The organism is Rothia santali, from assembly GCF_024199905.1.
Taxonomy (GTDB): domain Bacteria; phylum Actinomycetota; class Actinomycetes; order Actinomycetales; family Micrococcaceae; genus Rothia; species Rothia santali.
On record NZ_JANAFB010000016.1, the window covers coordinates 1 to 57,671 of the forward strand.

The window sequence follows — 57,671 nt, forward strand, 5'->3', positions numbered from 1 at the left end:
GTCTCAGCCCGCACCCCACCTCAGAAGGAGCCCCATGACCGCCGCACCCGTCGCAGAACGCCCCGTCGCCGAGCGAGCCGCCGCGGAACGTCCCGCAGCTCAGGAGGCACCCGGGCCCGAGGCGCAGTGCCGGGTGCGCGGCGTCGTCGTGCGCCGGGTGGAGCCGGTCTCGGAGTCCTTCGTGCGGCTGGTCTTCGGCCCGGAGTCCGCCGGCGACCCGCTGCCCTTCCCGGCCCTGGGCGCCGACCAGTGGTTCCGGCTGTTCCTCCCGGCCGGCGGGCGGCGCGACGCCGAGCTCCTCCCGCCCTGGGGCGGTGCGGCCGGCTGGTACCAGCGCTGGCAGGGGCTGCCGCCGGAGAGCCGAGCCGTGATCCGCAACTACACGGTCCGCGCGATCCGTGGTGGCGACGGCCCGGACTGGGAGTTCGACGTCGACTTCGTCCTGCACCGCGACGCCGCGGGCGCGCTCGAGGGCACCGCGGCCGGCTGGGCGGCCGCGGCGGCGCCGGGCGACCGGGCCGCCGTGCTGGGCCAGGGCACCATCTTCACCCGCCTGTGTGACCCCTGTCGGGTCCTGGCGGTCTGCGACGAGACCGGCCTTCCGGGCATCGAGGCCATCCTGGCCGACCTGCCGGAGGGCGTGAGCGCCGACGTGATCGCGGAGGTCCCCACGGACGACGACGCGCGCGCCCTGCCCGGCGCCGCCTCGGTCACCTGGATCGCCCGGGACCGGGGGATGGGCTGGGAGCCCGCCCTGGCCGAGGCGATGCGGGACGGCGGGACCGACTCCCTGTACGCCGTGGGCTGCAACGAGCTGGCCCTCGGGGCTCGCCGGATGGCCCGCGAGGCCGGGTACGACGACGAGCGGATCACCTTCTGCAGCTACTGGCGGGCCCAGCGGGAGCGCCGCGCGCCGCGCCGGGCGGAGGCGGGCGCGGCCTAGCCGCCAGGTCGCCTCGCCGCCCGCCCGCTCGGTTGCCTGGTGGCTCGGACGCCCGGCCGCCTCACCGTCGGGCCGGCGCCCGGTTGCCTAGCCACCCGGCCACCCGGCCACGCAGCCACCCGGCCGCCCGGCGAACGGCCCGCCGCTCGCGAGGCCGCGCCGATCGGATAGACTGGTGAGCTATGGCCGCCATCGACTTTCCCGCACAGATCAAGGACCTCCGAGGGACCTTCGCGTCCATCGAGCAGGTGAGCGACGTCGAGGGGCTGCAGGCCACCGTGGCCGCGCTCTCCGAGGAGGCGGCCGCCCCCAACCTGTGGGACGACCCCGAGGCGGCGCAGAAGGTCACCTCCCGCCTCTCCCACAAGCAGTCCGAGCTGGACCGGCTGGGCAGGCTCCGGAGCCGGCTCGAGGACCTCGAGACCATGGTGGAGCTGGCCCAGGAGGAGGACGACCCGGATCTGCTCGGCGAGGCCGGCGAGGAGCTCGAGTCGGTGCGCAAGGCGCTCGCGGAGCTCGAGATCGTGACGCTGCTCAGCGGCGAGTACGACGCCCGCGAGGCCGTGGTCACCATCCGCTCCGGCGCGGGCGGGGTCGACGCCGCGGACTTCGCCGAGATGCTGATGCGCATGTACCTGCGCTGGGCCGAGAAGAACGGCTACCCGACCAAGGTCCTGGACACCTCGTACGCCGAGGAGGCCGGGCTGAAGTCCGCGACCTTCGAGGTCAAGGCCCCGTACTCCTTCGGCCGCCTCTCGGTCGAGGCGGGCACGCACCGGCTTGTGCGGATCTCCCCCTTCGACAACCAGGGGCGCCGCCAGACCTCCTTCGCCGCGGTCGAGGTCATCCCGCTCATCGAGCAGACGGACAGCGTCGAGATCCCGGAGAACGAGATCAAGGTGGACGTGTTCCGCTCCTCGGGTCCCGGCGGCCAGTCCGTGAACACCACCGACTCGGCGGTGCGGATGACCCACATCCCCACCGGCATCGTCGTGTCGATGCAGAACGAGAAGTCGCAGATCCAGAACAGGGCCGCCGCGCTGCGCGTCCTCCAGTCCCGGCTGCTGCTGCAGCGCCAGGAGGAGGAGAACGCGAAGAAGAAGGAGCTGGCGGGCGACGTCAAGGCGTCCTGGGGCGACCAAATGCGCTCCTACGTCCTGCACCCCTACCAGATGGTCAAGGACCTGCGGACCCACCACGAGGAGGGCAACACCAGCTCGGTGCTGGACGGCGGGATCGACGCGCTGATCGACTCCGGCATCCGCTGGCGGGCCGGTCAGCGCAACGACGCCGCCTAGGCGCCCCTCCACGAGCACGCGCCCGGGCGGACGGCCCGGGAGAACGACGAGAGCACTATGGCACAGAAGAAGAACGACGACGGGCGGAAGGTCATCGCGACCAACCGGAGGGCCCGTCACGACTACAACCTGATCACCGTGTACGAGGCGGGCATCGCGCTGATGGGCACCGAGGTCAAGTCGCTGCGGGACGGCGGCGCCTCGATCGTCGAGGGCTTCTGCCACCTCGACCGCCGCGGCGAGCTGTGGCTGGAGAACATCCACATCGCCGAGTACGGCCACGGCTCGTGGACCAACCACGCGGCCCGACGCCGGCGCAAGCTGCTGCTGCACAAGCAGGAGCTGCGCAAGCTCGAGCAGAAGAGCAAGGAGACCGGGTACACGATCGTCCCGATCCAGCTGTACTTCCGCGACGGCAAGGCCAAGGTCGAGATCGCGCTGGCCCAGGGCAAGCGGGAGTACGACAAGCGCCAGGCCCTCAAGGAGGCGCAGGACAAGCGCGAGGCGCAGCGGGCCATGCGGTACCGCAACCTCGGCTGAGCGCCTCGCTTCACAAAGGGGCGCGCGCCGCGTAGAATAGAGGAGTCGTTCGGAGGCCTTTCGAGAACTTCAGACGAATTGCTGATTGACAATCGCATATGGGGATGATCGGTTTCGACGATGCCGGTTGCGACAGGTGAAGCGGGCCGAGAATGCAGAGCCATCTCGTAAACGCTCTCTGCAAAAAATATAAGTGCCAAATCTGAAAAGCGCACTGACTTCGCTCTCGCTGCGTAAGTAGCCAGAGCAGTCTGTCAGCCCGGGTTCGCCTTCGGCCCGGTGTCTGACATCAGTTAGAAGGCCACTACTCGGCTCCACGTCCGCAGGGGAGCCGGGGATTTTGATGCGGATAGGTTCGGCGGCGACGCGTTCGCGCGAGCGCCGGAGCCGAAAACACCGTTAAGCGAACTGCGCCCGGAGAAGACCTGGCAAAGCCGCATCGGACCGGGGTTCGATTCCCCGCATCTCCACATCATTGGGAAAAATGCCCGGGCCATTGCGGCCCGGGCATTTTTTCGTGTGTTTGAATAGTCGAGACGGATCACTCGCCCTAGTTCCGACTAGTGCGGTCAGTCGCTAACGACCAACGATCGACGAGGAGACGGACCCCATGTCACACCAGCCCGGAGACGAGAACGCTCCCCGCAACACCCCCGACGGCGGCGGTACTCCCCAGTACGGCCAGCACGAGACCGGCGGCTCCTCCTACGGCGCCCACCGCCAGGAGCCCGGCGCCGCGAACCAGGGCCCGCCCCAGTACAACCCGCAGAACTCCGGCCACGACGCCGCGCCCTCCTACCAGGGGCAGGCCGCCGGGTACAACGACCAGTACGGCGGTCAGAAGCCCGGCCGGCCCGCGGGCTGGGGTCTGGGCCTGGCCTCCCTGATCTGCGGCATCGTCGGTCTGGTCTTCTCATGGCTGGTCGTCCCCGGCATCGCCGCGATCGTGGCGATCATCCTGGGCATCGTGGCGATCCGCAAGCTCAAGAAGACCCCGGGGGCCGGCAAGGCGATGCCGATCGTGGGCATCATCACCGGCGCGCTCGGCACCATCGCCGCGATCGTCGTCGCGATCCTCTCGGCTGTGCTCTTCTCCTACGGCATGGACGCCTACGAGCAGTGCAGCCACCTGCAGAGCGACAACGCCGCCTTCGAGCAGTGCCTCGACGACTACGCCAACAGCAACTCCTGACCGGAGACCGACCCGCGGCGCCGTCGTCGTAGGGGGAGGGGCGGCTCAGGCGCCGAGGTCCGCGCCGGCCCCGGCCGTGCGTCCCGCGCCCAGGCCGGCCAGCACGGCGTCGTGCAGCAGGCCGTTGGTGGCCACGGCGTCCCCGCCGTGCGGTCCGTCCTCGCCGGACAGCGAGGTGAAGCGGCCCCCGGCCTCGGTGACGATGGGCACCAGGGCGGCCATGTCGTGCAGGGCCAGCTCCGGCTCGCACGCGATGTCCACGCTGCCCTCCGCGACCATGCAGTAGGACCAGAAGTCGCCGTAGGCGCGCACGCGCCACACCTCGTCGGTCAGGCCGATGAAGCGATCCCGCATCCCGCGCTCGGCCCAGCCGGAGAGCGAGGAGAAGGACAGCGAGGCGTCCCCCAGGGTCTCGACGCCGGAGACGCCCAGCCGCCGCGCGTGCACCAGGGAGCGGCCCGCGAAGGCGCCCGATCCGCTGGCGGCCCACCAGCGCCGCTGCAGCGCCGGCGCGGAGACCAGGCCGACCACGGGCCTGCCCTCGTCGAGCAGGGCGATCAGCGTGGCCCAGACGGGCACCCCGCGGACGAAGTTCTTGGTCCCGTCGATCGGGTCGACGACCCACTGGCGGCTCGAGGCGCCCACCGAGCCGAACTCCTCGCCCAGGACCGCGTCGCGCGTGCGGGCGCGGGACAGGTGCGAGCGGATCAGCTGCTCCGCGTTGCGGTCCGCGTCGGTCACGGGCGTGAGGTCGGGCTTGGTCTCGACCGTGAAGTCCTGCGCCTGGAACCTGCCCAGGGTGTAGCTGTCGACGGCGTCGGCGATGACGTGGGCGAGCCGCAGGTCTTCGTTGTACTGGGTCCGGGGATTCATGGCTCCAGGCTATCCCACTCGCGGCTCGCCGGGCTGGCGCCCAGCTCCTTGGTCTCCGGCAGGCCGGCCTCCGGGGCGACGCCGAGCAGGCGCCGCAGCGACTCCAGCCGGGCCGGCCCGGACGGGCCCGCCTCGCCCTCGGCCACCAGCGCGGAGATCCCACAGCCCGCGGCGTCGGCGGCGTGGGTGCAGCCCTTGGGGCACAGCTCGGCCCCGGGCGCGAGCTCGGGGAAGGCCGCCACCACCGACTCCGGGGGGACGTGGGCGAGGCCGAAGGAGCGGATGCCCGGCGTGTCGATGACCCACGTGGACTCCCCGCCCCACGCGGGGTGCAGCGCGAGCGCGGAGGAGGAGGTGTGCCGGCCGCGGCCGGTCACGGCGTTGACCCCGCCGGTCGAGCGCTCGGAGCCGGTCAGCGCGTTGACCAGGGTGGACTTGCCGACCCCGGAGTGCCCCAGCATGACCGAGACGCGCGCCCCGAGCTCCTCGCGCAGGGTCTCCAGCAGGCCGGGCTCGAGCTCGAGGGTCTCGTGCTGGCCGACCCGGGTGACCTCCGCGGCGTCGGCGGCGGGGGAGCTGGTGAGCACCCGCAGCCCCGAGCGGGCGTAGTAGTCCAGCAGGGCCTCCGGGCCCGCGAGGTCGGTCTTGGTGATGCACAGCAGCGGCTCGATCCCGGCGTCGTGCGCGGCGACCACCGAGCGGTCGATGAAGCCGGTGCGCGGCGTCGGGTTGGCGGCCGCCACGACGATCACCAGCTGGTCCGCGTTGGCGACCACGACGCGCTCGATCGGGTCCGTGTCGTCGGAGCTGCGGCGCAGCACGGTCGAGCGCTCCTCGAGCCGCACGAGCCGGCACAGCGAGCCCTCGGCGCCGGAGACGTCGCCGACGACGCCCACGAGGTCCCCGACCACCACGGGCGTGCGGCGCAGGTCCTTGGCGCGCACGGCCACGATGGGCTCGCCCGGTCCCGCGCTGCCGAGGTCCACGGTGTACCGCCCGCGGTCCACGGTCACGACGCGGCCGACCACCGCGTCCTCGTGCGCGGGACGCTCCTTGGTGCGCGGGCGCGAGCCGCGCTTGTTGGCCCGGATCCTCACGTCCGACTCGTCCCAGGTCCTGCGGGCAGGGCTCATGCGCCGCCCCCGGTGAGCATGCGGGTCCACATCTCGGGGAAGTCGGGCAGCGTCTTGGCGGTGGTCGCGATGTTCTCGACCTCCACGCCGGGCACGCGCAGCCCGATCACCGCGGCGGCCGTGGCCATCCGGTGGTCGTCGTAGGTGCGGAACACCCCGCCGGTGCCGACCGCGCGGGTGATCTCGAGGCCGTCCGGCAGCTCGCGGGCGGCGCCGCCGAGGCGCTCGATCTCGGTCACCAGGGCCTTGAGACGGTCCGTCTCGTGCCCGCGCAGGTGCGCGATGCCGGTCAACCGGGAGGGACCCGAGGCCAGCGCCGCGATGGCGGCCACGGTGGGGGCGAGCTCGCCCGCCTCGGAGAGGTCGATGTCGATGCCGGGCAGCGCGCTCGCGGCCTCCGGGTCTCCGGTCACCACGAGGTCCGCGCCGTCCCGCCGCACCTCGGCGCCGAAGCGGGGTAGGATCTCGCGCCAGTGGTCCCCGCCCTGGGTGGTGCTCTCGGGCCAGTCGGGGATCGCGACGCTGCCGCCGGTGACCACGGCGGCGGCCACGAACGGGCCGGCGTTGGACAGGTCGGGCTCGACCACGACGTCGTGCGCGCGCGGCACGCCCGGCAGGACCGTCCAGGAGCCGTCCCCGTGGTCCTCGGTGCGGATCCCGTACTCGGCGAGGACCTCCAGCGTCATGCGCACGTGCGGCAGGGACGGGACCGACTCACCGCGGTGCCGCACCCGGACGCCGCCGGGGAGGAGGCAGCCGGAGAGCAGGACGGCGGAGAGGAACTGGCTGGAGCCGCTGGCGTCGATCTCGACGACGGCGGGAGCCGGTGAACCCTCGCCCCCGGGCGTCTGCGGGCGACCGCTCCCGGACGCGGCGGGGCGCACGGCGAAGGGCAGGGCGCCGCGCCCCTCGTCGTCGACCTCGGCCCCGAGCTGGCGCACGGCCTCGATCACCGGCCCCATGGGACGACGCCGGGCGTGCGGGTCCCCGTCGAAGCGGGCCGGGACGCCCAGCGCCGCGACCAGCGGGGGGACAAAGCGCATGACGGTGCCGGCCAGGCCGGTGTCGATGTCCACCGGGGCGGCGCCCGCCGGGGCGGCATCCGCCGGGTCCGCGGACACCGGGGCGGCGTCCACGGGGTCGGCATCCGCCCGTACCGCGTCCATCGGGTCCGCGTCCACCCGGGGTCCGCGCTGGAGGGGGAGGACCCTCAGCCGGTCGCCGTCGTGGACGAAGGAGGCGCCGAGCGGCTCCAGCGCGTCCATCATCAGGCGCGAATCGCGGGACTCCAGGGCACCGGTGAGCTCGCTCGGGCCGTCGGCGATCGCGGCGAGCAGGAGGTAGCGGTTGGTCAGCGACTTCGAGCCGGGGACGCGCACGCGGGCGTCGATCGGCACGGAGGGCTCGTGCACCGGCGCGGGCCAGTGCTCCTCGGGGGCGTCGGCGGGGGAGGGGAAGGCGGAGGTCATGGGCGGGTCCAGGGGTCGGGGAACGGTGCGTCCCTTCCAGTCTAGGCGCGCGTGGGGGACGATGCCGCCGGCCGCGTCCGCCGTTCCCCGCCCGCCGCGATCCGCGCGCCCGGGGCCGGAATCGTCGCCGAGCTCGGAGGTCGGAATCGTCGCCGAGCCCGGCCCCGGACGCGACGACGCCCCCGGTCCCCGCTCGCCCCCGGGTGGGGGCGGCGGCGGGTCCTGGGGGCGTCGTCGTGGTGGAGCGGCTCGGCGGGCGGCTCAGTGGTGCAGGACGTTCTCCGACTTCTTCTTGAGGTCGTCGCCCAGCTGGCTGGACTTCTTCCGGACGTCCGAGCCGAACTTGCTGGCCCGCCAGGCCAGCGAGGGGTTCCCGGCCGTGTCCACCGAGGAGAGGGCGACGGCGCCCACGAGCGAGGCGTTCTTCAGGCCCTGGCCCAGGCGCGCCTCCTTCTCCTCCTTGGTGGAGGTCGGCGCGGCCCGGTAGTCGATGTAGGTGTTGATGGCGCCGGTGGCCAGCAGCAGCGTCGAGGACAGGCGCGGGAAGCGGCCCAGCGCGAAGAGCGAGCCGGCGGCGATCTGGGTGCCGGCGATGCTCTGGGCGATCAGGCGCTCCTTGCCCTTGAGCGCCCGGAGCTCCGGGCGGGCCTTGGCGGCGGCGTCGAGGGCGGGGGTGAGATACCGGCCGCCCTCGGGGGAGCGGAAGCGGACGACGCCGTTGTAGATGAAGGACGTCGCCAGCAGGGGGCGGGCGAACTTGCGGACGATGGTCATGTCTCCTCCTCCTCGTGGGACGGATTCCGGGCCGGAGCCTCCGGCCCGGCCGTACCCAGGAACTCCTCTCATCCTAGGTGATGCCCCCCGCGCCCCGGCAGGACGCGCCGCGGTTTCGTCGTGTGCGAACGGCCGGGCGCGGAATACGCGGGCGGCGCGGGCCGTTGCACCGAACAGCAGTCGACACGAAAGCGAGGGGTGAGGCGCGTGAGCACAGCGATCGCACCGGAGGCGGGTCCGGCGACCCGCGCGGCACCCCGAGCGCCAGCGGCGTCCGGTCTCCTAGAATGGACTGCGAAGAGCACCCAGTCGAGGCGGAAGGAACCCGTGAACACCGTCGATCTGTCTCACGAGTCCGATGAAGAGCGGAAGCTGCGATTCGAGCGTGACGCGATGCAGTACATCGATCAGCTCTACGCGGCCGCCCTCCGGATGGCGCGCAACCCGCTGGACGCGCAGGACCTCGTGCAGGAGGCGTACACCAAGGCCTTCTCGGCCTTCCATCAGTACCGGCCGGGGACCAACCTCAAGGCGTGGCTGTACCGCATCCTCACGAACACCTACATCAACCTGTACCGGAAGCGCCAGCGCGAGCCGCAGCAGGCCAACACCGACACCGTGGAGGACTGGCAGCTGGCCCAGGCCTCGGCGCACACCTCGACCGGGCTGAAGTCCGCCGAGGCCGAGGCGCTGGACCATCTGCCGGACACGGACGTCAAGGAGGCGCTGCAGAGCATCCCGGAAGACTTCCGGATGGCCGTGTACTACTCGGACGTCGAGGGCTTCGCCTACAAGGAGATCGCGGAGATCCTCGACATCCCCATCGGGACCGTCATGTCCCGGCTGCACCGAGGACGCCGGCTGCTGCGCGAGCAGCTCGCCGACTACGCGGCCGAGCTCGGCTTCCGCGCCAAGGACCGTCAGAAGGACGACGCCAAGGGGGGCGGCACCCGTTGAGCGTCATCCGCCGGACGAGAAGAAAGGAAGGGAACATGTCCGATTGCCAGAACTCGGGAGGTTGCCGGGACGAGCAGATGGGCCGCATCTACGAGTACCTCGACGGCGCCCTCTCGACCGAAGATCTGCACGACATCAGGGCCCACCTGGAGGAGTGCGCGACCTGCTCGCGGGAGTACGACCTGGAGTGCCTGATCCGCTCCGCGGTCAAGAGATCCTGCTGCGAGTCGGCCCCGGAGACGCTGAAGCACTCGATCCTCGAGCGCATCGACGACCTGCGCGCCAGCCCGGAGACCGCCTCGCACGGCCACGACGGCGAGGCCGCTGTCGGGGACGGGCGCGGCACCCACCGGGTGAGCAGCTCCCGCTAGGCCACCAGCGACGCCGCCCGACGCTGGAGACCCCGCCCGGCGTCCGCGCGGCGACCCGGGCCGGAGGCGAGAGGCCTCCGGTCGGGGGAGACGAAACGGGGCCGGGACGAGCGTTCAGCTCGTCCCGGCCCCGTTCTCGTGCGCGGCCGGTGCCGCACCCGGCGTCGACCCTAGGAGTTGGGCCGCTTGCCGTGGTTGGCGCTGTTCTTCCGGCGATCCTTGCGCTTACGTCCACGCTTGCTCATGGGAGCCTCCTTCACCCGCGTCGAGCCCCCGGGGGCCGGCGCGATTGCTTGCTGGTCCGCCCGAGCTCGCCCCGGGAAGGGGGCGGCGCAGGCACGAACGACCATTCTTCCACAGCGCCGGCGACCGGCGCACCTTTGCCGTCCCGCGCGGCGCCCGCGCGGCGCGGCTCAGCGCTGCTCGGGCAGCTGCAGCCAGGAGTACCAGCCGCGGTGGAGCACCAGCCAGGCGATGAGGCCGTAGCCGGCCTGGCCCGGGCGGCCGTCGTTGGAGGCCAGGTCCTGGCGCCACTGCTCGTGGTGCTGGAGCGGGTTGAACGTGTCCACGTAGACGTGACGACGGCGCGTGGTCACGTCCGCGTAGGCCGCGGAGAGGTCCGCGATGCGGCGGTTGCGCTCGGCGTCGAGGGTCGGGGGAGGCCCCACGACCAGGACCTTGATGTTGTTCTGCGAGGCGAGGTCCACCATGTTGGCCAGGTTGAGCCGGCTGCGGGCGTTGGTGATGCCGGTGTCGACGTCGAGCGTCGAGGGGGCGATCACGAGGCGGTTGTCCGCGCCGGAGCCGAACCGGCGGCCAGCCTCGTCGAACCAGCGCTCGTTGAGGGTCTCGCTCGTCTCGCCGGGCGAGGCGAGGTTGTAGGAGGCCAGCGGCGCCACGTTGCGCGGCGTGCGCGCCATGACCCGGCCGAACCAGCCCAGTCCCCGGGGGTCGCCGATGCCTGCCAGCAGGTCGTCGCCGACCGCCACGATGCGAATGTTCCGTTGCTCCACGAGACTCTTTCCGTTGTCCTCGAACCGCCCGGGCCTCCGCGAGGCGGCTCGGGCGGGACTTCCTAGTGCTCCACGATAGACGTTCGAGACCATGCTCTCACGCCGGAGGGCCCCCGCCCCGACACGACGGATGTCGAATCACCGGTGCGGGGGCCCTCGCGATCCCGCGCTCGCGCGGGGGCCGATCCTACTCGAAGACCTGCACGATCAGGTGCTCGAGCTCGGCCTGGTGGCGCTTCCCCGAGCCGGTGGCGGGGGAGGCGGAGGCGGGCCGGGAGACCAGCCGCACCTCGGCGTCGAGCAGGGGCAGCAGGTTCACGGCCATGAACGGCCACTGGCCCTGGTTGGCGGGCTCGTCCTGGGCCCAGACCACCTCGGCGCCGGAGTAGCGGGACAGCTGCTCCTTGATCTCGGCGACGGGCAGCGGGTAGAGCTGCTCGACGCGCACGATCGCGGTGCTCTTCAGCTGCTGCTTGTCGCGGCGCGCGGCGAGGTCGTAGTAGAGGCGCCCGGAGACGAGCACGACCCTCTCCACCTCGGAGTCCTTCAGCCCGGCGACGTCCGGGATGACCTTCTGGAACTCGCCCTGCGTGAAGTCCTCCACCGAGGAGGTGGCGGCCTTCAGGCGCAGCAGCTGCTTCGGCGTCATGATGATCAGCGGCTTGTGCGGCCGGCTGTAGGCCTGACGGCGCAGCAGGTGGAAGTGGTTGGCCGGCGTCGAGGGGACGGCGACGGTCATGTTGTTCTCACCGCACAGCTGCAGGAACCGCTCCATGCGGGCCGAGGAGTGGTCCGGGCCCATCCCCTCGTAGCCGTGGGGCAGCATGAGCACCAGCGAGGAGCGCTGGGCCCACTTCTGCTCGGCCGAGCTGATGAACTCGTCGATGATCGTCTGCGCCCCGTTGAAGAAGTCGCCGAACTGCGCCTCCCACACCACGAGGGTGTCGGGCCGCTCCACCGAATAGCCGTACTCGAAGCCCATGACCCCGTACTCCGAGAGCAGGGAGTTGTAGATCATGAACTTCGCCTGGTCCTCCGAGAGGTGCTGCAGCGGGATCCACTCGGCGTTGGAGTGGCCGTCGTGCAGCACCGAGTGGCGCTGGACGAAGGTGCCGCGCTGGACGTCCTGGCCGGACATCCGCACCTGGACGCCGTCCATGAGCAGGGAGCCGAAGGACAGCAGCTCGCCGAAGCCCCAGTCCACGTTGCCCTCGCGGGACATCTGCTCGCGCTTCTTCAGCAGCGAGGCGAGCTTCTTGTGGACCTCGAAGCCCTCGGGGACCTCGGTGTAGGCCGCGCCGATGCGCTCGATGACCTCGGCGCTGACGGACGTGGTCTCCGGGTTGTAGACGGAGTCCTCGATCTGCTGGGCCGCGGGGCGCTCGATGTTCGAGACCGCGGCGGCGTCGCCGGTCACCAGGGGGATGGAGGAGGTCTGGGCCTCGTGGGTCTCGGTGAAGACCCGCTCCAGGCGCTCCTGGTAGTCCTTCAGCGCCCGGTCGGCCTCCTCGCGGGTCATGTCCCCGCGGCCCACCAGCGCCTCGGTGTAGAGCTTGCGCGTCGAGCGCTTCGCCTCGATCAGGCGGTACATCTGCGGCTGGGTCATCGAGGGGTCGTCGGCCTCGTTGTGACCGCGGCGGCGGTAGCAGACCAGGTCCACCACGACGTCCTTGTTGAACCGGCGGCGGTACTCGAAGGCCAGGCGGCCCACGCGGACCACGGCCTCCGGGTCGTCGGCGTTGACGTGGAAGATCGGCGCCTGCACCATGCGGGCGACGTCGGTCGAGTAGGTCGAGGAGCGACCCTCGCCGGGGGTGGTGGTGAAGCCCACCTGGTTGTTCACCACGATGTGGACCGTGCCGCCGACCTTGTACCCGCGCAGCTGCGACATCTGCATCGTCTCCAGGGCGATGCCCTGGCCCGCGAAGGCGGCGTCGCCGTGGATGAGGATCGGCAGGACGCCGTAGGCGTGCTCGCCGTGGCTGCCCTGGTCCAGCAGGTCCTGCTTGGCGCGGACGATGCCCTCCAGGACCGGGTCCACGGCCTCGAGGTGGGAGGGGTTCGCGGCCAGGTAGACCTGAGTCTCGTTGCCGTTGTCGGAGGTGAACACGCCCTCGGTGCCGAGGTGGTACTTCACGTCGCCGGAGCCGCCGACCAGGCGGGGGTCCTGCTCGCCCTCGAACTCGCGGAAGATCTGCGCGTAGGACTTGCCCGCGATGTTGGTCAGCACGTTGAGGCGGCCGCGGTGGGCCATGCCGATGCCGACGCCGGCCAGCTCGTTGTCCGCCGCGCCGGAGATGATCGAGTCCAGCAGCGGGATCAGCGACTCGCCGCCCTCGAGGGAGAAGCGCTTCTGGCCGATGTACTTGGTCTGCAGGAACGTCTCGAAGGCCTCGGCGGCGTTGAGCTTGCCCAGCACGCGCATCTGCTCGTCGCGGGTCGGCTTGGTGTAGCCGTGCTCGAGCTGGTTCTGGAACCACTCGCGCTCGTCCGGGGACTCGATGTGCATGTACTCGATGCTCAGGGTGCGGCAGTACGCGTCCTGGAGCAGGTCCACGATCTTGCGCAGGGAGAGCTTCGAGGCGTCGCCGAAGCCGCCCGTGGGCCACTCGCGGTCGAGGTCCCACAGGGTCAGGCCGTAGGTGTGGATGTCGAGGTCCGGGTGCTTGCGCATCACGTACTCGAGCGGGTTGGTCTCGGCCAGCAGGTGGCCGCGCACGCGGTAGGCGTGGATCAGCTGCTGGATCCGGGCGACCTTGTTGACCTCGGTCTCCGGGTTGACCTGGTTGTCCACGGCCCAGCGGACGGGCTCGTAGGGGATGCGCAGGGCCTCGAAGATCTCGTCGTAGAAGCCGCCCTCGCCCAGCAGGAACTGGTCCACCAGCTTCAGGAACTCGCCGGAGCCGGCGCCCTGGATCACGCGGTGGTCGTAGGTGGAGGTCAGCGTCAGGATCTTGGAGACGCCCTCGCGCGCCAGCACCTTGGGGGAGGTGCCGCGGCGCTCGGCCGGGTAGTCCAGCGCGCCGACGCCGATGATGCAGGCCTGGCCCTTGGACAGCCGCGGCACGGAGTGGACCGTGCCGATGCCGCCGGGGTTGGTCAGGGAGACGGTCGTGTCCTTGAAGTCCTCGACCGTGAGCGAGTTGTCGCGGGCCCGCTTGACCATGTCCTCGTAGGCGCCCCAGAACTCGGCGAAGTTCATCGTCTCGGCGCCCTTGATGTTGGGCACCACCAGGTTGCGGGACCCGTCCGGCTTGGGCATGTCGATCGCCAGGCCGAAGTTGACGTGCGCCGGGTGGACCGCGGCGGGGCGGCCCTTCGCGTCCTCGCCGAAGACGACGTTCTGCGAGGGGAACTCCTTGAGGGCCCGCACCACGGCGTAGCCGATCAGGTGGGTGAAGGAGATCTTCCCGCCGCGGGAGCGCCGCAGGTACTCGTTGATCATGGTGCGGTTGTCGATCAGCACCTTGGCCGGCACCGCGCGCACGGTGGTCGCCGTCGGGACGGTGAGCGACTCCTCCATGTTGGTCGCGATCGCCTTGGCCGGGCCGCGCAGGGAGACGACCTTGGCCGCGTCCTCGGTGTCCTCGCCGCGGCTGGACTCGGGGAGCTGCGCCGGGATGGGCTTCGAGGCCTTGGTCTGCTGGCCCTTCTCGTCGCTCTTCTCGGTCTCCTGCTTGGCCTTGCCGTCCCCGGTGGTGGTGGGCTTGGCCGTGCCCGAGGGCTTCTGCGCCGCGGCCTGCTTCGGGGCCGGGGCCGCCTTCTGCGCGGGAGCGGGCTTCTGGGCCGGGGCGGCCTTCTGCGCCGGCGCGGGCTGCTGCTTGCTCGGGGCCGGGGCGGTGCCCTGGGAGGCGGGGGCCGACGTCGAGGCGCCGCCCTCCTCGCGTGCCATCGACTCGAAGATGGGCCACCACTTCTCGTCCACCGAGTTCTTGTCCTGCTGGTACTGCTCGAACAGCTCGTCCACGAGCCACTCGTTGCCGGCAAATTCCTCAGGGATCTGGTGATGTGGCTGTTCTGGCACTTCTTAACGCCTCTTCCGTTGGCTCATTCGTTGCTGCAGCTGAGTTGCTCAGCCCGCGCACCCTCCCGCGGGATCCCCACACAGCGCGGCGCACCGCGGGGCGGTCGCTGCGCGTGTCATCCGTGAGTCTCCCAGCCCCGCGACGGTGCGGGGCGGTGCGTGACTCCACACGAGTCTATTAGAGTCGCGTGGACTGAATCTACTCCGACGCGGTGGATCCGCGAAACCGCGGGCCCGGGGGCTCGTTGCGTGACCCCCGGGAGGGCCGGTCCGTCCCGGACGTGGACCCGCGCGGGGGTGCTCGCGCTACCATGGCGACGTGCGCTTCATCACGACCCCTCAGACCGACCTGACCTACAACGACGTCTTCCTGGTCCCTTCGAACTCGCGGGTGACCTCCCGCTTCGACGCGGACCTGGCCGCCGACGACGCCACGGGGGCGACCGTCCCCGTCGTCGCCGCGAACATGACCGCCGTCACCGGGCGGCGGATGCTGGAGACCATGGCCCGGCGCGGCGGTCTGGCCGTCCTGCCGCAGGACGTCCCGTCCGACCTCGCGGCCGAGATCCTCGCGGGCGTCAAGTCCTGCCACCCGATCGCCGAGTCGGCGATCGCGCTCGACCCCTCCCACACGGTCCACGAGGCCCTGCAGCTGATGACCAAGCGCAGTTTCGGCGCCGCGGTGGTCGTGGGGGAGCAGGGCCGGCCCGTGGGCCTGGTGCGCCCCGAGGAGTCCCAGGCCGTGGACCGGCACGCCGAGGTCGGGTCCATCATGGCGCCGATCCCGCTGACCGTGGAGGAGGCGGAGATCGGCGGCGACGCGGAGTGGGGCGGGGAGGCCCGGAGCGCGGCGCTGCGGGAGGTCTTCGCGCGGTGCGAGCGGGCCGGCGTCGACCTCGCCGTGGTGGTCCGCGAGGGGCGCTACGTGGGCGTGCTGTCCAAGGCCGGGATCGTCCGCTCCACCATCTACCGGCCCGCGCTGGACGACCGGGGGCGGCTGCGCGTGGCCGCCGCGGTGGGCATCAACGGCGACGTCGCCGGGCGGGCGGACGCCCTGCTGCGGGCCGGCGCGGACGTGCTCGTGGTGGACACGGCCCACGGCCACCAGCTGAAGATGGTCGAGGCGCTGGCCGCGGTGCGCTCGGTCTCCCCGGCGGTCCCGGTCGTGGCGGGCAACGTCGTCACGGCCGACGGCACGCGGGACCTCATCGACGCCGGGGCGGACATCGTCAAGGTCGGCGTCGGCCCGGGGGCCATGTGCACCACGCGGATGATGACCGCGGTCGGGCGCCCGCAGTTCTCGGCGGTGCTCGAGTGCGCCGAGGCCGCCCGCGCCCTGGGGGCCCGGGTCTGGGCCGACGGCGGCGTGAAGTACCCCCGCGACGTCGCGCTCGCGCTGGCCGCCGGCGCGAGCCAGGTCATGGTGGGCTCGTGGCTCGCCGGGACCCACGAGTCGCCCGGCGAGCTGCTGACCGACGCCTCGGGGCGCGCCTACAAGGAGAGCTTCGGCATGGCCTCGACCCGAGCGGTGCACCACCGCACCCGGGCGGACGAGGCCTTCGAGCGGGCCCGGAAGACCATGTTCGAGGAGGGCATCTCCTCCTCCGCCATGTACCTGGATCCGCGGCGCCCCGGCGTCGAGGACATCCTCGACCACGTGACCGCGGGGGTCCGCTCCTCGATGACCTACGCCGGCGCCGCCTCGCTCGAGGCGTTCAGGGCGCGCGCGATCGTGGGCGTCCAGTCCGCCGCCGGGTACGACGAGGGGCGGGCGCGCGCCCAGTCCTGGGAATGAGATCCCGCCCCGGGCCGACTCGCTAGAATGGAACACGCTATGGACGTACCCCTGACCTGCTCCGACCCCGAGCCTCCACAACCCGCCGCGCCGGCGCGGGGCCGCGATCCCCGTCCCGGCGCACCGTTCGCGGCGTCCCGCACCGCCCTGCGCCGCGGCGTCGTCCCCGAGGCGGGTGCCTGAGCCGTGGAGTGGTTCCTCATCCTGGCCGGGCTCATCCTGATCCTCGGCAACGGGTTCTTCGTCGCGGTGGAGTTCTCCCTGGTGGCGCTGGACCAGTCGACCGTCTCCCGGAAGATCCGGGAGGGCGACGCGAAGGCCGAGCCGCTGCTGCGCTGCCTGCGCTCGCTCTCGACCCAGCTCTCCAGCTGCCAGCTCGGCATCACCATCACGACGCTGCTGACCGGCTACACGCTCGACGTCGGCCTGCAGGGCCTGCTCGGCGACAGCATCGCCGCGATCGGCCTGCCCGCGTCCGTCACCTCCCCGCTGACCTTCGCGGTGTCGATGGGCATCGCGACCCTGCTGTCGATGTCCATGGGCGAGCTGATCCCCAAGAACCTCGCGATCTCGGTGGGCTACCGGGTGGGCCGCGCGCTGGCCCGGCCGCAGCTGATCTTCACCGCCGTCATGAAGCCCTTCGTCGTCATCATGAACGGCACGGCCAACAAGGTCCTGCACCTGCTGGGGCTCGAGGCCAAGGAGGAGCTCTCCGGCGCCCGCTCGCCCGAGGAGCTGTCCTCGATGGTGCGCCGCTCGGCGGACCTGGGCACGCTCGACGCCGGCACGGCCAACTTCGTCTCCCGGACCCTGACCTTCGCCGAGCGCACCGCCTCGGACGTCATGACCGCGCGGCGGCAGGTGAGCATGCTGCCCACCACCGACAGCGTCCGCGAGGTCATCGCGGAGGCGCGCCGCACCGGGCACTCGCGCTTCCCGCTGTTCGAGGACGACCAGGACGACGTGCGCGGCGTCGTGCACCTGAAGAAGGCCGTGGGCGTCCCGCCCGAGCGGCGCGACCTGGTCGAGGCGGGGGCGCTCATGGAGGAGGTGCTCCGGGTCCCGGAGACCATCCACCTGGACGCGCTGCTGCGGCAGCTGCGGGCCGGGGCGCTGCAGGTCGCCGTCGTGCTGGACGAGTACGGCGGGACCGCGGGCATCGCGACGCTGGAGGACCTGGTGGAGGAGATCGTGGGCGAGGTCGCCGACGAGCACGACCGCGCCGTCCCCGGCGTCCTGGAGACCGCCGACGGCCGCTGGCACTTCCCGGGCCTGCTGCGCCCCGACGAGGTCACCGAGCGGGTCACGCCGCTGGACATCGACGACGACCCCGCCTTCGAGACCATGGGAGGGTTCATGATGGACCGGCTGGGCCGGATCCCCGAGGTCGGGGACCGGGTCGCGATCGAGACCGGCTTCCTGGAGGTCGAGCGGATGGACCACCGGCGCGTGGATCGCATCCTGTTCACGCCCGCCGAGCACGGCCCGGAGGAGACGCTGATGATCGACCCCGGGCCGAGCCGCGCCGTCGGGAGCCGGCCCGCCCCGCAGCGGCGGGACGGGGGTGATCGCGCGTGAACGACTGGGCAGCCCTGGGCTGGTTCGTCATCCTGCTGATCGGCAACGCCTTCTTCGTGGGCAGCGAGTTCGCCATCATGTCGGCGCGCCGCTCGCAGATCGAGCCGCTCGCGGAAGCCGGCAACAAGCGCGCGCAGACCGTCCTGTACGCGATGGAGCACGTCTCCCTCATGCTCGCGTGCTGCCAGCTGGGCATCACGGTCTGCTCGCTGGTCATCCTCAACGTCGCCGAGCCCGCGGTGCACCACCTCGTGGCCGAGCCGCTCATGGCGCTCGGCCTCAGCTCCTCGAGCGCGGACGTCACCGGCTTCCTGCTGGCCCTGCTGGTGGTCACCTACATGCACGTGATCTTCGGCGAGATGGTGCCCAAGAACATCTCCGTCTCGGTCGCGGACAAGGCGGCGCTGTGGCTCGCGCCGCCGCTGGTGCTGGTCTCGCGGATCGTGCGGCCGCTCATCGCGATGATGAACTGGATCGCCAACCACGCGCTGCGCCTCATGCGCGTGGATCCGAAGGACGAGGTCTCCTCGACCTTCACGGTCGACGAGCTCCAGACCATCCTCGAGGAGTCCACCGCGGAGGGCCTGGTGACCGACGCGGACGGCATGCTCTCGGGCGCGCTGGAGTTCTCCGAGAAGTCGGTCCGCGAGGTCATGGTGCCCACCGAGAGCCTCGTGACCCTGCCCTCCGACTGCTCGCCCTACGAGCTGGAGAAGGCCGTGGGGCGCACGGGCTTCTCCCGCTTCGTCCTGCAGTCCGAGGACGGCACCTACCTGGGGTACCTGCACGTGAAGGACGTGCTCTCGATCCCGGAGGAGCGCTACCGGCAGCCGACGCCGCTGACCCGCGTGCGCTCGCTGATCAACCTGCGGCCCGACGCCGCGGTGGAGGACGCCCTGGCCACGATGCAGCGCACGCACGGGCACGTGGCCCGCGTCGTCGAGCGCTCCGGGGAGACCATCGGGGTGCTGTTCCTCGAGGACGTGCTGGAGGAGCTGATCGGCGAGGTCAAGGACTCGACGCAGGCGATGGGCTGGCGGCGCGGCGGCACGCCGTACGTGCAGGAGGACTAGGGGCGGGGTCACCGTCCGTGCGGGAGGACCGGGAGCCGGGGGCGCCGTGTGCGCACCGGGACCTGTGGCCGGGGCGCCGGCCCCTGGTCCGCCCGGTCACGCATAAACCGGGGCTTAATTGTGAACCGTTCGCATCTGAGTACACTTGCCTGCAGATGAGAACCATTCGCCGAGCCGCCCCGGCGGCACCCCCTGGAGGACACCCCATGCGATCCGCACGTATCCCGAGTCTGCTCGCCCTGACCGCCGCCGGAGCCCTCGCCCTGAGCGCCTGCTCCGGAGGGGACACGGAGGCCTCGGGCGATGCCAGCGGCGGGGGAGAGGGCCTCAAGGTCGTCACCACCACCAACGTCTACGCGGACGTCGTCGAGCACGTCGCAGGCGACGGCGTCGAGGTCACCCCGATCATCTCCTCGACCAGCCAGGACCCGCACTCCTACGAGGCCACCGCCCAGGACCGCCTCACGGTCCAGGACGCGGACCTCGTGGTGCTCAACGGCGGCGGCTACGACCAGTTCATGGAGGACCTGGCGGCCGACTCCGGCGCCACGGTGGTCAACGCCGTCGAGGTCTCCGGCCTGCAGCCCGAGGACCACGAGCACGACCACTCGGAGGAGGCGCACGCCGAGGGCGAGGACGGCGAGGAGCACCACCACGACCACGGCGAGTTCAACGAGCACGTCTGGTACAACCTGGACGTCATGGGCGAGGTGACCGACCGCGTCGCCTCGGACCTCGGCGACCTCGACTCCGACGGCGCCGACGCCTACCGCCAGAACGCCGAGGACTTCGGCGGCCAGCTGGACGAGCTGAAGGACCGGGCGTCCGGGATCGAGGGCGAGGGCAAGAGCTACCTCGCCACCGAGCCCGTGCCCGGCTACCTCCTCGACTCCACCGGCATGGAGGACGTGACGCCGGAGGACTTCGTCGCCGCGATCGAGGACGGCAACGACGTCCCGGCAGCGACCCTCCAGGACGTGCTGGACCAGCTGTCCTCCGGCGGGGTGAACCTGCTGGCCTTCAACGAGCAGACCGAGTCCGGCCAGACCCGCCAGGTCCTGGACGCCGCGGAGTCCGACGGCGTCGCCACCGTCTCCTTCACCGAGACCATCCCGGAGGGTCAGGACTACCTGGGCTGGATGGGGCAGAACATCGACCACGTGGCCGACGCCGTGTGATCCGCCCCCGGCCCGCGACGGCCCGTCCCGCCCGAGGGGAGTAACCTGGGCCGGGGCGGGCCGGTCCGCGTCCGGCTCCGGCGCCCCGCCCCGATCCGCCCCTAATCTGCCCCCCGATCCGACCCCCACCCGAGGAGCATCCCCGCCCCGTGACCACGCATCAGACGCCCAGCGTCCGGCTCGAGAACGCCTCGCTGTCCTTCGGCGAGCGCACCCTCTGGAGCCGCCTCGACCTGGAGATCGAGCAGGGCGAGTACTTCGCCGTCCTCGGACCCAACGGATCGGGGAAGTCCACCCTGCTGAAGGCCATGCTCGGCCTCATCGGGCTGTCCGGCGGCTCGCTGCGGATCCTGGACCGGCCCGCCCGCCGGGGAAACCCGGAGATCGGCTACGTCCCGCAGCAGCGGCCCTTCCCGTCTGAGGCGCCGCTGCGCGCCAGGGACCTCGTGGGGCTCGGCGTGGACGGCCACCGCTGGGGGCCCGGCCTGTTCTCCGCTACGCGGCGCCGCCGGGTCGACGAGCTGCTCGAGCGCGTGGGCGCGAGCGAGTACGCCTCGGTCCCGGTGGGGCTGCTCTCCGGCGGCGAGCAGCAGCGGCTGCGCGTGGCCCAGGCCCTCGCCTCCCGCCCCCGGATCCTGCTGTGCGACGAGGCGCTGCTCTCCCTGGACCTGAACCACCAGCAGGCGGTCAGCCGCCTCATCGAGGAGTACCGCCGGGAGTCCGGCGCGACCGTGGTCTTCGTGACCCACGAGATCAACCCCATCATCGACGACGTCGACCGCGTGCTCTACCTCGCCAACGGCCGGTTCCGCGCGGGCTCCGTGGAGGACGTCATGACCACCCGCGCGCTCTCGGCGCTGTACGGCGCGCGCGTCGAGGTCGTCAAGGTCAACGGCCGGTACGTCGTCGTGGGGGCCGGCCCCGGCGAGGGCGCGGAGGACTGCCACGCCCACGACGTCGAAGGAGGCGCCTGACCATGGTCACCGCAACGATCGCACCCGTCCTCGCCCTGTCGGGGCTGTGGGACCGCGTCTTCGTCTTCGACCGCTACGGGGAGCTGCTGCACCTGCTGAGCCAGTCGGTGCTCGCCGGGGCGATCCTGGGCCTGGTGGGCGGCGTCATCGGCACCTTCATCCTCATGCGCGACGGCGCCTTCGCCGTGCACGGCATCGCCGAGCTCTCCTTCGCCGGGGCGGCCCTGGCGCTGCTGCTCGGGTTCGACGTCGTGACCGGCTCGCTCGCCGGCTCCGTCGCGGCGGCGCTGGTCATCGGCCTGCTGGGCGCCCGCGCGGGCCACCACAACGCGCTGATCGGGACCCTCATGCCCTTCGGCCTGGGGCTCGGCATCCTGTTCCTCGCGCTCTACCAGGGGCGCTCGGCCAACAAGTTCTCGCTGCTGACCGGGCAGATCGTCTCGGTGGACCGGGCGCAGGCGCTCGAGATGGCGGTGGGCGCCGTCGTCGTGATCGGCGCGCTGCTGGTCATCTGGCGGCCTCTGACCTTCGCCAGCGTGGATCCCGACGTCGCGGCGGCCAAGGGCGTGCCGATGCGCAGCCTCTCGCTGGCCTTCATGCTGCTGACCGGCATCGCCGTGGCGCTGTCGGTGCAGGTGGTGGGGGCGCTGCTGGTCATGGCGCTGCTGATCACCCCGGCCGCGGCGGCCGTGCGGGTCACCGCCTCCCCGCTGAAGGCCGTGCTGCTCGCGGTGCTCTTCGCGGAGCTGTCGATGGTCGGCGGGATCCTGCTGGCGCTGGCCGGCTCGCTGCCGATCAGCCCGTACGTCACCACCATCTCGTTCGCGATCTACGCGGTCTGCCGTGCGGTGGGGGCGCTGCGGCGCCGCTTCAGCCAGTCGGGCCGGGCCGGCGGGGCCGGCCGGTCGCGTCGATCCGGCGGGGCGGGCCGGCCGGACGGTTCCGGCGGGCCGGACAGCCCCGGAGAGGCCGGGCGCGCGGACGGGCCGCACGCCGGCGGACCGACCGGCCGCTCTGACGGCGTCACCCGGCCTGGTGACCCCGGGCGTCCGGAGGAAGCTGCGAGCAGCGCGCGCACAGACCGGTGATCTCGACCGTGTGCTGCACGTCGGTGAAGCCGAAGGCCGCACCCGTCTCCCGGGCCCAGCGCTCGACGGCGTCGGCCTCGATGTCCTCCGCGGCCCCGCAGCTGCGGCACAGCAGGTGGTGGTGGTGCTCCTCGGCGGCGCAGCGCCGGTACAGGGCCTGGCCCTCGGCGCCCTGGAGCGTGTCGACCTCGCCCGAGGCCTCGAGCGACTGGAGGATCCGGTAGACGGTCGCGAGCGAGACCCGCTGGCCGGCGTCGTTGATGATCCGGTGCAGCTGCTGCGCCGAGTGGAAGTCCTCGAGGACGGCGAGGGTCTCCTCGACCGCGCGCCGCTGGCGGGTGTTGCGGACCTCGCCGCTCCTGCGCCCCTGGTCCTCGGTCGTCTGCTGCGTGCTCACGATGCACCTTCCTGGCTGGACGGGTGGGGGATACGAACCTGACCCTCGATCTTACCGGCCCGCCGCGCCCATGACATTCCCGGCCCCGCCGGGGCTAGGGTGGGAGCATGCGACTGACGAAGCACGGCCACTCCTGCATCCGGCTCGAGAAGGACGGGGAGGTCCTGGTCCTGGACCCCGGCACCTTCTCCGACGCCGACGCCGCCCTCTCCGGCGCCGACCACCTGCTCATCACCCACGAGCACCCGGACCACTGGGACCGGGAGGCCGTGGCGGCATTCCTGGGCTCCCATCCCGACGTCGGGGTGCTCGCGCCCGAGCCGGTCGCGGAGGCCCTGCGCGGGGAGGTCCCGGCGCCGGAGCGGGTGCGCGCGGTCCGCGGCGGGGAGCGCCTGAGCGCGGGCGCCTTCGACCTGCTGACCGTGGGCGGCCAGCACGCCCTGATCCACCCGCAGGTCCCGATGGTGCAGAACGTGGGGTTCGTGATCGACGAGGACGTGTACCACCCCGGGGACTGCCTGATCGTCCCCGACGTCGTGCGGGTGCGCACGCTCCTGCTGCCGATCCACGCGCCGTGGAACAAGATCCAGGAGGTCATCGACTTCCTGATCGCCGTGCGCGCCGAGCGGGCCCTGCCCATCCACGACGGCCTCCTCGCGCAGAACGGCCGCGACGTGATCGAGGGGCACCTCGCGCGCTTCGGCGAGCGGTACGGGACCGAGTACGGCACGCTGGCGGACGGCGAGGCCGTCGAGCTCTGATCCGGATGCTCGGACGCCTGCCGGGCGCCTCCCACGACCCGATCACCCCACCCAGCCGAGAACCTGGCTCGCCCGAGAACCCGAGTGAGCCGAGACCCCGACCGCCGAGGAGAGACACCATGTCCACCGTGTTCACCAAGATCATCGAGGGCGAGCTGCCCGGTCGCTTCGTCTGGAAGGACGACCAGGCCGTCGCCTTCCTCTCGATCCAGCCGTTGACCCACGGCCACGTGCTGGTGGTCCCGCGCGAGGAGATCGACCACTGGGTCGACCTCCCCGCGCCGCTGGCCGCGCACCTCATGGCCGTCTCGCAGGCCGTGGGCCAGGCGATCGACGCCGCCTTCGAACCGCGCCGGGTCGGGCTGATGATCCAGGGCTTCGAGGTGCCCCACGCCCACCTGCACGTGTGGCCCACCGACTCGATCGCGGAGTTCAGCTTCGACCAGGTCGACCGCGACCCCGACCCCGAGGGCATGGACCGGGCCGCGGAGGCGATCCGCGGCGCGCTCCTGGAGGCGGGCCACCGCGAGGCGGAGGCCGCCGGCGCGTAGCCGGGCGGTGCGTCACCTGGCGGCGCGTCACCTGGCTGCGCGTCGCCAGGTGACGCAGAACCGGGCGGGACGTCGCCGGTCGGAATCCTGCCGACCGGCATCTCGCCGGGTGGTGTCTTTCAGGCCGGCGTCTCGCTGGACGGGACATCGCCGCGGCGGGCCCGTTCGGGTCGATGCGCAGCGCCGCGTCCCGGAGCGGGATCCGGCGCGAACGGTGTCGGTGCACGACGCCGCGGGATTCATAGCACCCCTTCGGCCAGCTAGGCTTTTTCGGAAGCATCGTTCCGACGATCGGTCCGGCACACGGAGCCCCGGGAGGCGTGCACGGAACGGACGCCAGGTCGAGGGGCAGCGCCGGGTCGGTCGTCGGAACCATGGCTCCGAAAACGCGTAGCAGCCGATGGCGTATGCACTCGCCCCGCGCCGGCCGCACCGCCTCCACCAGTCAGCGGATCCTCTGTGCCGATGCGTCGGCAGACCGCTTCGCTGCGACGTGCCGCGGGCATTCAGCGGGCTCTCCACGCGGGGACAGTGAGCGGCCTCCTGACTCCGCCGGGCCAAGAAGCGGCTTCCTAACCCCCCGAGGGTCAGTGAGCGGTTCCCTGACCCCCGAGGGCCAGCGAGCGGTTCCCTGCCCCCGGGTCAGCGAGCGGCCTCCGCCTCCGCGACGGCCGCCGAGAGCGCCTTGCGGATCCGCTGCGGGGAGACCGTCCGCGCGGTGCCGAGCTCCTGGGCGAAGTGGCTCACCCGCAGCTCCTCGACCATCCAGCCGGCGTCGACGATCCCGGCCGGCACGACGCCGTCGCGCGCGTGCTGCTCCGCCGCGGCGTCGACCCGGTCCTCCAGCTCCTGGACCTCCAGCATCAGCTGGTGGTCGCGGTTGACCCGCTCGCCGATCTTGTCCATCCGGATCCGCGCCGCCCTGAGGTAGCGGGGGAGGTGCACGAGCCGGTCGTACCCCGTCGCGGCGACGAAGCCCGGGTAGACCAGCTGATCGACCTGGGCCTTGATGTCGTTGTAGGCGTTGATGACCGAGAGCGACGCCGAGGACTTCAGCTGCTTCCGCACGGCCGTCGCCTCCTTGAGGATCTCCGCGACCAGGCTGGTCACCGAGAAGACGGTGTCGATGAGCTCGGCGCGCACGGCGTCGAAGAGCGCGTCGAAGTCGGCGCGGCGCACCGGCGCCTGGGCGGGCGTCAGCTTGTCCAGGGCCGCGGCGGTGCAGTCGGCGATGAGCGACTCGACCGAGCCGTGCGGGTTCTGGGTGAACACGATCTTCTCGGAGTTCTTCAGATGCTGCGAGACGTACTTCTGGGGCGAGGGCACCTTGAGCGCGAGCAGGCGCACGACGCCGCCGCGCTGGGCCCGCGCCCGCTCGGCCTCCGAGGCGAGAATGCGCACCGCGACGGTGGACCCCTCGTCGACCAGCGCGGGGAAGCCCTCGATCTGCTGTCCGGCGATCCTCCGGGTGATCTTGGTCGGCAGGTCGCGCTCGGGCCAGGCCGTGAGCCCGGAGACCTCCGCGACGCCCGCCGCGGAGTCGCCTCCGCCCGCCGGCCCGGTCGCCGTCCGGGCCGGCGCCGGCGCCGGTTGCCCCCGGCGTCGCGGCCGTCCCTGGCCCCGGGCCGGCCGTCCGCGTCGTGGGCCGACGTCCCGCCGGTGGGCCCCGCCGGCGCGCCCGGCCCCGTCGGCCCGCCGGGCCCCGCCGGAGGCGCGGGATCCGCCGGATCCATCCGGACCACCCCCGGTCCGCCCGGCGGAGGCGAGGCGGTCCAGCGCGTCCGGCGAGGCGCCCAGCGAGGCCGCCAGCGCGGACCTGACCTGCGGCCGCAGCCGCTCCTGCAGCTCCGCGAGGTCCTTGCCCTCGCCGAGGAGCTTGTTGCGCGGGTCCCGGACCTGGAAGGTGACCCGCAGGTGCGCCGGCACGGCGTCCCAGTTCCACGAGCCCGGCGGGACGATGACGCCCTTGAGCCGCCGCAGCGCGAGCTCCAGCGAGGGGAGCAGCTCGTCGGCGGCCGGGTCGAAGTCGGCCTCGAGCCGCTCGAGGGCCTGCGCGGCCACGTCCGGGGCCGGCACGAAGTGCTTGCGCGAGGCCTTGGGCAGCGACTTGATGAGCGCGGTGACCAGCTCCCGCCGCAGCCCGGGGATCATCCACTCGAACGGCGTCGGCTCCAGCTGGTTCAGGAAGACCACGGGGACCTGCACGAACACGCCGTCGGCGGTGCCCTGGGCGCCGGGCGCGGCCGGGGCGAAGCGGTAGGTCAGGTCCAGCCGCAGCTGCGAGCCGCCCGGGTCGACGACCCAGGTGCGCGGGTACGACGACTCGTCGTAGTCTGCGGCCTCCTGGTCGATCAGGGCCTCCGGCGAGAAGTCGAGCAGGTGCTCCTGCGTCGGCCGCGTCTTCTTCCACCACTGGTCGAAGTGCCGCTCGGAGACGACGTCGGCCGGGATGCGCGCGTCGTAGAAGGCGTAGAGAGCGTCGTCGTCCACGCGCAGGTCGCGACGGCGCAGGCGGGCCTCGAGCTGGTCGATCTCGGCCAGGCGCCTCTGGTTGCGCTGGAAGAAGCGGTGGCGGGTGCGCCAGTCGCCCTCGACCAGCGCGCGGCGGATGAACAGCTCGCGGGACAGCTCCGGGTCGATCCGCCAGTAGTTGACGAGCCGCTCCGTGAACACCGGGACGCCGAACAGCGTCGCCTTCTCGTAGGCCATGACCGAGCCGCGCTTGGCGGACCAGTGCGGCTCCGAATAGCTGCGCTTGAGGAGGTGCCCGGCGGCCTCCTCGATCCACTCCGGCTTCACGGCGGCGTTGACCCGCGCCCAGAGCTTGGAGGTCTCCACGAGCTCGGCGGCCACGATCCAGTCGGGGTTCTTCTTGAACAGGCCCGAGGCAGGGAAGATCGAGAAGCGGGTGCCGCGCGCGCCGAGGTACTCGCGGCTGCGCTCGTCCCGGATGCCGACGTGGCTCAGCAGCCCGGTCAGGAGGCTGCGGTGGACCGCGTCCTCGTTCTGGCCCGGGTCGATCTGCCGGCCGCGCGCGACCGGGACGCCGGCCCGGGAGCCGAGCTCGCGGATCTGCTCGTAGAGGTCCTGCCACTCGCGCACGCGCAGGAAGTTGATGAACTCGCGCTGGCACATCTTGCGGAACTGGGAGGAGGAGAGCTCGCGCTGCTTCTCCTGCAGGTACTGCCAGAGCAGGAGGTAGCCCGAGAAGTCGGACGCGTCGTCGCGGAAGCGGGAGTGGTGCTCGTCGGCCTGGGGGCGCTTGTCGGCGGGGCGCTCCCGCGGGTCCTGGATGGTCAGGGCCGCGGCCAGCACCATGACCTCGCGCTCGACGCCGTGCTCCTGCGCCGCGACGATCATGCGGCCCAGCCGCGGGTCCACCGGGAAGGCGGCGAGCTTGCGGCCGACGTCGGTCAGCGGCGACGGGGCGCCGCCGCGGCCCCGTCCGCTCCTGCCCCTGCCGCGCCCGCGACCGCGCCGGCCGCGCCCCGAGCCGCGCCCGGCGGCCTCCCGGCCAGATGACGACTCGTCCCCACCCCTGCTGGTCGAGCCGTCACCCCGGCCGCCGGACGAGTCGTCGACTCGGCCCGTCGAGTCGTCACCGTTCTGATCGGTCGACTCATCAGCGCGTCGGCTGGTCGAACCGCCACCCGAGGGCCCGCCGTCGCCACGGCTCGAGGACCGCCCGTCCCCGCGCTCGTCGGTCAGCGCGCCCAGCTCGCGCAGCACCGCGACGCCGTCGGCCACCGCGCGCTTGGCCGGCGGCTCCACGAACGGGAACCGCTCCATGTCCGCAGGCGAGCCCACGACGCCGATGCTCATGGTGTGCAGGATGACCGCGGCCAGGTTGGTCCGCAGGATCTCCGGGTCGGTGAACTCCGGCCGCGAGGCGAAGTCCTCCTCGGAGTAGAGGCGGATGGCGATGCCGTCGGAGACGCGGCCGCAGCGGCCCGAGCGCTGGTTGGCGCTGGCCTGGGAGACGCGCTCGATCGGCAGTCGCTGGACCTTGGTCCGGGTCGAGTAGCGCGAGATGCGGGCCGTGCCCGGGTCGATCACGTACTTGATGCCGGGCACGGTCAGCGAGGTCTCGGCGACGTTGGTCGCCAGCACGATGCGCGGCTTGCCCGAGGGCCGGAAGACCCGGTGATGCTCGGCCATGGACAGGCGGGCGAACAGGGGCAGGATCTCGGTGCCGGTCAGGCGGCGGTCCCGGCGGGCGAGGTCCTCCAGGGCGTCGGCGGCGTCGCGGATCTCCCGTTCGCCGGCGAAGAAGACGAGGATGTCGCCCGGGGCCTCGGACCGCAGCTCCAGCACGGCGTCGCACACGGCGTCGATGGGGTCGCGGTCGTCGTCCTCGAGGCCGTCGTCGGTGCCCTCGTCCGAGCCGCCCGAGGGGTCGGCGAGCGGGCGGTAGCGGATCTCCACGGGATAGGTGCGGCCCGAGACCTCGATGACGGGGGCGGCGTCGTCCGGCATCGGCTCGTCCTCGGGGTGCTCGGCCACCGGGTCGAAGCTGGGCGCGAAGTGCCGGGCGAAGCGCTCGGGGTCGATGGTCGCGGAGGTGATGACGATCTTCAGGTCCGGGCGCTGCGGCAGGATGCGCTTGAGGTAGCCGAGGATGAAGTCGATGTTCAGCGAGCGCTCGTGGGCCTCGTCGATGATGATCGCGGAGTAGCGCCTGAGCAGGGGGTCGTGGGGGATCTCCGCCAGGAGGATGCCGTCGGTCATGAGCTTGACCTCGGTGCGCTCGCTGACCTGCGAGGTGAAGCGGACCTGATAGCCCACCGTCTGCCCGATCTCCTCGCCCAGCTCCTCGGCGATGCGCTCCGCGACCGAGCGCGCGGCGAGCCGGCGGGGCTGGGTGTGGCCGATGGTGCCGGCCGCGGCGAGGCCCAGCTCAAGGCACATCTTGGGGATCTGGGTGGTCTTGCCGGACCCGGTCTCGCCGGCGACCACCACCACCTGGTGCTCCGCGATGGCGGCCATGATGTCCGCGCGGCGCGCGGAGACGGGCAGGGCCTCGGGATAGGCGATGGTGCGGGTGGGGGCGGGGTTCTCAGACATACTCGTGCCATTCTACGCCGGACACGCGAAAGGCCCCGGAGGACGCTGCGGCGTCGTCCGGGGCCTTCCTCGGGTGGTGCCCTCGATAGGATTCGAACCTACGACTTCCTGCTCCGGAGGCAGGCGCTCTATCCACTGAGCTACGAGGGCAACGCGTATGAGCCTAACACCATTCTATGCCCTCGCGCACCTCGGGACACGAGCCGGGCGCCCGTCGGGGGCACCGCGCGGGGCCTTGTAGACTGAACGGCGTGACTCCCGAAGAACTCTCCACCGCCGTATCCCTGTGCCTCGACGCGTCCCTCGACGCCGGCGAGCTGAGCCTGGCCGAGGACGCCAGCGCCCCGGCCGTCAGAATCGAGCGCCCCAAGAACCGCGAGCACGGGGACTGGGCCACCAACATCGCGCTCCAGCTCTCCAAGCGCGTGGGCCGCAACCCCCGGGAGGTCGCCCAGGTGCTGGCCGACCGGATCTTCGGGATCGACGGCGTCGCCTCGGTCGACATCGCCGGGCCCGGGTTCCTCAACATCGTGCTCGACGCCGCCGCCGCCGGCTCCCTCGCCCAGCGCATCCTGGAGGAGGGCGAGTCCTTCGGCCGCTCCGAGGCGCTCGCGGGCACCCGCATCAACCTCGAGTTCGTCTCGGCCAACCCCACCGGCCCGATCCACCTGGGCGGGACCCGCTGGGCCGCCGTCGGCGACTCCCTGGCCCGCATCCTCCAGGCCACCGGCGCCGAGGTCACCCGCGAGTACTACTTCAACGACCACGGCACCCAGATCGACCGCTTCGCCCGCTCGCTGCTGGCCAGCGCGAAGGGCGAGCCCGCCCCCGAGGACGGCTACGGCGGGGACTACATCGGCGAGATCGCCGAGCGCGTGCTCGCCGAGCACCCCGACGCGCTCGCCGCCGAGGACCCGCAGGAGGTCTTCCGCTCCCACGGCGTCGAGCTGATGTTCGCCGAGATCAAGCGCTCGCTGCACGAATTCGGCGTCGACTTCGACGTCTACTTCCACGAGAACTCGCTCTTCGAGGCGGGCTCGGTCGAGCGCCTGCTGGGCCACCTGCGCGAGACCGGCGCGCTCTACGAGGCCGACGGCGCGTGGTGGCTGCGCTCGACCGACCACGGCGACGACAAGGACCGCGTGGTCATCAAGTCCGACGGCAACGCCGCCTACATCGCCGGCGACATCGCCTACATCGAGGACAAGATGCGCCGCGGCGCGGACCTCGCGATCTACATGCTCGGCGCGGACCACCACGGCTACGTCGCGCGCCTGAAGGCGGCCGCGGCGGCCATCGGCGGGGACGCCGACGCCGTCGAGGTCATGATCGGCCAGATGGTCAACCTGGTGAAGGACGGCAAGCCCGTGCGCATGTCCAAGCGCGCCGGGACCGTGGTGACGCTGGAGGACCTGGTCGAGGCCGTCGGCGTCGACGCCGCACGCTACTCGCTGACCCGCTTCTCCGTGGACTCGAACATCGACGTCGACCTGGACCTGCTGACCAAGCGCTCCAACGAGAACCCGGTGTTCTACGTCCAGTACGCCCACGCCCGCACCTGCGCCGTGGCCCGCAACGCCCGCGACGCCGGCGTCGTCCGCTCCGCCGAGAGCTTCTCCGCCGAGCTGCTGGACGGCCCCGCAGACGAGGAGCTGCTCGCCGCGCTCGGCCAGTTCACGGGCGTCCTCGCGGAGGCCTCGGGCTTCCGCGAGCCGCACCGCGTGGCCCGCTACCTCGAGACCCTCGCCGGCGCCTACCACCGCTGGTACGACTCGTGCCGCGTGGCGCCCAAGGGCGAGGAGCCCGTGACCGACACCCACCGCACCCGCCTGGCGCTGAACGACGCCGTGACCCAGGTGATCGCCAACGGCCTGCGCCTGCTCGGCGTCAGCGCCCCGGAGAGGATGTAGATGGACACCACCGCCGCACCCCTGGTCCCCGAGTGGGTCAGCGTCCCGGCCGACCCGGCCGCGCTGGACCCCGCGATCTGGACGGACTCGTTCCGCCGCGAGGAGTACGGCGAGCTCAGCATCGACGGCCGCCGGGTCTCCGAGCTGACGCGCGAGTTCGGCACCCCGCTGTACGCCTACTCCGAGGACACCTACCGGACCCGGGCGCGGGAGTTCCGCGACGCCTTCGGCGCGGCCTTCGCCGAGCACGGCGCCGAGGTCTCGGTGTACTACGCGGGCAAGGCCTTCCTGTGCGCCGCGGTGGTCCGCTGGGCCGAGGAGGAGGGGCTGAACCTCGACACGGCCTCGGGCGGGGAGCTCGCGCTCGCGCTGGCGGCCGGGATGCCGCCCGCGCGGATCGCGCTGCACGGGAACAACAAGTCCGCCGCCGAGATCACCCGGGCGCTGGAGCGCGGGGTGGGCCGGATCGTGGCCGACTCCGTGCCCGAGCTGCTGCTGATCGACCGGATCGCCGGCGAGCTGGGCGTCAGCGCCCCGGTGATGATCCGGGTGACCCCGGGCGTGCACGCCGAGACGCACGACTTCATCGCGACCGCCCACGAGGACCAGAAGTTCGGCCTCTCGCTCGCCGAGGGCACCGCGCGGCTGGCCGAGGGGCAGCTGGGCGAGGCGCTGCGCGTCGAGACCGCCCCCGCGGCCGGGGACTCCGCGGCGATGCTCGCCGGGCTCGCGGCCGCGGCCCTGCCGCACGTGGACCTGCGCGGGGTGCACTGCCACATCGGCTCCCAGATCTTCACCGCCGAGGGCTTCGAGCTCGCCGCGCGGCGGTGCTCGGCTTCATGGCCGAGCTGTCCCGCCGGGCCGGCGTCGCGCTGCCCGAGGTGGACCTCGGGGGCGGCTACGGCATCGGCTACGTCGCGGGGGAGCGGCCCCGCCCGGCGGCGGAGATCGCCCGGGCGCTGGCCGGGACCATCGCCTCGGTGTGCGCCGAGGCGGGCCTGGAGATCCCGCACCTGTCGATCGAGCCGGGGCGCGCGATCACCGGCCCCGCGGGCGCGACCCTGTACACCGTGGGCACGCTCAAGGACGTCGCGGTCGAGGACGAGCACGGGCGCACCCAGGTCCGCCGGTACGTCTCCGTGGACGGCGGCATGTCTGACAACGCCCGCCCCGTACTGTACGGTTCGCAGTACACGGTGACCCTGGCCGGCCGCTCGCCCGCGGGGGAGCAGGTGCTCTGCCGCGTGGTCGGCAAGCACTGCGAGTCGGGGGACATCGTGGTGAACCACTGCTACCTGCCCGCCGACCTGCGCGCCGGGGACATCCTGGCCGTCGCGGCCACCGGCGCCTACTGCTGGTCGCTGGCGAGCAACTACAACTACCTTCCGAGGCCGGCCGTCGTCGCGACGTCCGCCGCCCAGGCCCCCCGGGTCATCGTGCGCGGCGAGACGGAGGAGGACCTGCTGGCCCGCGACGCGGGCCTGTGAGGGCCCGCAGGAGCACCAAGGAGAACTCATGACCGATCGTTCGTTCAAGGTCGCCCTGCTCGGGGCCGGCACCGTCGGCTCCCAGGTGGCGAGGATCCTCACCGAGGACGCCGAGGAGCTGGCCTCGCGGATCGGCTCCCGCCCGGAGCTGATCGGAATCGCCGTCCGGGACACCACCGCGGCCCGCGACACGACCGTCGACGCCGCGCTGTACACGACCGACGCCGAGGCGCTGATCGACGCGGCCGACGTCGTGATCGAGCTGACCGGCGGGATCGAGCCGGCCCGCACCCGGATCCTGCGCGCGCTGTCCGGCGGCGCGGCCGTGGTGACCGGCAACAAGGCGCTGCTGGCCAAGCACGGCACCGAGCTGCAGCGGGCGGCCGACGCCGCGGGCGTGCAGCTGTCCTACGAGGCCGCCGTGGCCGGCGCGATCCCGATCCTGCGCCCCCTGCGCGACTCGCTCGCCGGGGACCGCATCACCCGCGTGCTGGGCATCATGAACGGCACGACCAACTTCATCCTGGACGCGATGGACTCCACCGGCGCCCAGTTCGACGACGCCCTGGCCGAGGCCCAGCGCCTGGGCTACGCGGAGGCCGACCCGACGGCCGACGTCGAGGGCCACGACGCCGCCGCGAAGGCCGCGATCGTCGCCTCCCTGGCCTTCCACTCCGAGTTCACGATCGATGACGTGCACTGCGAGGGCATCCGCGAGATCTCGGCCGACGACGTCGCGGCCGCCCAGGCCGACGGCTACGTCATCAAGCTGCTCGCGGTCTGCGAGCTCGACGGCGAGGGCGTGAACATCCGCGTCCACCCGACGCTGATCCCGCGCAAGCACCCGCTGGCGAGCGTCCGCGACGCCTACAACGCGGTCTTCGTGGAGTCCCGCGACGCCGGCGAGCTGATGTTCTACGGCCCCGGTGCGGGCGGCGCGCCCACGGCGTCGGCCGTCATGGGCGACTTCGTGACCCTGAGCCGCCGGAAGGTGCTCGGCGGCCCGGCCATCCCGGACCAGTCCCACCGCAACCTCGAGGCGACCTCGCTCTCCCGCGTGGTCTCCCGCTACACCGTGGGGCTGCACGTGAAGGACAAGCTGGGCGTGCTCGCCCGGATCGCCCAGGTCTTCGCCGACCACGGCATCTCGATCCAGACGATGCACCAGACCAAGCACCCGGAGCACGAGGCGGGCGAGCCGGAGACGACCATCCGCATCGTCACCCACCGCACCACCGACGAGCGCCTGGAGGGCACGCTCGCGGAGATCTCGGCGCTGCCGACGGTCGACCGCGTGACCTCCATCATCCGCGTCGAGAACTGACCATCCCCTCGAGACCACCAGCACAACCGAAGGACTGAACGCATTGGCACACGTATGGCGCGGCGTCATCAACGAGTACAGGGACCGCCTGCCGGTCACGGACCGCACGGAGGTCGTGACCCTCGGCGAGGGCGGCACCCCGCTGATCCACGCCCCCCAGCTGTCCGAGCTCACCGGCAACACGGTGTACGTGAAGTTCGAGGGCATGAACCCCACCGGCTCCTTCAAGGACCGCGGCATGACCATGGCGATCACCGCGGCCAAGGAGGCCGGGGCGAAGGCCGTGGTGTGCGCCTCGACCGGCAACACCTCCGCCTCCGCGGCCGCCTACGCGACCCAGGCGGGGCTGACCTGCGCCGTGCTGGTGCCCGAGGGCAAGATCGCGATGGGCAAGCTGTCCCAGGCGATCGCCCACGGCGCCGAGCTCATCCAGGTCCGGGGCAACTTCGACAACTGCCTCGAGGTGGCCCGCAAGCTGGCCGAGAACTACCCGGTATTCCTGGTCAACTCGGTCAACCCGAACCGGATCGAGGGGCAGAAGACCGGCTCCTTCGAGGTCGTGGACACCCTGGGCGACGCCCCGGACTACCACCTCCTGCCCGTGGGCAACGCCGGGAACATCACGGCCTACTGGAAGGGTTACAAGGAGTACTCGGAGGAGTACGCGGCCCGGGACGGCTCGACCCTGCCGGCCGTGTCCACCAAGCGGCCCAAGATGTGGGGCTTCCAGGCGGCGGGCTCGGCACCCATCGTTCTGGGCCACCCCGTGACCGAGCCCGAGACCATCGCGACCGCGATCCGGATCGGGAACCCGGCCTCGTGGAAGCAGGCCGAGGAGGCGCGGGACGAGTCCGGCGGCCTCATCGAGTCCGTGACGGACGAGGAGATCCTCGAGGCGCACCGCTGGCTCTCCGCCAAGGAGGGCGTCTTCGTGGAGCCGGCCTCCGCGGCCGGCGTCGCGGGCCTGCTGAAGAAGTTCCGCGCCGGCGAGGCGCCGCGGGGCGCGACCATCGTGATCACGGTGACCGGTCACGGCCTGAAGGACCCCCAGTGGGCCCTGAAGGGCGCCGACGGCTCGGACGTCGACCCCACCAAGGTCGACTTCGACGTCGTCTCGGTCGCCGACGCCCTCGGCCTCACCGCGGCCGGATGAGCGGCGCGACGACGGGCGACGCGGTCCCCGCGGGCGGCGCGCCCGCCGGGGCCGGGGCGGCCGTGAACGGCGCGACGCCGGTGGAGCCCCTGGTCGACGGGCAGTCGGCGGCCCTGCACGGCCCGGAGGTCATCCCCGCGGGCCGCACCGTGCGCGTCACGGTCCCGGCGTCGTCGGGCAACGTGGGCCCGGGCTACGACTGCCTCGGGCTGGCGCTGGGGCGCTACGACCGCCTCACGGTGACCCGCACCGGCTCGGGGCTCACCTTCGAGCTCACCGGCGAGGGCAGCGACGAGGTGCCGCGCACGGCCGAGCACCTGGTGATCCGGGCGATGCGCACCGCCTGGCGCGCCGCCGGGCTCCTGGAGCTGCCCGGCCTGCACGTGGTGGCCGAGAACCGGATCCCGCACTCGCGGGGGATGGGCTCCTCGGCCTCGGCGATCGTGGCCGGGGTCGCCGCGGCCAACGCCCTGCTGCCCGAGGAGCTGCGGCTGGACGCGAACGCGCTGCTGCAGATCTGCTCGCAGATGGAGGGCCACCCCGACAACGTCGCGCCCTCGCTGCTCGGCGGCCTCGTGATCTCCTATGCCGCCGAGGACGGCTACCGCTCGGTGCCTGTCCGCGTGCACGGGGAGATCCGGCCCGTCGTCGCCGTGCCCGACTACGAGGTGCCCACGCGCCTGGCCCGCGGGCTCATCCCCGAGGCGGTCCCGCACCGCGACGCCGCGGCCAACTCCGGGCGCGCGGCCCTGCTGGTCCACGCCGCGACCGCCGACCCCGCGCAGCTCTTCGCGGGGACGGCGGACCTGCTGCACCAGCAGTACCGGGCCGGGGCCATGGCCCCGAGCGCGGCGCTGCTGGCCCGCCTGCGGGGCCGGGGTCTCCCGGCCATCATCTCCGGCGCCGGCCCGACCGTCCTGGTGCTGGCCGAGGACGCCGAGCGGGCGGCCCTGGCCGCGGAGGAGATCCGCGCCTTCGGGGAGGATCCGGCCAGCAGCCTCGACGGGCGCCGCGTCACGTGGGCCGTGGAGGAGCTGACCGTCGACGCCGAGGGTGTTATAGTCGAGACCGTGGAGTCCGGCGAGCTTTCCTGAAGCTCCCCGGCTCGCCGCCTCCGGGCCTCCCGTTCTCGGGACGCGGCGGAGGCGGTCATCACGGATCTCCCGTTCTGGGGGATGCAGTCTCGGAGCTGAATTCCCTCGCCGCACGTCGGGGCGCCTCAATGCGGTGCTCGGCCCTCACCCTCACCCGGATGAGTCCCGCGTACGCATCGGTCCCCACGACGCCCGTCTCCCTCCCGGAGGGCGCGGGCGGCGAGGACGTCCTGGCTCCGGGCCCGCTTTTCCATCCCGGCATTCCCCGGATGCTGTGATCACGCACCCACCGCGCCGAGGCCCGGTGGGGGCAGACCAACGAATATTTCGGCTTGAGGCGCATCTCGCCCAGCCACGTCGAGGGGGAAGGATCCTTCGTGACCGAAACTACCGACCTGCTGCCGGGTACGGACCGTGCGGAGTCAGCTCCGGCGGATCAGCCTCGTGAGAAGAACGAGGCGGCAGACCAGCAGAACAGCACTCCGTCGTCGGGCGGCCAGAAGTCGCAGGGCGGCCTGAGCGCCCTGAAGCTCGCGCAGCTGCAGGCCCTGGCCTCGCAGCTGGGCATCACCGGCGCCCGCCGCATGCGCAAGTCCGCCTTGGTGGAGGCCATCGCCGCCCACCAGCGCGGTTCGGCCGTGGCCGACCGCGAGGCCGCCAAGGCCCAGGAGCCCGCCGCGGCGGAGAAGAAGCCCGCCGCCGAGCAGGCGTCGGGCGCGGAGGGCGAGCAGCCCGCCAAGCGCACCCGCTCCCGCCGCAAGTCCGAGCCGGCGACCGAGACCGCGCAGGCCCCCGAGGCCGCCGAGGAGTCCCAGGGCTCCGAGGAGGGCGCCGCTTCCGAGGACCGGTCCTCGCAGCAGGATCGCGGCTCCCGCCGCGGCCGCGGCGGGAAGGCCAAGGACCAGAAGGACGCCAGGGAGCAGTCCGAGGGCGCCAAGGATGGCGCCAAGGGCGGTGACCGCGAGGGCAAGGGCAACGACCGCGGCAAGGACGGCGGCGACCGCGGCAAGGATGGCAACGACCGCGGGCGCGGCGGCCGCAAGAACGACCGGGGCAACGACAGCCGGGGCGAGAACCGCGGCAACGACAACCGGAACGAGAACCGCGGCAACGACAACCGGGGCAACGACAACCGCGGCAACAACGGCCCGGACGACGACGGCCGCGGCGGCCGCAACCGCCGCAACCGCAACCGCAACGACCGCCGGGACCGCCGCCGCGGCCGCGCCAACGGCCCCGAGGTGGACGACACCGAGGTGACCGAGGACGACGTCCTGCTGCCCGTGGCCGGCATCCTGGACGTGCTGGACAACTACGCCTTCGTCCGCACCTCCGGCTACCTGCCCGGCCCCAACGACGTCTACGTCTCGCTCGCCCAGGTCAAGAAGCACCACCTGCGCAAGGGCGACGCCGTCGTCGGCGCCATCCGCGCCCCGCGGGACGGCGAGAACCAGGGCAACGCGCGCCAGAAGTTCAACGCCCTGGTGCAGCTGACCAGCGTCAACGGCAAGAAGACCGACGAGCTGAGCCACCGCGTCGAGTTCAACAAGCTCACCCCGCTCTACCCGACCGAGCGGCTGCGCCTCGAGACCGAGCAGAAGAAGATCGGCCCCCGCGTGGTGGACCTGATCGCCCCGATCGGCAAGGGCCAGCGCGGCCTGATCGTCTCCCCGCCCAAGGCCGGCAAGACGCTCATGCTGCAGTCCATCGCCAACGCGATCACGACCAACAACCCCGAGGTCCACCTCATGATGGTGCTGGTCGACGAGCGCCCCGAGGAAGTCACGGACATGCAGCGCACGGTCAAGGGCGAGGTCATCGCCTCGACCTTCGACCGCCCCGCCGACGACCACACCACGGTCGCGGAGCTGGCGATCGAGCGGGCCAAGCGGCTGGTGGAGCTGGGGCACGACGTCGTCGTGCTGCTGGACTCCATGACCCGCCTGGGCCGCGCGTACAACCTCTCCGCCCCGGCGTCGGGCCGCATCCTCACCGGCGGCGTCGACTCCGCCGCGCTGTACCCGCCCAAGCGCTTCTTCGGCGCGGCGCGCAACATCGAGGAGGGCGGCTCGCTGACCATCCTCGCGACCGCGCTGGTGGAGACCGGTTCCAAGATGGACGAGGTCATCTTCGAGGAGTTCAAGGGCACCGGCAACATGGAGCTGCGCCTCTCGCGCAACCTGGCCGACAAGCGCATCTTCCCGGCGGTGGACGTCAAGGAGTCCAGCACCCGCCGCGAGGAGAACCTGCTCTCGCCCGAGGAGATCAAGATCATGTGGCGCCTGCGCCGCGTGCTGGCCGGCCTCGACCAGCAGCAGGCCCTGGAGGTGCTCACGACCAAGCTGCGCGACACCCCCACCAACGTGCAGTTCCTCCTGCAGGTGCAGAAGACCACGCTGGGATCCAAGTCGGACGACTAGTCCGCACGACCCACGACGACGCCGGGCGCGGCCCTCGGGAGCACCGAGGGCCGCGCCCGGTGCCGTCGAGCCGCCCGTCGCCCCAGGCCGGCGCGGGCGCGTGGGATACTGGAGGCCGCACCCACCGACGCCGATGATCGAGGAACCCATGTTCGAATCCATTCAGTCCCTCCTGGACGAGCACGCCGAGCTGCAGGAGCAGCTGGCGGACCCCGCCGTCCACGCCGACCCGGGCAAGGCCCGCCGGCTGGGGCGCCGCTACGCCGAGCTCAACGGGATCGTCGAGGCCCACCGGCGCGTCGTCGGGCTGGGGGACGACCTGGAGGCCGCCCGCGAGATGGCCGACGAGGACCCCGAGTTCGCGGCCGAGGCCACCGAGCTCGAGGAGCAGCTGACCGCGGCCCAGGAGCGCCTGCGCCGCCTGCTGATCCCGCGCGACCCCGACGACGGCCGCAACGTGATCCTCGAGGTCAAGGCGGGGGAGGGCGGTGACGAGTCGGCCCTGTTCGCCGGCGACCTGCTGCGGATGTACACCCGCTACGCCGAGACCAAGGGCTGGAAGACCGAGATCATCTCCTCCAACGACTCGGACCTGGGCGGGTACAAGGACGTCCAGGTCGCGATCAAGGGCTCCTCCAGCGACCCCGGCGAGGGCGTGTGGGCGCACCTGAAGTACGAGGGCGGGGTGCACCGCGTCCAGCGCGTGCCCGTGACCGAGTCCCAGGGCCGCATCCACACCTCGGCGGCCGGCGTGCTGGTCTTCCCCGAGGTCGACGAGCCCGAGGAGGTCACGATCAGCCAGAACGACCTCAAGATCGACGTCTACCGCTCCTCGGGCCCGGGCGGGCAGTCGGTCAACACGACCGACTCGGCGGTGCGCATCACGCACCTGCCCACCGGGATCGTCGTGGCCATGCAGAACGAGAAGTCGCAGCTGCAGAACCGCGAGGCCGCGATGCGCGTGCTCCGGGCGCGCCTGCTGGCCCACCAGCAGGAGCAGCTCGACGCCGAGGCGGCCGAGCACCGGAAGTCCCAGGTCAAGACCATGGACCGCTCCGAGCGCATCCGCACGTACAACTTCCCCGAGAACCGCATCGCGGACCACCGCACGGGGTACAAGGCCTACAACCTCGACCACGTCATGGGCGGGGACCTCGAGCCGGTGATCCGCTCCGCGATCGCGATGGACGAGGAGCACCGCCTGGCCGCCCTCGGGCAGAACTCCTGACCCGGTGAGCGGGGAGGGGGCCGACGCCGTCCGCGGCGCCGGGGACGCGTCCGGCGCTATCCGGGGCACCGGGGACGTGTCCGGTGCGGAGGCGGCGGCCCGGGAACCGACCGCCGGGGCCGACCTCGGCGCGGCGGTCCGGGAGGCGGCCCGGACCCTGGCCCGGGCCGGAATCGCGACGCCGCGGGCCGACGCCGAGCTGCTCGCCGCCCACCTGATCTCCCGGGAGACCGGCGAGCCCGTGAGCCGCGGCGAGCTCGCCGCGCGCATGGTCACCGGTTCCTGGCCCGCCCCGGCGGGTTACGCGGAGCTGGTGGCCTCCCGCGCGGAGCGCATCCCCCTGCAGCACCTGACCGGCGAGGCGCACTTCCGGAACCTCACCCTGCGCGTGGGGCCCGGCGTCTTCGTCCCGCGCCCCGAGACCGAGGTGCTCGTGGACGAGCTCAACGCCTTCCTCGCCGCGCGGGGCGAGGCGAGCCCGGTGGTGGTGGACCTCGCGACCGGCTCCGGGGCGCTGGCCCTGGCGGCCGCGCAGGAGAACCCCGGGGCGAGGGTCCTCGGCGTCGAGCTCAGCGAGGCCGCGCTGGCCTGGGCCCGGGCCAACGCCGAGGACCGCGCCGCGGCCGGCGACCGGCCGGTCGAGATCGTGGCCGGCGACGCCGCGACCGCGCTGCCCGAGCTGGAGGGCGCCGTCGCCGCCGTGCTCACCAACCCGCCCTACATCCCCGAGGACATGGTGCCCCGGGACCCGGAGGTCGCCCTCCACGACCCGGAGACCGCCCTGTACGGCGGCTCCCCGGACGGGATGCTCATCCCGACCGCGTTCGTCCGCCGCGCCGCCCGCCTGCTCGTCCCCGGGGGGCTGCTGATCATGGAGCACGCGGAGGTGCAGGCGGCCGCCGCGGCCGGGCTGTTCGCGGCCGAGGGCTTCACCGGCGTCGAGACCGTCCTCGACCTCACGGGGCGCGAGCGGGCCACGAAGGGATACGCTGGTGGGCGGGGCCCCGCCGCGCCGGGCGCCCCCTGAACCGGACCGCGCCGGGACGCGAGAGGCCCGCGTCGGCGCGCCACCCCCACGAGACGAAAGTAACCGAACCGTGACCGCAACCGTCTATTCCGTCACCAGCCCCGACGAGCGCGAGGCGGCCCTCGAGGCCGCCACCGCGGCGCTGTCGGCCGGCAGGACCGTGGTGATCCCCACCGACACCGTCTACGGGATCGCCGCCGACGCCTTCTCCCGCGGAGGGGTCCGGCAGCTGCTGGCGGCCAAGGGGCGCTCCCGCCGGATGCCCCCGCCCGTCCTGATCGCCGACCCCGGGGTGCTCCCGGGTCTGGCCGACGACGTCGGGGAGCAGGCCCGGGCGCTGGCCGAGGCGTTCTGGCCCGGGGCCCTGACCCTGATCGTCTACGCCCAGCCGTCCCTGAACTGGGACCTGGGGGAGACCTCCGGGACCGTGGGGCTGCGCGTGCCCGACGACGAGCTGGCCCGGGAGCTGCTGCGCCGCACCGGCCCGCTGGCCGTCTCCAGCGCCAACCGGACCGGGCGCGCGGCGGCGACCGACGCCGGGGAGGCCCTCGAGCAGCTCGGCGAGCGGGTCGAGGCGATCCTGGACGACGGGCCCCGCCCGGTCGGGCGCGCCGAGGGGGTCGCGAGCGCCGACGTCGCGCCCTCGACGATCGTGGACGCGACCGGGGACCACCTCGTCGTCGTGCGCCTGGGCGCGATCAGCATGGAGCGGCTGCGCGAGGTGGCCCCCGACGTCGTGACGCGCGAGGAGCTGCGGGAGCGCCGCCGGGCCTCGGCCGCGCCCACGGCCGCGGAGACCGGTGAGGACCTCGTGGCCGGATCCTCGGCGCCGTCCGGGTCCACCGTTGCCGCCGGGTCCGCCGGGTCCGCCGGTGTCGCCGCGGCGTCGGCCGGGAGCGCGGCGGGCGCCGCCTCGGCCCGGCCGGTGGTGGACCAGATGCGATCCCGCCCCGAGGGCGAGGACGGCCGGAGGCCGCCGCGCGGCGCGCCGCCAGGACGAGGCCCCCACCCGTCCGCTGGGCGCCGCCTCGGCCCGCGACCTGGTCTTCGGCGCCTCGGCCGCCCCGGACGCCGCCGCCACCGACGCCGCCGCCCCCGCCACCGACGCCGCCACCCGGGAAGCCGCCGCCCCCGTGTCCGCCGCCCCGAACGGGACCGACGCCGCCGCCCCAGAAGGGACCGATGCCGCAGCCCCGGAGGCCGCCGAACCGGACACGGGAGCGAACGCGGGCGAGGGCCAGCCCGGCCCCGATTCGGACCGCCCCGAGTCAGACCGGCCCGACTCCGCCTGACCGCAGCGGCCGAGAACGCGACGCCTCGCTTCATCCCTTGAAGCCGGCGTGCCTCAGCGCTTGGAGCCGGCGGCCGTGTGCGCCTGCCGCAGCACCGACCCGATGCGGCGCTCGGGCAGCAGCCCGCGCTGCTCGACCCAGGAGTCGTCCTGGCCCTGCCCGAAGAGCATCAGCTCGAGCCGCCGCACCGCCCCGTGGAAGCGCTCGTTCAGCGCCGAGGAGACGCCGTAGCCCGAGCCCACCACGGCTCGCGCCAGCACGTCCGGCAGGTGGTGCGGGCGGCGTCGGCCGGCGTCCCGGATCACGGAGCCGGTGGTCGCGCCCTCCCAGGGCTGCAGCACGATCGGCGGCAGCTGCTCGTCCAGGGTCCCCACGCCGACGACGAACTCGGCCAGCGCGTGCACCGAGGTCACCGGCGTCGGGCGGTCCCCGCGCCCGGCCACCGAGGCGAGGAACGAGGAGGAGACCCGCGCGAGCGAGGCGGTGGTGTTGCGGCCCGAGCCCTGCACCGAGGTCGCGCGCACGATGCACAGCTGCGCGGCATGGTGCGGGTGGACCGAGACCGGGTTGGTGCTCGGCGCGGCCGGGAACGAGGAGCCCGGGGAGCCGGGGGCCGCGCCGGCCTCGGCGGTCGCGGTGATCAGCTCGCGCAGGCGCAGCAGGCAGTCCTCGCCCAGCGCCTTGGAGAACGAGTAGGCGGAGAACGGCGAGGTGGCCTCGCTGGAGTCGAGGACCGGCCGGGAGCCCTGGACGGCCGCCGAGCTCAGGTGGATGACGCGCTGCACGCCGGTCCGCTGGGCCGCGACGGCGACCACGGCCGGCAGCAGCGCGTTGGCGCCGATGAGCGAGGAGAGGTCCTGCTGGTCCGGGGCGGAGAGCCCCGCCGCGTTGACCACGACCTCGGCCCCGGCGAACGTGTCCGCGAGGTAGTCGATGACGGACTGGAGGCGCCGCGCCTCCGCGATGATCTGGCCGGATGAGTCGGCGGACGTCGCCAGGCGGGGTGCCGCGACCGGGGCCGCGCTGATGCCCTCCTGCTGCAGACGAGTCATGATGGCGGAGCCCGTGAAGCCGGTGGCTCCCAGGACCCGCCAGGTGGACTGGCTCATGCTTCCTCGCTTTCGTGGACCGGACGGTCTGCGGGTGCGCCGGAATTCCCAGGTGCCTCGCGCTAGACTGTCCTATGCCGTTCGCGGGGGCGTCGACGGACGCCCCTCGCTACCACCTTACTGATGAGATCACGCGATGCCGCCGCAGGACCCGCGCCGGGCGCGCGCGACGGCGCATCGACGTGATGGGAGAGGAATTCGTGCGATCCAACCGCGCCAGTGACCGCGGCGCGCAGCCGCGGCCCCGAGTGGTGGCCGTCGTGGTGACCTACAACCGGCTGGGCCTGCTCGAGAAGACCCTGAGCGGCATCGCCTCCGGCTCCTCCGTCCCGGAGCGCGTGGTGCTGGTGGACAACGCCTCGACGGACGGCACCGCCGCGTTCCTCCGCGACCTGGACTACCCGCTCCCGCTCGACGTCGTGCGCCTGGGGGAGAACCTGGGCGGCGCCGGCGGATTCACCGCCGGGATCGACCGCGCCCTGCACGCCCACGGGGCGGACCTCGTGTGGGTCATGGACGACGACACCGAGCCGCTCGAGCAGACCCTCGAGGCCTCGCTCGCGGCGTGGGAGGGCTACGCCGCGGACCCGGCCGATCGCCCCGCCTTCGTCGCGAGCCGCGTGGTCTGGAGCGACGGCCGCGAGCACCCCATGAACTCGATGATCGAGCGGATCGGCGCCGGGTCCCGGCGTCGGCGGCTGGCGGCGGCCGTGGGCGCCCGGAGCGTCCGCAGCGGCTCCTTCGTGTCCCTGCTGATGGACGGCGCCGCGATGCGCCGGGCCGGCCTGCCGCACGCCGACTACTTCATCTGGAACGACGACTTCGAGTACTCGACCCGGCTGGCGCGCCACGCGGACGCCCTCGAGGTGCCCGGCTCGGTCGTCGCGCACCACACCAAGACCTTCGGCACCACCGACGCGGCCCCCGGCCCCCGCTTCTACTACGACGTGCGCAACAAGCTGTGGGTCTTCACCCGCAGCCGCTCGCTGGCCCCGTGGGAGAAGGTGCTCTACGGCGGGGCCACGGCCCGGCTCTGGTGGCGCACCGTGCGCCGCAACGGCCTCACGCCCCAGCTGCGGGACTGCCTGCTGCGCGGCGTGCGAGACGCGCTGCGCCCTCCCCGGCCCAACGACGTCGTCCTGGCCGGCTCCTACGACCTCGCCGCCCACGGCGTGCCCGGCGAGGTCCCCGCGGGCGGTGCGGCCGCTGACGCCGGCGAGCCCCCCGCCTTCAGCCTCCTGATGCCCGTCTACTCCCGCGACCGCCCCGGGCAGCTCCGGGCGGCGCTGGCCTCGAGCACGTGGGAGCAGACCCTGCCCCCGGCCGAGGCCGTGCTGGTCCTGGACGGCCCCGTCGGCCCCGAGCTCGACGCCGAGATCGCCTCCCTCGAGGACGAGGCGGCCGGGAGGGGCCTGCCGCTGACCGTCCTGCGCCTGCCCGAGCACCGCGGCCTGCCCGCGGCCCTGAACGCCGGCCTCGAGCGCTGCACCCTGCCGATCGTCGCCCGCGCCGACGCCGACGACGTCTCCCTCCCGTCCCGCTTCGCCCGCCAGATCCCCCTGGTCGCGGACGGCTTCCTCGACGTCCTGGGCTCCGCGATGTACGAGGCGGGCGAGGACCTGGGCACCGTCCAGGCCGTGCGCCGCGTCGAGACCGAGCCGGCCCGGATCCGCAGCATCGCCCGCGGCCGGAACCCCCTGTGCCACCCCAGCGTGGTCTTCCGCGCCGACGCCGTGCGCGAGGTCGGGGGCTACCAGGAGGTCCCGGGCGCCGAGGACTACGACCTCTGGATCCGCATGATGCGCGCGGGCCACCGCATCGGCAACATCGCCGAGCCGCTGGTGATCTACCGCGCCGGGAGCGGGGCCTGGCGCCGCCGCGGCGGCCTGGGCGCGCTGCGCCGCGAGCTGAGCCTCCAGCGGCACCTGCGCGAGACCGGCTTCGTCTCCCGCCCCCGCTGGGCGCGCAACGTCCTCGTGCGGGGGCTGTACCGCCTCGTGCCGACCGCGGGGCGGATCGAGGCCTACCGCCGTCTCGTGGGCTCGCGCGGGGCCGGAGCCGCGGGACCCGGCGTCCCGGAGCCCCCGGGCCCGGGCCGCGCATCGGGGGCGGGGGAGGACCGCGCATGAGCGGGCGCACGCACGCGGCCCCCGCGGCCGCCAACGGATACGCCCGCCCGCGCGCCTGGCTCTGGACCCAGATGCTGCTCGACTCCAGCTCCTGGGTCGTGGCGCTGCTCCTCAGCCTGTTCCTGCGCTACGAGATGGACTTCGGCCTCGTGCACGTCTCGGGCATGGTCACGGTCTGCCTGGTCGCGATCGCCGCCCAGCTGACCATCGGCGGGCTCTTCGCCCTCTACCGGGGCAGGTACAGCTTCGGCAGCTTCGACGAGGCGAAGGCGCTGCTGCTGGTCACGGTCACGGTCACGCTGCTGGTGCAGATCGTGCTCCTGTTCGTGGGCGTGACCCTGCGGGTGCCGCGCTCCATCGGGCTCATCGCCTTCCCCTTCGCGCTGCTGTTCATGGCCGCCGCGCGCTACCTCAAGCGCATGTACGTCGAGTCCAAGTCCAAGCCGAGCGAGCACGCGCCCCACGCCGTGATCTACGGCGCCGGCTTCCTCGCCAACACCCTGATCGCGCAGATGCTGCAGGACAAGCAGTCCCCGTACCTGCCCGTCGCGCTCGTCGACGACGACCCCGCCAAGAAGCACCTGCGGATCAACTCGGTCCCCGTCTCGGGGAACATCTCGACCCTGCGGCAGGTCGTGCGGCGCAACGGCGCCAGCGTCGTCATCATCGCGATGGCCGACGTCGACCCCGCCCTGGTCGAGCGCATCAACGCCGAGCTCGAGGGCCTGGACGTGCGGATCCTGACGGCCCCGCCGCTCAAGGACCTCTTCGGCAACACCCAGGGCTCCTCGCTGGACCTGCGGGACGTCAGCCTCGAGGACATCGTGGGCCAGCGGGCCGTGGACATCAACGTCGAGGGCATCGCCCGGTACGTCACCGGCAAGCGGGTGCTGATCACGGGCGCCGGCGGGTCGATCGGCTCCGAGCTGTGCCGCCAGATCGACCACTTCGCCCCCTCCGAGCTCATCATGCTGGACCGGGACGAGTCGGCCGTGCAGGCGACCCAGCTCTCAATCACCGGCCGCGGCCTGCTGGACGGCCCGGACACCGTCCTGGCGGACATCCGGGACCCCGAGGCCATGCACGAGGTCTTCGCGACCCGCAAGCCGCAGGTCGTCTTCCACGCCGCCGCCCTCAAGCACGTCTCGCTGCTGGAGCAGTACCCCGACGAGGCGTGGAAGACCAACGTCCTCGGCACGCGCAACGTGCTGCGGGCCTCCGCCGAGGTCGACGTCGAGGTCTTCGTCAACATCTCCACGGACAAGGCCGCCAACCCGACCACGGTGCTCGGCCACTCCAAGCGCATGGCCGAGAAGATGACCGCGTGGATGGGGCACCACGCCTCGGGCCGGTACAACTCGGTGCGCTTCGGCAACGTCTTCGGCTCGCGCGGCTCGATGCTGCCGCTGTTCACCGAGCAGATCCGCCGCGGCGGCCCGGTGACGGTGACGCACCCCGAGGCCACGCGCTACTTCATGACCATCCCCGAGGCGTGCCAGCTGGTAATCCAGGCCGGAGCCATCGGCGATCCCGGCGAGGTGCTCATCCTGGACATGGGGCAGCCGGTGCGGATCTACGACATCGCCCAGCACCTGATCCGGATGAGCGGGCGCCACGACGTCGAGATCGAGATCACCGGCCTGCGGCCCGGCGAGAAGATCCACGAGGACCTGATCGGGGAGGGGGAGCGCGGCACCCACCGCGGCCACCCGCAGATCTCGCACACGCTCTCGCCCCAGCTGGACCCCGAGCACCTGGACCGGCGCGAGTGGAAGGCCCGGGGCGGCATGCCGCCCTCCCGAGAGCTGCCCCTGATCGTCCCGCCCCCCGAGGCCGACGCCGACGCCGACGAGGCCCGCGGGGGTGCAGCGTGAGCGCCGCGATGGACCCGATGACGGCCGCGCTGCCGGCCGCCGTCGCTCTCGTGCTGGGGCTGGCGCTGCCGGCGGCGGTGCTGCCGCTGCTGCGCCGCCTGGGGGTCGTGGACGTGCCGGGGGAGCGGTCCTCGCACGCGGTCCCCACGGTGCGCGGCATGGGGCTCGCGACGGCGGCCGCCTCGGTCCTCGCCGTCGCGACCGCCTTCGCGCTGTCGCTGATCCCCGTGGACCGCTCGATCCTGCTCACGGTCCTGCTCGGCATGCTCGCCTCCGGGGCCCTCGGCTGGATCGAGGACTACTCCGGGCTCGCGGTGCGCTGGCGCGCGCTGTGCCAGCTCCTCATCGGCCTCGCGGTCGCGGGGCTGCTGACGTTCTTCCTGGGCACCGCGCTGTGGTGGATCCCCGTGGGGGCCATCGCGATCGCGGCGTACATCAACGTCGTGAACTTCATGGACGGGCTGAACGGGATCTCCGGGCTCCACGGCGTCGTGGTCGGGGGCGCCTACGCCTACGCCGGCTGGGTCACGGACATGCCGTGGCTGACGGCGTGCGGGGCCGCGATCGGCGCGGCGTACCTCGCCTTCCTGCCGTGGAACCTGGGCGGCCGCAGGGTGTTCCTGGGGGACACCGGATCCTACTTCCTGGGCGGGGCGATCGCCTGCTGCGCGGTCGCGGCCTTCCTGTCCGACATCTACGTGGAGTACGTGCTCTCCCCGCTCATCATCTACCTGGCGGACACGGGCTTCACGCTGCTCAAGCGCATCTACCGCGGCGAGGCCTGGTACCGGCCGCACCGGCAGCACGTGTACCAGCGGCTGACCGACGCCGGCCTGGGGCACCTGGGCTCGGCGGCGGTGGTCACGCTGGCCTCGCTGGCGGTCACGGTGGTCTCCGTGCTGTCCCTGCCGTTCGAGAGCGGGGGCGTGGCCGGGATGGGCGCGCTCGTGCTGTGCATCGTGGTGCTCTACCTGCTCTCGCCCCGCCTGGTCGGGGCGATGACGCGGAAGGGGGCGGCCGCGTGAGGGCGCCGTTCTGGCTGCGCCGGGAGCGGCGGTCCGCCCGGCCCCTGCGCGACGTCAGCGCGGCCTCGAGCGGGAACCTGGTCGTCTGGCTGGCGCTGATCACGGCCCTGGGCGGGGTCCTGGGCGGCGCGCACGGGTCCTGGGCGGCCGCCCTGGGCGCCGGCGTCGTGCTCGGGTCCGCGCTGATCTCCTGGGGGCTCGTGCTCGTCCCCGCGCTGGGGCGGCGGCCCGACCCCGCGCCGGCGCTGCTGGTCGGGTACGTCGTCAAGGTCGCGCTCGGCGTCGTGCTGCTGATGATGCTGCCCGCTCCGGCGCAGGACGGCCGGGGCTGGCTGGTCGCGGGGGCCGTGGGCGGCGTCGTCGTGATGCTCGTCACCGAGGTCTGGGCCGTGAGTCGCCTCCGCATCCTGTATTTTGGAGGGGACGGACCTTCCGACGAGGGCAGCGCCCCGGAGGATCGCCCCACGCCACCCGACGCCGAGACCACGGGATCTTAGACGCATGGCCGCCACGCAGCACCCCAGCCCGGAGGGCAAGCGCCCCCGCCGGCCTCGCCGACCCCGCAAGGCGTCACAGCCCTCCAGCGGGGACCTGCGCAGCGCGGGGGACCTGGTGAACCAGGGGGGCCTGGCCGGAGCGGTGATGACACTGGTGTACATCGCGATCGGCCTGGGGTTCTGGAGTTTGGTAGGCTATGGCGTGGATCGTTTGCTGGGAACGCGATGGATCGTGTGGCTCGGCGCTGGCATAGGGGCCTTCGCCGGGTTCTACCTGGTGTATCTCCACATGCGGCAGCGGGACGAATAACCGGATCTCGGAAGAGTCTTCCCGCACGCACGGATACTGAACAATCCTGTTCGAGGCCAGGGCCCCAGCCCGCCTCGCGGACGCATTACAATCCTTTGGAAAGGACTTGCCTTGCTGGAAACCGGGCTCGTTGTCGCGGCCTACACGCCGCCCACGGTCGAGGACATGCACCTCCCACCCTTCTTCGAGATCGGCAGCTTCGCCTTCGGCAAGCAGATGCTCCTCGTCCTCATCTCGGTGCTGGTGGTGGCCGCGATCTTCATGGTCGCCGCGCGTCGTCGGGCCATGGTCCCGGGCCGGCTGCAGTTCGCCGGCGAGATGGGCTACGGCTTCATCCGCAACTCGCTGGCCAAGGACCTCATCGGCGTCCACGAGTTCAAGCCCTTCGTGCCCGTGCTGTTCACCTGCTTCTACTTCATCCTGGTGAACAACCTCTGGGGCTCGATCCCCTTCCTGCAGCTGCCGAGCTTCTCGCACGCCGGGTCCGCCTACTTCCTGGCCGCCTTCGCCTACGTCTTCTGGGTCGGCGTCGGGATCAAGCGCAAGGGCCTGGGCGGCTTCCTCAAAGCGATGACGATGCCCTCGGGCGTCCCGTGGTTCTTCTACATCATCCTCATCCCGATCGAGTTCTTCTCGAACCTCGTGGTCCGGCCCGTGACCCACGCGCTGCGTCTGTTCGCCACGATGTTCGCGGGGCACCTGGCCATCATGGTCGCCGCGAGTCTCACCGGCTTCCTGATCGCCGACCTCGGCGGGATCGGCTATGGCGTCTCGATCTTCTCCGGGATCTTCGGCATCTTCCTCTTCTTCCTCGAGCTGCTGATCCAGGTCATCCAGGCCTACGTCTTCACTCTCCTCTTCGCGGTGTACCTCCAGGGCGCCGTCGCTGAGGCCCACTAGTCTTCCGGGGCACCCCTGGAACGGGTCTGGCGCCGTCGCAGGCACTGAGACCCACGACCCCAGACACGCCGTCAGGCACCAACCGCCCTCCGGGGCAACACGAAAGGAAACACCCTTCATGGACATCTCCGGTTCGCTCTCCGCCATTGGTTACGGTCTCGCTGCCATCGGCGGCGGTATCGGCGTCGGCATCATCTTCGCCGCATACATGACCTCCGTGGCTCGCCAGCCCGAGGCCCAGCGCGTCCTGCAGCCCATGCTGTTCCTCGGCTTCGCCGTGGTCGAGGCGCTCGCCATCCTGGGTCTGGTTCTCGCCTTCATCTAGTAGCCTCTCGGCTACTCTCCCTAGACAGAACTAGAGAACAGGAATCTCCTTTATGTCCCATCTGATGGCAGCGGAAGAGGGCGCCAGCCCGCTCCTTCCCGATGGTTGGGAAATCCTGATCACCGCCCTCGGGTTCCTGATCCTGCTCTACCTCGTCGTCAAGTTCATCGCCCCGGCCTTCGAAAAGATCTATCAGGATCGCAAGGAGGCCATCGAGGGTGGTCTGGCGAAGGCCGAGAAGGCCCAGGCCGAGGCTGCTGCTGCTCGCGACGAGTACAAGCAGCAGCTGGAGTCCGCGCGCCTCGAGGCTCAGAAGATCCGCGAGGACGCACGGGGCGAGGGCGAGTCGATCCTGGCCGAGTTCAAGGAGCGCGCCACCGCCGAGGCGGCGCGCATCACTGAGAACGCCCAGAAGACCATCGACGCCGAGCGTTCGGCGGCCCTGGTCTCCCTGCGCACCGAGGTCGGCGCCCTGGCGACCGACCTGGCGGGCAAGATCGTCGGCGAGTCCCTCGACGACGACCAGCGCTCCCAGCGCGTGGTGGACCGCTTCCTGTCCGACCTCGAGGCATCCCAGCAGCGAAATGCAGGTGCTAGCAGGTAATGGCAGGAGTATCGACTGAATCCCGGCTCGCGCTGGCCGAGGCCTTCGAACAGCGGTTCGCGGCCGACGCCAGCACCACCACGAGCAACGAGCTGTTCGCCGTGGCGAACCTGCTGGACGGCAACGGCGCGCTGCGGCGCGGTCTGACGGACCCCTCCCGCGAGGCGGAGCAGCGGCGAGGAATCGCCGCCAGCGTCCTCGAGGGCAAGGTGTACCCGTCCGTGCGCGAGCTCGTGACCTTCGCGGCCGGCTCCCGCTGGTCCGCGGAGCGCGACCTGGCGGACGCGCTCGAGCACGTGGCGGTCCTCGCGGCCGCCGCCGCTGCCGAGCGCCGGGGCGGCGCCGAGGCCGTCACCGCGGTCCTCGAGGACCTCCTGCGCTTCGCGGGAGTCGTCGAGGCCGACGCCCGGCTGCAGAACGCCCTGACGGACCAGCGCGCCACGGCCGAGGCCAAGAAGCGCCTGACCGGCGAGGTCGTGTCCCTCCGCACCCCGGAGGGTCGGGAGCTCGTGAACCAGGCGGTGGAGCACCCGCGCGGTGCGCTGCCCGCGGCCCTGGCGGAGCGCTTCGCGGAGGTCCTCGTGGCCATCCAGCGTCGCTCGATCGCCAAGGTCACGGTGAGCGCCCCGCTCGACGACCAGCGTCGGGAGCGCCTCCAGCGGGCCCTCTCGTCCATCTACGGCAAGGACCTCGCCCTCGACCTCACCGTGGACCCCGAGATCATCGGGGGCATCAAGGTGCAGGTCGGCGACGACGTGATCGACGGGTCGGTCATGGCCCGGATCTCGGATCTCGGCCGCGCGATGACCGCATCGTAAGGACGCCCCGACCGACGGCGATTCAGTCAGATACAGCTGGATCACCCGTGAGGCCGCGAGGATCCACGGTGCGATCCACCCACACACGAACATCCGGCTCCCAGACAACCGGGGGCCACAACATAGGAGAGCAGGGACACAAGATGGCCGATTTGACCATCAACGCCGACGATGTCCGCAATGCGCTGACCGAGTTCGCGGCCTCGTACGAGCCGGGGGACACCCAGCGCGTCGAGGTCGGCCGCGTCAGCACGGCAGGCGACGGCATCGCCCGGGTCGAGGGTCTGCCCTCGGTCATGGCGAACGAGCTGCTGCGCTTCGAGGACGGCACCCTCGGCCTCGCGCAGAGCCTGGACACCCGCGACATCGGCGTCATCATCCTGGGTGACTTCACCGGCATCGAGGAGGGGCAGGAGGTCCACCGCACCGGTGAGGTCCTGTCCGTCCCGGTCGGCGACGCCTTCATGGGCCGCGTGGTCGACCCGCTGGGTCAGCCCATCGACGACCTCGGCCCCATCGAGTCCGAGGGCCGCCGCGCCCTGGAGCTCCAGGCTCCGGGCGTGACGATGCGCAAGTCGGTGCACGAGCCGCTGCAGACCGGGATGAAGGCCATCGACGCCATGATCCCGATCGGCCGCGGTCAGCGCCAGCTGATCATCGGCGACCGCCAGACCGGCAAGACCGCGATCGGCATCGACGCGATCCTGAACCAGCGCGAGAACTGGGAGTCGGGCGACGTCAACAAGCAGGTCCGCTGCATCTACGTGGCTGTCGGCCAGAAGGCCTCGACCATCGCCTCGGTGCGTCAGACCCTCGAGGAGAACGGCGCCCTGGAGTACACGACCATCGTGGCCTCCCCGGCGTCCGACGCCGCGGGCTTCAAGTACCTGGCGCCCTACGCCGGCTCGGCCATCGGCCAGCACTGGATGTACGGCGGCAAGCACGTCCTGATCATCTTCGACGACCTGTCGAAGCAGGCCGAGGCCTACCGCGCCGTGTCGCTGCTGCTGCGTCGTCCGCCGGGACGCGAGGCGTACCCCGGCGACGTGTTCTACCTGCACTCCCGCCTGCTGGAGCGCTGCGCCAAGCTCTCCGACGAGCTGGGCGCGGGCTCGATGACCGGCCTGCCGATCATCGAGACCAAGGCGAACGACGTCTCGGCGTTCATCCCGACCAACGTCATCTCCATCACCGACGGCCAGATCTTCCTGCAGTCGGACCTCTTCAACGCCAACCAGCGTCCCGCCGTGGACGTCGGCGTCTCGGTCTCCCGCGTGGGCGGCGCCGCCCAGCAGAAGTCCATGAAGAAGGTCTCCGGCACGCTGAAGCTCGAGCTGGCCCAGTACCGCTCGATGCAGGCCTTCGCGATGTTCGCGTCCGACCTGGACGAGACCTCCCGCCGCCAGCTGACCCGCGGTGCGCGCCTCACGGAGCTGCTGCGCCAGCCGCAGTACACCCCGTACCCGGTCGCGCACCAGGTGGTCTCCATCTGGGCCGGGACCAACGGGCACCTCGACGAGCTCGAGGTCTCGGACGTGCTGGACTTCGAGCAGCAGTTCATCGACCACCTGCGCCGCAACACCAGCGTCCTCACGGACCTGGAGGCGTCGGGCAAGCTCGAGGACGCCACGGTGGACGCGCTGAAGTCGGCGGTCGCCGAGGTCAAGCGCGACTTCCGGCCCAGCGGCGACGGCGAGGTGCGCCCCGGCAACGAGGAGCACGCCCCGGTCGAGGCCGCCGACGTCGCCCAGGAAGAGATCGTCACGCGATAAGACCTGACGGTGCGCGGCCCCCTCACCCGGGGGCCGCGCACCGGACGGGCTGAAAGGAAGCTCTATGGGAGCCCAGATCAGGGTCTACCGCCAGAAGATCAGGTCGACGTCGTCGATGAAGAAGATCTTCAAGGCGATGGAGATGATCGCGACCTCTCGCATCAACCGCGCCCGCAAGCGCTCGAACGCCGCCGGCCCCTACGCCAACGCGCTGACCCGCGCGGTCACCGCCGTGGCCTCGCAGACCTCGATCAGCCACCCGCTGATCAACCGCGGCGGCGAGTCCCGCCGCTCCGCGGTCCTCGTGGTCACCAGCGACCGCGGCCTGGCCGGGTCCTACTCGGCCAACGTGCTCAAGAAGGCCGAAGGCCTGATCGAGCGCCTGCGCCGGGAGGGCCGCGAGGTCGAGCTCTTCCTGGTCGGCCGCAAGGCCCAGCAGTACTTCGAGTTCCGCGAGCGGCCCTACACGCAGCTGTGGACCGGCAACACGGACAACCCGGACGTGGAGACGGCCACCAGCATCCGCGACGCGCTGCTGGAGCGGTTCGAGGTTCCCTACGAGCAGGGCGGGGTGGACGACATGCACGTCGTCTACACCGAGTTCCTCTCGATGGTCACCCAGGAGCCGAAGATCCTCCGCATGCTTCCCCTGCAGGTCGTCGAGGCCCGCGAGCTGGGCGAGGAGATCGTGCCCGGCGCCGAGCTGGAGTCCGCGGACTACGAGAACGAGGCGCTGTTCGAGTTCGAGCCCAGCGCCCAGGACGTGCTGGACGCGCTGCTGCCCCGGTACGTCGCGACCCGCATCTACGCCTGCCTGCTCCAGGCGGCCGCGAGCGAGCTGGCCTCCCGCCAGCGGGCCATGAAGTCCGCCGGCGACAACGCGGACGAGCTCGTCAAGAAGTACACCCGCCTGATGAACACCGCCCGTCAGGCGGAGATCACCCAGGAGCTCAGCGAGATCGTCGCAGGCGCGGATTCCCTCGCCTCCTAAACCCACCTGTACATTCACTTTCCAGCAAGAGGTAAGCGAAAATGACTGCCACCATCAACGACTCGGCCTCCGCGCCGGCTCAGGGCGGCGTCGGGCGGATCGCCCGCGTCATCGGCCCTGTGGTCGACGTCGAGTTCCCGGCGAACCAGATCCCCGACATCTACAACGCGCTGACCGCCGAGCTGACCCTCGGCAACCGCACGCAGAAGATCACCTTCGAGACCGCGCTGCACCTCGGTGACAACCTGGTCCGCGCGATCTCCCTCCAGCAGACCGACGGGCTCGTCCGCGGCACCCCGGTGGTCGACACCGGCGCCTCGATCTCGGTGCCCGTGGGCGACGCCGTGAAGGGCCACATCTTCAACGTCCTGGGCAACTCGCTCGACGTCGACGACTCGGAGATCAACGCCAGCGAGTTCTGGCCGATCCACCGCAAGGCGCCGAACTTCGCGCAGCTCGAGGGCTCGACCCAGATGCTGGAGACCGGCATCAAGGTCATCGACCTGCTGACCCCGTACATCTCGGGCGGCAAGATCGGCCTGTTCGGCGGCGCGGGCGTGGGCAAGACGGTGCTCATCCAGGAGATGATCACCCGCGTGGCCCGCAACTTCGGCGGCACCTCGGTGTTCGCCGGCGTCGGCGAGCGCACCCGCGAGGGCAACGACCTCTGGGTCGAGATGGAGGAGGCGGGGGTCCTCAAGGACACCGCCCTCGTGTTCGGCCAGATGGACGAGCCGCCTGGAACGCGTCTGCGCGTGGCGCTGTCCGCGCTGACGATGGCGGAGTACTTCCGCGACGTCCAGAATCAGGACGTGCTGCTGTTCATCGACAACATCTTCCGCTTCACCCAGGCGGGCTCCGAGGTCTCGACCCTGCTGGGCCGCATGCCCTCGGCCGTGGGCTACCAGCCCAACCTGGCCGACGAGATGGGCCTCCTGCAGGAGCGCATCACCTCGACCCGCGGTCACTCGATCACCTCGATGCAGGCGATCTACGTCCCCGCGGACGACTACACCGACCCGGCGCCGGCGACGACGTTCGCCCACCTGGACGCGACCACCGAGCTGTCCCGAGACATCGCCTCGCGCGGTCTCTACCCGGCCGTGGACCCGCTGTCCTCGACCTCCCGCATCCTGGACCCCCAGTACATCGGGCAGGCGCACTACGACACCGCCACCCGGGTCAAGGGGATCCTGCAGGAGAACAAGGAGCTCCAGGACATCATCGCGATCCTGGGCGTCGACGAGCTCTCCGAGGAGCAGAAGGTGGTCGTCTCGCGCGCCCGCCGGATCGAGCAGTTCCTCTCGCAGAACACCTACACCGCCAAGCAGTTCACCGGCGTCGAGGGCTCGACCGTGTCCATCAAGGACACCATCGAGGGCTTCACCGCGATCTGCGACGGCGACCTGGACCACATCCCCGAGCAGGCGTTCTTCAACGTCGGCGGGCTCGACGACGTCGAGAAGAAGTGGGCCGAGCTCAAGGAACAGGGCGGCGGTAACTAGTCATGGCCGTTCTGAACGTAGAGGTGGTCTCCCGCGAGAGCGTCGTCTGGCGCGGTCAGGCGAGCTACGTTCGCGCTCGCACCGCCGACGGCGAGATGGGCATCCTGCCCGGTCACGTGCCGACCATGGCGCTGCTGGCCGAGGAGGGCGAGCTCGTGATCGATCCCGTGGAGGGTGAGCGCATGTCCACGCGGCTGCAGGAGGGGTTCCTGACCGTCTCCAACGACCGCGTGACCATCGCGACCAAGACCGCCGAGATCTGATCCCGACGCCACGAGGAAGGGCCCGGAACGTGAGAACGTTCCGGGCCCTTCGCGTATCCGGGGGCGGGGCGCCCGACGCCGGGGGCGCGGCTCCCTCGTGGGGAGCGATCCATCGAGCGGATGCGGCGCCCCTCGGTGGCCGCTGGCGCGGAGGGCAGCGTCCGCGCGGGAGGCGGCCCTAGAAGAGCCGGCCGGCCGAGTCGTCGACGCCGCGCATCGCGTCGTAGTCGAGCGTGACGCAGTCGATGCCCCGGTCGACGGCCAGGACCCGCGCCTGCGGCCTGATCTGCTGGGCGGCGAAGATCCCGCGCACGGGAGCCAGCAGGGGGTCCCGGTTGAGCAGCTCCAGGTACCGGGTCAGCTGCTCGACGCCGTCGATGTCTCCGCGGCGCTTGAGCTCGACGGCGACCGTGTGCCCGGCCCCGTCGCGCGCGAGCAGGTCCACCGGCCCGATGGCCGTGGGGTACTCCCGGCGCACCAGGTTGTACCCGGGGCCCAGGACGTCCATCTGCTCCGCGAGCAGCCGCTGGAGATCCGCCTCGACGCCGTCCTTGATGAGGCCGGGGTCGACCCCGAGCTCGTGCTCGGAGTCGTGGTGCTTGGCGTGGACGCGCACGACGAGGCGGTCGTCGGTCTTCGCCGCTTGCACGGTCCAGACCTCCTCCACGTCGGGGTCCTCCTCCTCGGACGGGCCCACGTGGAGCCGGGCGGGCGGGGACATCCAGTTCAGCGGCTTGTAGGAGCCGCCGTCGGAATGGACCAGGACGGAGCCGTCGGCCTTCACCATGAGCAGCCTGACGGCGCGCGGAAGGTGGGCCTTGAGGCGGCCGACGTAGTCGACAGAGCATTCAGCTATCACGAGACGCACGGGCTCCACTGTACAAGCGCCGGCGACCCCTGTGCCACAATGAGCCCCATGGCACCCTCCCGATCCCGACGACCCGGCCGCAGCTCCCAGTCGGGGCACGGCAAGGCCGGCCCGAGCAAGTGGCAGCGCCAGGGCCCGGTCGGGGACATCTCCCGCATCCTCGACCCCGCGCCCCGCATCGAGCGCGACGCCGCGGGGGAGTGGCACGTGCGCCACGTCCCGGCCTCCGGGGCGCGGAAGGTCTACACCTGCCCCGGTTGCGGCCGCGGCATCCCCCCGGGGGTCGCGCACGTGGTGGTCTGGCGGACGGACGGGCTGTTCGGGGACCGGCGGGCGGTGGAGGAGCGCCGCCACTGGCACCTCAAGTGCTGGCAGGCGCGCTGAGGCGCGGGCCCGGGCAAGCGACGTCGGGCGCCCGCCCGGAGCGGCTCAGCTGCGGTCCTGCAGGGGGATGAGGATCTCCCGGAGCAGCAGCAGGCCCGAGGCCGCGACGGGGATCGCCACGATGGCCCCCAGCACGCCCCACAGGGCCCCGCCGCCCGCCACCGCGATCACGGCGACCGCCGCCGGCACGGCCACGGCCCGCTTCATGATGCGCGGCGAGACGAAGTACGCCTCGACCTGCAGGTAGGCGAAGTAGCAGGCGGCGTAGACGAGCGCCGTCTGCCACCCCTGCAGCAGCGCGATGAATGTGACCAGG

At 72.2% G+C, this 57,671-nt stretch carries 48 protein-coding genes, 1 tRNA gene, 1 other RNA gene and 2 pseudogenes (1 of these 52 running past the window's edge); 39 read left to right on the plus strand and 13 right to left on the minus strand.

Annotated elements, in window-relative coordinates; genetic code table 11:
- The first annotated feature begins 34 nt into the window (after positions 1-34).
- From NBM05_RS07850 to NBM05_RS07870, 5 genes are all read left to right on the plus strand, one after another.
- Positions 35-943: a siderophore-interacting protein gene (locus NBM05_RS07850; protein WP_254166359.1), complete on the plus strand. Its 909-nt coding sequence runs from the start codon at positions 35-37 to the stop codon at positions 941-943.
- Positions 944-1,125: 182 nt separating this feature from the next.
- Positions 1,126-2,241, plus strand: a complete 1,116-nt coding sequence (gene prfB, locus NBM05_RS07855; protein WP_254166360.1) for a peptide chain release factor 2 — start codon at positions 1,126-1,128, stop codon at positions 2,239-2,241.
- A 57-nt stretch (positions 2,242-2,298) separates the two neighbouring features.
- On the plus strand, positions 2,299-2,781 hold the full coding sequence (smpB, locus tag NBM05_RS07860; RefSeq protein ID WP_254166361.1) for an SsrA-binding protein SmpB: 483 nt from the start codon (positions 2,299-2,301) through the stop codon (positions 2,779-2,781).
- 100 nt (positions 2,782-2,881) lie between these two features.
- Positions 2,882-3,254: a transfer-messenger RNA gene (gene ssrA / locus NBM05_RS07865) on the plus strand.
- Between the two features lie 137 nt (positions 3,255-3,391).
- Positions 3,392-3,973: a DUF4190 domain-containing protein gene (locus NBM05_RS07870; protein ID WP_254166362.1), complete on the plus strand. Its 582-nt coding sequence runs from the start codon at positions 3,392-3,394 to the stop codon at positions 3,971-3,973.
- Between the two features lie 45 nt (positions 3,974-4,018).
- On the opposite strand, the gene hisN is transcribed toward NBM05_RS07870, so the two are convergent.
- The 4 genes from hisN to NBM05_RS07890 form a co-directional block, all read right to left on the minus strand.
- Entirely contained in the window at positions 4,019-4,846 is an 828-nt protein-coding gene (gene hisN, locus NBM05_RS07875) for a histidinol-phosphatase (RefSeq protein WP_254166363.1), read from the minus strand.
- Entirely contained in the window at positions 4,843-5,979 is a 1,137-nt protein-coding gene (gene rsgA / locus NBM05_RS07880) for a ribosome small subunit-dependent GTPase A (protein WP_254166364.1), read from the minus strand. The genes hisN and rsgA overlap by 4 nt, the downstream gene beginning before the upstream one ends.
- On the minus strand, positions 5,976-7,448 hold the full coding sequence (locus NBM05_RS07885) for a 3-phosphoshikimate 1-carboxyvinyltransferase (RefSeq protein ID WP_254166365.1): 1,473 nt from the start codon (positions 7,446-7,448) through the stop codon (positions 5,976-5,978). The genes rsgA and NBM05_RS07885 overlap by 4 nt, the downstream gene beginning before the upstream one ends.
- A gap of 261 nt (positions 7,449-7,709) precedes the next feature.
- The gene (locus tag NBM05_RS07890) at positions 7,710-8,222 is read right to left on the minus strand and encodes a DoxX family protein (RefSeq protein ID WP_254166366.1); all 513 of its coding nucleotides are present in this window, start codon (positions 8,220-8,222) and stop codon (positions 7,710-7,712) included.
- 327 nt (positions 8,223-8,549) lie between these two features.
- Between NBM05_RS07890 and NBM05_RS07895 the strand changes: the two genes are divergently transcribed.
- Complete coding sequence (locus NBM05_RS07895) at positions 8,550-9,179, plus strand: sigma-70 family RNA polymerase sigma factor (RefSeq protein ID WP_254166368.1); 630 nt, start codon at positions 8,550-8,552, stop codon at positions 9,177-9,179.
- A gap of 35 nt (positions 9,180-9,214) precedes the next feature.
- Positions 9,215-9,460: pseudogene (gene rsrA, locus NBM05_RS07900) on the plus strand (mycothiol system anti-sigma-R factor); the annotation flags it as partial.
- A 260-nt stretch (positions 9,461-9,720) separates the two neighbouring features.
- On the opposite strand, the gene NBM05_RS15895 reads toward rsrA, so the two are convergent.
- The 3 genes from NBM05_RS15895 to NBM05_RS07910 form a co-directional block, all read right to left on the minus strand.
- Positions 9,721-9,795 carry a 50S ribosomal protein bL37 gene (locus NBM05_RS15895; RefSeq protein ID WP_371858574.1) on the minus strand — a complete coding sequence of 25 codons (75 nt, stop codon included), beginning with the start codon at positions 9,793-9,795 and terminating at the stop codon, positions 9,721-9,723.
- Positions 9,796-9,963: 168 nt separating this feature from the next.
- Positions 9,964-10,563, minus strand: coding sequence for a GDSL-type esterase/lipase family protein (locus NBM05_RS07905; RefSeq protein ID WP_254166370.1), 600 nt, complete (start codon positions 10,561-10,563; stop codon positions 9,964-9,966).
- 187 nt (positions 10,564-10,750) lie between these two features.
- Positions 10,751-14,587, minus strand: coding sequence for a multifunctional oxoglutarate decarboxylase/oxoglutarate dehydrogenase thiamine pyrophosphate-binding subunit/dihydrolipoyllysine-residue succinyltransferase subunit (locus NBM05_RS07910; RefSeq protein WP_254166372.1), 3,837 nt, complete (start codon positions 14,585-14,587; stop codon positions 10,751-10,753).
- Between the two features lie 319 nt (positions 14,588-14,906).
- Between NBM05_RS07910 and NBM05_RS07915 the strand changes: the two genes are divergently transcribed.
- The 7 genes from NBM05_RS07915 (at position 14,907) to NBM05_RS07945 (ending at position 22,273) form a co-directional block, all read left to right on the plus strand.
- Complete coding sequence (locus tag NBM05_RS07915; protein WP_254166374.1) at positions 14,907-16,382, plus strand: GuaB1 family IMP dehydrogenase-related protein; 1,476 nt, start codon at positions 14,907-14,909, stop codon at positions 16,380-16,382.
- A 39-nt stretch (positions 16,383-16,421) separates the two neighbouring features.
- Complete coding sequence (locus tag NBM05_RS07920; protein ID WP_254166375.1) at positions 16,422-16,565, plus strand: hypothetical protein; 144 nt, start codon at positions 16,422-16,424, stop codon at positions 16,563-16,565.
- A 3-nt stretch (positions 16,566-16,568) separates the two neighbouring features.
- Positions 16,569-17,960: a hemolysin family protein gene (locus NBM05_RS07925; protein ID WP_254166376.1), complete on the plus strand. Its 1,392-nt coding sequence runs from the start codon at positions 16,569-16,571 to the stop codon at positions 17,958-17,960.
- The gene (locus NBM05_RS07930) at positions 17,957-19,033 is read left to right on the plus strand and encodes a hemolysin family protein (RefSeq protein WP_254166377.1); all 1,077 of its coding nucleotides are present in this window, start codon (positions 17,957-17,959) and stop codon (positions 19,031-19,033) included. Before NBM05_RS07925 ends, NBM05_RS07930 begins: the two co-directional genes overlap by 4 nt.
- 206 nt (positions 19,034-19,239) lie before the next feature.
- The gene (locus tag NBM05_RS07935) at positions 19,240-20,211 is read left to right on the plus strand and encodes a metal ABC transporter solute-binding protein, Zn/Mn family (RefSeq protein ID WP_254166378.1); all 972 of its coding nucleotides are present in this window, start codon (positions 19,240-19,242) and stop codon (positions 20,209-20,211) included.
- A 149-nt stretch (positions 20,212-20,360) separates the two neighbouring features.
- The gene (locus tag NBM05_RS07940) at positions 20,361-21,185 is read left to right on the plus strand and encodes a metal ABC transporter ATP-binding protein (RefSeq protein WP_254166379.1); all 825 of its coding nucleotides are present in this window, start codon (positions 20,361-20,363) and stop codon (positions 21,183-21,185) included.
- 2 nt (positions 21,186-21,187) lie between these two features.
- Entirely contained in the window at positions 21,188-22,273 is a 1,086-nt protein-coding gene (locus tag NBM05_RS07945; protein WP_254166380.1) for a metal ABC transporter permease, read from the plus strand.
- On the opposite strand, the gene NBM05_RS07950 is transcribed toward NBM05_RS07945, so the two are convergent.
- On the minus strand, positions 22,209-22,670 hold the full coding sequence (locus NBM05_RS07950; RefSeq protein ID WP_254166381.1) for a Fur family transcriptional regulator: 462 nt from the start codon (positions 22,668-22,670) through the stop codon (positions 22,209-22,211). The genes NBM05_RS07945 and NBM05_RS07950 overlap by 65 nt on opposite strands.
- 107 nt (positions 22,671-22,777) lie before the next feature.
- Between NBM05_RS07950 and NBM05_RS07955 the strand changes: the two genes are divergently transcribed.
- Both NBM05_RS07955 and NBM05_RS07960 read left to right on the plus strand, forming a co-directional pair.
- A complete protein-coding gene (locus tag NBM05_RS07955; RefSeq protein WP_254166382.1) occupies positions 22,778-23,431 on the plus strand; it encodes an MBL fold metallo-hydrolase in 654 nt (217 codons plus the stop codon).
- 119 nt (positions 23,432-23,550) lie between these two features.
- Positions 23,551-23,982, plus strand: a complete 432-nt coding sequence (locus NBM05_RS07960) for an HIT family protein (protein WP_254166384.1) — start codon at positions 23,551-23,553, stop codon at positions 23,980-23,982.
- Between the two features lie 642 nt (positions 23,983-24,624).
- On the opposite strand, the gene hrpA is transcribed toward NBM05_RS07960, so the two are convergent.
- Complete coding sequence (gene hrpA / locus NBM05_RS07965; RefSeq protein ID WP_254166386.1) at positions 24,625-29,046, minus strand: ATP-dependent RNA helicase HrpA; 4,422 nt, start codon at positions 29,044-29,046, stop codon at positions 24,625-24,627.
- A gap of 74 nt (positions 29,047-29,120) precedes the next feature.
- Positions 29,121-29,196 (minus strand) — tRNA-Arg (locus NBM05_RS07970).
- A gap of 101 nt (positions 29,197-29,297) precedes the next feature.
- Here NBM05_RS07970 and argS point away from each other — a divergent pair.
- From argS to NBM05_RS08015, 9 genes and pseudogenes are all read left to right on the plus strand, one after another.
- Positions 29,298-30,956, plus strand: coding sequence for an arginine--tRNA ligase (argS, locus tag NBM05_RS07975; RefSeq protein WP_254166388.1), 1,659 nt, complete (start codon positions 29,298-29,300; stop codon positions 30,954-30,956).
- Positions 30,957-32,443: pseudogene (locus NBM05_RS07980) on the plus strand (diaminopimelate decarboxylase family protein).
- Positions 32,444-32,471: 28 nt separating this feature from the next.
- Complete coding sequence (locus tag NBM05_RS07985) at positions 32,472-33,767, plus strand: homoserine dehydrogenase (protein WP_254166390.1); 1,296 nt, start codon at positions 32,472-32,474, stop codon at positions 33,765-33,767.
- Positions 33,768-33,810: 43 nt separating this feature from the next.
- Positions 33,811-34,920, plus strand: coding sequence for a threonine synthase (gene thrC, locus NBM05_RS07990; RefSeq protein WP_254166392.1), 1,110 nt, complete (start codon positions 33,811-33,813; stop codon positions 34,918-34,920).
- Positions 34,917-36,014: a homoserine kinase gene (thrB, locus tag NBM05_RS07995; protein ID WP_254166393.1), complete on the plus strand. Its 1,098-nt coding sequence runs from the start codon at positions 34,917-34,919 to the stop codon at positions 36,012-36,014. Before thrC ends, thrB begins: the two co-directional genes overlap by 4 nt.
- Positions 36,015-36,391: 377 nt before the next feature.
- On the plus strand, positions 36,392-38,434 hold the full coding sequence (rho, locus tag NBM05_RS08000) for a transcription termination factor Rho (RefSeq protein WP_254166394.1): 2,043 nt from the start codon (positions 36,392-36,394) through the stop codon (positions 38,432-38,434).
- A gap of 148 nt (positions 38,435-38,582) precedes the next feature.
- Positions 38,583-39,662, plus strand: coding sequence for a peptide chain release factor 1 (gene prfA, locus NBM05_RS08005; protein ID WP_254166395.1), 1,080 nt, complete (start codon positions 38,583-38,585; stop codon positions 39,660-39,662).
- A gap of 76 nt (positions 39,663-39,738) precedes the next feature.
- Entirely contained in the window at positions 39,739-40,689 is a 951-nt protein-coding gene (gene prmC, locus NBM05_RS08010) for a peptide chain release factor N(5)-glutamine methyltransferase (RefSeq protein WP_309248143.1), read from the plus strand.
- 70 nt (positions 40,690-40,759) lie between these two features.
- Positions 40,760-42,022: an L-threonylcarbamoyladenylate synthase gene (locus tag NBM05_RS08015; protein WP_254166396.1), complete on the plus strand. Its 1,263-nt coding sequence runs from the start codon at positions 40,760-40,762 to the stop codon at positions 42,020-42,022.
- A gap of 12 nt (positions 42,023-42,034) precedes the next feature.
- Here the strand turns inward: NBM05_RS08015 and NBM05_RS08020 are convergent, their stop codons facing one another.
- A complete protein-coding gene (locus NBM05_RS08020) occupies positions 42,035-43,090 on the minus strand; it encodes an NAD-dependent epimerase/dehydratase family protein (protein ID WP_254166397.1) in 1,056 nt (351 codons plus the stop codon).
- Between the two features lie 200 nt (positions 43,091-43,290).
- On the opposite strand from NBM05_RS08020, the gene NBM05_RS08025 reads away from it, so the two are divergent.
- The 13 genes from NBM05_RS08025 to NBM05_RS08085 all read left to right on the plus strand — a co-directional run bounded on the left by NBM05_RS08025 (position 43,291) and on the right by NBM05_RS08085 (position 56,103).
- Positions 43,291-45,219: a glycosyltransferase family 2 protein gene (locus tag NBM05_RS08025; protein WP_254166398.1), complete on the plus strand. Its 1,929-nt coding sequence runs from the start codon at positions 43,291-43,293 to the stop codon at positions 45,217-45,219.
- Complete coding sequence (locus NBM05_RS08030; RefSeq protein WP_254166399.1) at positions 45,216-47,093, plus strand: polysaccharide biosynthesis protein; 1,878 nt, start codon at positions 45,216-45,218, stop codon at positions 47,091-47,093. The genes NBM05_RS08025 and NBM05_RS08030 overlap by 4 nt, the downstream gene beginning before the upstream one ends.
- On the plus strand, positions 47,090-48,118 hold the full coding sequence (locus tag NBM05_RS08035; protein ID WP_254166401.1) for an MraY family glycosyltransferase: 1,029 nt from the start codon (positions 47,090-47,092) through the stop codon (positions 48,116-48,118). Before NBM05_RS08030 ends, NBM05_RS08035 begins: the two co-directional genes overlap by 4 nt.
- Positions 48,115-48,615, plus strand: a complete 501-nt coding sequence (locus tag NBM05_RS08040) for a hypothetical protein (RefSeq protein WP_254166403.1) — start codon at positions 48,115-48,117, stop codon at positions 48,613-48,615. The genes NBM05_RS08035 and NBM05_RS08040 overlap by 4 nt, the downstream gene beginning before the upstream one ends.
- A 4-nt stretch (positions 48,616-48,619) precedes the next feature.
- Positions 48,620-48,925, plus strand: coding sequence for an AtpZ/AtpI family protein (locus NBM05_RS08045; RefSeq protein WP_254166405.1), 306 nt, complete (start codon positions 48,620-48,622; stop codon positions 48,923-48,925).
- A gap of 111 nt (positions 48,926-49,036) precedes the next feature.
- Positions 49,037-49,825, plus strand: coding sequence for a F0F1 ATP synthase subunit A (gene atpB, locus NBM05_RS08050; protein WP_254166407.1), 789 nt, complete (start codon positions 49,037-49,039; stop codon positions 49,823-49,825).
- 118 nt (positions 49,826-49,943) lie between these two features.
- Positions 49,944-50,150, plus strand: coding sequence for an ATP synthase F0 subunit C (gene atpE / locus NBM05_RS08055; RefSeq protein WP_254166409.1), 207 nt, complete (start codon positions 49,944-49,946; stop codon positions 50,148-50,150).
- Positions 50,151-50,214: 64 nt separating this feature from the next.
- The gene (locus NBM05_RS08060) at positions 50,215-50,754 is read left to right on the plus strand and encodes a F0F1 ATP synthase subunit B (RefSeq protein WP_254166411.1); all 540 of its coding nucleotides are present in this window, start codon (positions 50,215-50,217) and stop codon (positions 50,752-50,754) included.
- Complete coding sequence (locus NBM05_RS08065) at positions 50,754-51,572, plus strand: F0F1 ATP synthase subunit delta (RefSeq protein ID WP_254166413.1); 819 nt, start codon at positions 50,754-50,756, stop codon at positions 51,570-51,572. The genes NBM05_RS08060 and NBM05_RS08065 overlap by 1 nt, the downstream gene beginning before the upstream one ends.
- A gap of 143 nt (positions 51,573-51,715) precedes the next feature.
- Positions 51,716-53,344 (plus strand): F0F1 ATP synthase subunit alpha, encoded by a 1,629-nt coding sequence (gene atpA, locus NBM05_RS08070; protein ID WP_254166415.1) that lies wholly within the window; start codon positions 51,716-51,718, stop codon positions 53,342-53,344.
- A gap of 64 nt (positions 53,345-53,408) precedes the next feature.
- Positions 53,409-54,335, plus strand: coding sequence for a F0F1 ATP synthase subunit gamma (locus tag NBM05_RS08075; RefSeq protein ID WP_254166417.1), 927 nt, complete (start codon positions 53,409-53,411; stop codon positions 54,333-54,335).
- 41 nt (positions 54,336-54,376) lie between these two features.
- Positions 54,377-55,840 (plus strand): F0F1 ATP synthase subunit beta, encoded by a 1,464-nt coding sequence (gene atpD / locus NBM05_RS08080; protein WP_254166418.1) that lies wholly within the window; start codon positions 54,377-54,379, stop codon positions 55,838-55,840.
- Between the two features lie 2 nt (positions 55,841-55,842).
- The gene (locus NBM05_RS08085) at positions 55,843-56,103 is read left to right on the plus strand and encodes a F0F1 ATP synthase subunit epsilon (RefSeq protein ID WP_254166419.1); all 261 of its coding nucleotides are present in this window, start codon (positions 55,843-55,845) and stop codon (positions 56,101-56,103) included.
- Positions 56,104-56,281: 178 nt separating this feature from the next.
- On the opposite strand, the gene nucS is transcribed toward NBM05_RS08085, so the two are convergent.
- Positions 56,282-56,971, minus strand: coding sequence for an endonuclease NucS (gene nucS, locus NBM05_RS08090; RefSeq protein WP_254166421.1), 690 nt, complete (start codon positions 56,969-56,971; stop codon positions 56,282-56,284).
- A 48-nt stretch (positions 56,972-57,019) separates the two neighbouring features.
- Here nucS and NBM05_RS08095 point away from each other — a divergent pair, with 48 nt between their 5' ends.
- A complete protein-coding gene (locus NBM05_RS08095; RefSeq protein WP_254166423.1) occupies positions 57,020-57,355 on the plus strand; it encodes an Rv1322 family protein in 336 nt (111 codons plus the stop codon).
- A 45-nt stretch (positions 57,356-57,400) separates the two neighbouring features.
- Here the strand turns inward: NBM05_RS08095 and NBM05_RS08100 are convergent, their stop codons facing one another.
- Positions 57,401-57,671, minus strand: partial view of an AI-2E family transporter gene (locus NBM05_RS08100; RefSeq protein ID WP_254166424.1) — the end only. Its footprint extends 848 nt past the window's final position; 271 of the gene's 1,119 nt are visible here — the last part of the coding sequence; the start codon falls outside the window, past its right edge; it ends in the stop codon at positions 57,401-57,403.

Excerpts from the sequence above, each read along its gene's own strand:
- NBM05_RS07850 (WP_254166359.1), top strand. The coding sequence starts at position 35 with ATGACCGCCGCACCCGTCGCAGAACGCCCCGTCGCCGAGCGAGCCGCC.
- prfB (WP_254166360.1), top strand. The coding sequence starts at position 1,126 with ATGGCCGCCATCGACTTTCCCGCACAGATCAAGGACCTCCGAGGGACC.
- smpB (WP_254166361.1), top strand. The coding sequence starts at position 2,299 with ATGGCACAGAAGAAGAACGACGACGGGCGGAAGGTCATCGCGACCAAC.
- NBM05_RS07870 (WP_254166362.1), top strand. The coding sequence starts at position 3,392 with ATGTCACACCAGCCCGGAGACGAGAACGCTCCCCGCAACACCCCCGAC.
- hisN (WP_254166363.1), bottom strand. The coding sequence starts at position 4,846 with ATGAATCCCCGGACCCAGTACAACGAAGACCTGCGGCTCGCCCACGTC.
- rsgA (WP_254166364.1), bottom strand. The coding sequence starts at position 5,979 with ATGAGCCCTGCCCGCAGGACCTGGGACGAGTCGGACGTGAGGATCCGG.
- NBM05_RS07885 (WP_254166365.1), bottom strand. The coding sequence starts at position 7,448 with ATGACCTCCGCCTTCCCCTCCCCCGCCGACGCCCCCGAGGAGCACTGG.
- NBM05_RS07890 (WP_254166366.1), bottom strand. The coding sequence starts at position 8,222 with ATGACCATCGTCCGCAAGTTCGCCCGCCCCCTGCTGGCGACGTCCTTC.
- NBM05_RS07920 (WP_254166375.1), top strand. The coding sequence starts at position 16,422 with ATGGACGTACCCCTGACCTGCTCCGACCCCGAGCCTCCACAACCCGCC.
- NBM05_RS07935 (WP_254166378.1), top strand. The coding sequence starts at position 19,240 with ATGCGATCCGCACGTATCCCGAGTCTGCTCGCCCTGACCGCCGCCGGA.
- NBM05_RS07945 (WP_254166380.1), top strand. The coding sequence starts at position 21,188 with ATGGTCACCGCAACGATCGCACCCGTCCTCGCCCTGTCGGGGCTGTGG.
- NBM05_RS07955 (WP_254166382.1), top strand. The coding sequence starts at position 22,778 with ATGCGACTGACGAAGCACGGCCACTCCTGCATCCGGCTCGAGAAGGAC.
- NBM05_RS07960 (WP_254166384.1), top strand. The coding sequence starts at position 23,551 with ATGTCCACCGTGTTCACCAAGATCATCGAGGGCGAGCTGCCCGGTCGC.
- hrpA (WP_254166386.1), bottom strand. The coding sequence starts at position 29,046 with ATGTCTGAGAACCCCGCCCCCACCCGCACCATCGCCTATCCCGAGGCC.
- NBM05_RS07985 (WP_254166390.1), top strand. The coding sequence starts at position 32,472 with ATGACCGATCGTTCGTTCAAGGTCGCCCTGCTCGGGGCCGGCACCGTC.
- thrB (WP_254166393.1), top strand. The coding sequence starts at position 34,917 with ATGAGCGGCGCGACGACGGGCGACGCGGTCCCCGCGGGCGGCGCGCCC.
- prfA (WP_254166395.1), top strand. The coding sequence starts at position 38,583 with ATGTTCGAATCCATTCAGTCCCTCCTGGACGAGCACGCCGAGCTGCAG.
- NBM05_RS08020 (WP_254166397.1), bottom strand. The coding sequence starts at position 43,090 with ATGAGCCAGTCCACCTGGCGGGTCCTGGGAGCCACCGGCTTCACGGGC.
- NBM05_RS08030 (WP_254166399.1), top strand. The coding sequence starts at position 45,216 with ATGAGCGGGCGCACGCACGCGGCCCCCGCGGCCGCCAACGGATACGCC.
- NBM05_RS08045 (WP_254166405.1), top strand. The coding sequence starts at position 48,620 with ATGGCCGCCACGCAGCACCCCAGCCCGGAGGGCAAGCGCCCCCGCCGG.
- atpE (WP_254166409.1), top strand. The coding sequence starts at position 49,944 with ATGGACATCTCCGGTTCGCTCTCCGCCATTGGTTACGGTCTCGCTGCC.
- NBM05_RS08060 (WP_254166411.1), top strand. The coding sequence starts at position 50,215 with ATGGCAGCGGAAGAGGGCGCCAGCCCGCTCCTTCCCGATGGTTGGGAA.
- NBM05_RS08065 (WP_254166413.1), top strand. The coding sequence starts at position 50,754 with ATGGCAGGAGTATCGACTGAATCCCGGCTCGCGCTGGCCGAGGCCTTC.
- atpA (WP_254166415.1), top strand. The coding sequence starts at position 51,716 with ATGGCCGATTTGACCATCAACGCCGACGATGTCCGCAATGCGCTGACC.
- NBM05_RS08075 (WP_254166417.1), top strand. The coding sequence starts at position 53,409 with ATGGGAGCCCAGATCAGGGTCTACCGCCAGAAGATCAGGTCGACGTCG.
- atpD (WP_254166418.1), top strand. The coding sequence starts at position 54,377 with ATGACTGCCACCATCAACGACTCGGCCTCCGCGCCGGCTCAGGGCGGC.
- NBM05_RS08085 (WP_254166419.1), top strand. The coding sequence starts at position 55,843 with ATGGCCGTTCTGAACGTAGAGGTGGTCTCCCGCGAGAGCGTCGTCTGG.
- NBM05_RS08095 (WP_254166423.1), top strand. The coding sequence starts at position 57,020 with ATGGCACCCTCCCGATCCCGACGACCCGGCCGCAGCTCCCAGTCGGGG.